The 57,671-nt window shown below is 44.7% G+C and carries 43 protein-coding genes and 1 pseudogene (1 of these 44 running past the window's edge); 20 read left to right on the forward strand and 24 right to left on the reverse strand.

The genetic code is table 11. The features are described from left to right. Positions 1-50 precede the first annotated feature (50 nt). Positions 51-1,820, forward strand: a complete 1,770-nt coding sequence (locus DWY79_RS19190) for a DUF6057 family protein (protein ID WP_122370124.1) — start codon at positions 51-53, stop codon at positions 1,818-1,820. A gap of 6 nt (positions 1,821-1,826) precedes the next feature. Continuing rightward, on the forward strand, positions 1,827-3,293 hold the full coding sequence (locus tag DWY79_RS19195) for a PD40 domain-containing protein (RefSeq protein ID WP_122370092.1): 1,467 nt from the start codon (positions 1,827-1,829) through the stop codon (positions 3,291-3,293). A gap of 212 nt (positions 3,294-3,505) precedes the next feature. On the opposite strand, the gene DWY79_RS19200 is transcribed toward DWY79_RS19195, so the two are convergent. Next, a complete protein-coding gene (locus tag DWY79_RS19200; protein WP_122370094.1) occupies positions 3,506-3,748 on the reverse strand; it encodes a DUF6722 family protein in 243 nt (80 codons plus the stop codon). Between the two features lie 159 nt (positions 3,749-3,907). Here DWY79_RS19200 and DWY79_RS19205 point away from each other — a divergent pair, with 159 nt between their 5' ends. The 7 genes from DWY79_RS19205 to DWY79_RS19240 all read left to right on the forward strand — a co-directional run bounded on the left by DWY79_RS19205 (position 3,908) and on the right by DWY79_RS19240 (position 13,345). Continuing rightward, complete coding sequence (locus tag DWY79_RS19205) at positions 3,908-5,014, forward strand: glycoside hydrolase family 26 protein (RefSeq protein WP_122370096.1); 1,107 nt, start codon at positions 3,908-3,910, stop codon at positions 5,012-5,014. 100 nt (positions 5,015-5,114) lie between these two features. After that, positions 5,115-6,287 (forward strand): glycosidase, encoded by a 1,173-nt coding sequence (locus DWY79_RS19210; RefSeq protein WP_044545548.1) that lies wholly within the window; start codon positions 5,115-5,117, stop codon positions 6,285-6,287. Between the two features lie 18 nt (positions 6,288-6,305). Further along, on the forward strand, positions 6,306-7,697 hold the full coding sequence (locus tag DWY79_RS19215) for an MFS transporter (RefSeq protein WP_122370098.1): 1,392 nt from the start codon (positions 6,306-6,308) through the stop codon (positions 7,695-7,697). Further along, the gene (locus DWY79_RS19220) at positions 7,690-8,889 is read left to right on the forward strand and encodes an AGE family epimerase/isomerase (RefSeq protein WP_122370100.1); all 1,200 of its coding nucleotides are present in this window, start codon (positions 7,690-7,692) and stop codon (positions 8,887-8,889) included. Before DWY79_RS19215 ends, DWY79_RS19220 begins: the two co-directional genes overlap by 8 nt. Positions 8,890-8,970: 81 nt before the next feature. Continuing rightward, entirely contained in the window at positions 8,971-10,392 is a 1,422-nt protein-coding gene (locus DWY79_RS19225) for a sialate O-acetylesterase (RefSeq protein WP_122370102.1), read from the forward strand. A gap of 430 nt (positions 10,393-10,822) precedes the next feature. Further along, positions 10,823-11,590: an AraC family transcriptional regulator gene (locus tag DWY79_RS19230; RefSeq protein ID WP_230327922.1), complete on the forward strand. Its 768-nt coding sequence runs from the start codon at positions 10,823-10,825 to the stop codon at positions 11,588-11,590. 444 nt (positions 11,591-12,034) lie between these two features. Continuing rightward, the gene (locus DWY79_RS19240; RefSeq protein ID WP_005865574.1) at positions 12,035-13,345 is read left to right on the forward strand and encodes an NAD(P)/FAD-dependent oxidoreductase; all 1,311 of its coding nucleotides are present in this window, start codon (positions 12,035-12,037) and stop codon (positions 13,343-13,345) included. On the opposite strand, the gene DWY79_RS19245 is transcribed toward DWY79_RS19240, so the two are convergent. The 3 genes from DWY79_RS19245 to DWY79_RS19255 all read right to left on the reverse strand — a co-directional run bounded on the left by DWY79_RS19245 (position 13,340) and on the right by DWY79_RS19255 (position 17,572). After that, positions 13,340-15,445 (reverse strand): outer membrane beta-barrel family protein, encoded by a 2,106-nt coding sequence (locus DWY79_RS19245; protein ID WP_122370104.1) that lies wholly within the window; start codon positions 15,443-15,445, stop codon positions 13,340-13,342. The two genes, DWY79_RS19240 and DWY79_RS19245, sit on opposite strands and share 6 nt — an antisense overlap. An 81-nt stretch (positions 15,446-15,526) precedes the next feature. Next, positions 15,527-15,742, reverse strand: coding sequence for a hypothetical protein (locus DWY79_RS19250; protein ID WP_005855187.1), 216 nt, complete (start codon positions 15,740-15,742; stop codon positions 15,527-15,529). 165 nt (positions 15,743-15,907) lie between these two features. After that, positions 15,908-17,572, reverse strand: a complete 1,665-nt coding sequence (locus DWY79_RS19255; protein ID WP_005855185.1) for an AMP-binding protein — start codon at positions 17,570-17,572, stop codon at positions 15,908-15,910. 82 nt (positions 17,573-17,654) lie between these two features. On the opposite strand from DWY79_RS19255, the gene DWY79_RS19260 reads away from it, so the two are divergent. From DWY79_RS19260 to DWY79_RS19280, 5 genes are all read left to right on the forward strand, one after another. Continuing rightward, positions 17,655-19,370 carry a family 20 glycosylhydrolase gene (locus DWY79_RS19260; protein WP_122370106.1) on the forward strand — a complete coding sequence of 572 codons (1,716 nt, stop codon included), beginning with the start codon at positions 17,655-17,657 and terminating at the stop codon, positions 19,368-19,370. Positions 19,371-19,455: 85 nt separating this feature from the next. Beyond that, the gene (locus tag DWY79_RS19265; protein ID WP_005865567.1) at positions 19,456-20,523 is read left to right on the forward strand and encodes a 6-bladed beta-propeller; all 1,068 of its coding nucleotides are present in this window, start codon (positions 19,456-19,458) and stop codon (positions 20,521-20,523) included. A gap of 331 nt (positions 20,524-20,854) precedes the next feature. Further along, the gene (gene mtaB / locus DWY79_RS19270) at positions 20,855-22,189 is read left to right on the forward strand and encodes a tRNA (N(6)-L-threonylcarbamoyladenosine(37)-C(2))-methylthiotransferase MtaB (RefSeq protein ID WP_044546468.1); all 1,335 of its coding nucleotides are present in this window, start codon (positions 20,855-20,857) and stop codon (positions 22,187-22,189) included. A gap of 1 nt (position 22,190) precedes the next feature. Continuing rightward, positions 22,191-23,081 carry a lysophospholipid acyltransferase family protein gene (locus DWY79_RS19275; RefSeq protein WP_005865563.1) on the forward strand — a complete coding sequence of 297 codons (891 nt, stop codon included), beginning with the start codon at positions 22,191-22,193 and terminating at the stop codon, positions 23,079-23,081. Further along, positions 23,078-24,103, forward strand: a complete 1,026-nt coding sequence (locus DWY79_RS19280; RefSeq protein ID WP_122370108.1) for a glycosyltransferase family 2 protein — start codon at positions 23,078-23,080, stop codon at positions 24,101-24,103. The genes DWY79_RS19275 and DWY79_RS19280 overlap by 4 nt, the downstream gene beginning before the upstream one ends. A gap of 95 nt (positions 24,104-24,198) precedes the next feature. Here the strand turns inward: DWY79_RS19280 and DWY79_RS19285 are convergent, their stop codons facing one another. Then, positions 24,199-24,621, reverse strand: coding sequence for a phage integrase SAM-like domain-containing protein (locus DWY79_RS19285; RefSeq protein ID WP_233564016.1), 423 nt, complete (start codon positions 24,619-24,621; stop codon positions 24,199-24,201). 35 nt (positions 24,622-24,656) lie between these two features. Next, positions 24,657-28,592: a two-component regulator propeller domain-containing protein gene (locus DWY79_RS19290; RefSeq protein WP_122370110.1), complete on the reverse strand. Its 3,936-nt coding sequence runs from the start codon at positions 28,590-28,592 to the stop codon at positions 24,657-24,659. A gap of 223 nt (positions 28,593-28,815) precedes the next feature. Between DWY79_RS19290 and DWY79_RS19295 the strand changes: the two are divergent. Beyond that, positions 28,816-29,178 (forward strand): annotated as a pseudogene (locus DWY79_RS19295) (glycoside hydrolase family 20 zincin-like fold domain-containing protein); the annotation flags it as partial. Between the two features lie 426 nt (positions 29,179-29,604). Here the strand turns inward: DWY79_RS19295 and DWY79_RS19305 are convergent. From DWY79_RS19305 to folB, 4 genes are all read right to left on the reverse strand, one after another. Next, positions 29,605-30,249: a MarC family protein gene (locus tag DWY79_RS19305; protein WP_008774483.1), complete on the reverse strand. Its 645-nt coding sequence runs from the start codon at positions 30,247-30,249 to the stop codon at positions 29,605-29,607. 95 nt (positions 30,250-30,344) lie between these two features. Then, entirely contained in the window at positions 30,345-31,592 is a 1,248-nt protein-coding gene (locus tag DWY79_RS19310) for a PNGase F N-terminal domain-containing protein (protein WP_121962477.1), read from the reverse strand. A gap of 5 nt (positions 31,593-31,597) precedes the next feature. Then, a complete protein-coding gene (locus DWY79_RS19315; RefSeq protein WP_005855092.1) occupies positions 31,598-33,034 on the reverse strand; it encodes a monomeric [FeFe] hydrogenase in 1,437 nt (478 codons plus the stop codon). A 77-nt stretch (positions 33,035-33,111) separates the two neighbouring features. After that, on the reverse strand, positions 33,112-33,480 hold the full coding sequence (gene folB, locus DWY79_RS19320; protein ID WP_005855090.1) for a dihydroneopterin aldolase: 369 nt from the start codon (positions 33,478-33,480) through the stop codon (positions 33,112-33,114). A 91-nt stretch (positions 33,481-33,571) separates the two neighbouring features. On the opposite strand from folB, the gene DWY79_RS19325 reads away from it, so the two are divergent. Then, positions 33,572-33,943, forward strand: a complete 372-nt coding sequence (locus tag DWY79_RS19325; protein ID WP_005855088.1) for a polymer-forming cytoskeletal protein — start codon at positions 33,572-33,574, stop codon at positions 33,941-33,943. A 39-nt stretch (positions 33,944-33,982) separates the two neighbouring features. Here DWY79_RS19325 and DWY79_RS19330 read toward each other — a convergent pair whose 3' ends face one another. The 14 genes from DWY79_RS19330 to DWY79_RS19395 form a co-directional block, all read right to left on the reverse strand. Next, positions 33,983-36,670, reverse strand: a complete 2,688-nt coding sequence (locus DWY79_RS19330; RefSeq protein ID WP_122370112.1) for a 4-alpha-glucanotransferase — start codon at positions 36,668-36,670, stop codon at positions 33,983-33,985. A gap of 23 nt (positions 36,671-36,693) precedes the next feature. Next, positions 36,694-39,234: an adenosylcobalamin-dependent ribonucleoside-diphosphate reductase gene (locus DWY79_RS19335; RefSeq protein ID WP_005855085.1), complete on the reverse strand. Its 2,541-nt coding sequence runs from the start codon at positions 39,232-39,234 to the stop codon at positions 36,694-36,696. A 257-nt stretch (positions 39,235-39,491) separates the two neighbouring features. Beyond that, the gene (gene dnaA, locus DWY79_RS19340; RefSeq protein ID WP_008774487.1) at positions 39,492-40,889 is read right to left on the reverse strand and encodes a chromosomal replication initiator protein DnaA; all 1,398 of its coding nucleotides are present in this window, start codon (positions 40,887-40,889) and stop codon (positions 39,492-39,494) included. Between the two features lie 366 nt (positions 40,890-41,255). Then, positions 41,256-42,140, reverse strand: a complete 885-nt coding sequence (locus DWY79_RS19345) for an MlaD family protein (RefSeq protein ID WP_005855082.1) — start codon at positions 42,138-42,140, stop codon at positions 41,256-41,258. A gap of 37 nt (positions 42,141-42,177) precedes the next feature. Continuing rightward, entirely contained in the window at positions 42,178-43,341 is a 1,164-nt protein-coding gene (locus DWY79_RS19350) for an N-acetylmuramoyl-L-alanine amidase (RefSeq protein WP_048928349.1), read from the reverse strand. 135 nt (positions 43,342-43,476) lie between these two features. Next, positions 43,477-43,923: a 50S ribosomal protein L9 gene (gene rplI, locus DWY79_RS19355; RefSeq protein ID WP_009018599.1), complete on the reverse strand. Its 447-nt coding sequence runs from the start codon at positions 43,921-43,923 to the stop codon at positions 43,477-43,479. Positions 43,924-43,943: 20 nt separating this feature from the next. Continuing rightward, positions 43,944-44,213 carry a 30S ribosomal protein S18 gene (gene rpsR, locus DWY79_RS19360; protein WP_005637107.1) on the reverse strand — a complete coding sequence of 90 codons (270 nt, stop codon included), beginning with the start codon at positions 44,211-44,213 and terminating at the stop codon, positions 43,944-43,946. A gap of 2 nt (positions 44,214-44,215) precedes the next feature. Continuing rightward, positions 44,216-44,572 carry a 30S ribosomal protein S6 gene (rpsF, locus tag DWY79_RS19365; protein WP_005865478.1) on the reverse strand — a complete coding sequence of 119 codons (357 nt, stop codon included), beginning with the start codon at positions 44,570-44,572 and terminating at the stop codon, positions 44,216-44,218. A 101-nt stretch (positions 44,573-44,673) separates the two neighbouring features. Beyond that, a complete protein-coding gene (locus DWY79_RS19370) occupies positions 44,674-46,443 on the reverse strand; it encodes an arylsulfatase (protein ID WP_122370114.1) in 1,770 nt (589 codons plus the stop codon). A 33-nt stretch (positions 46,444-46,476) separates the two neighbouring features. Then, entirely contained in the window at positions 46,477-48,021 is a 1,545-nt protein-coding gene (locus DWY79_RS19375; protein ID WP_122370116.1) for an arylsulfatase, read from the reverse strand. A gap of 17 nt (positions 48,022-48,038) precedes the next feature. Beyond that, positions 48,039-49,559 carry a RagB/SusD family nutrient uptake outer membrane protein gene (locus DWY79_RS19380; RefSeq protein ID WP_005865472.1) on the reverse strand — a complete coding sequence of 507 codons (1,521 nt, stop codon included), beginning with the start codon at positions 49,557-49,559 and terminating at the stop codon, positions 48,039-48,041. A gap of 12 nt (positions 49,560-49,571) precedes the next feature. Then, on the reverse strand, positions 49,572-52,889 hold the full coding sequence (locus DWY79_RS19385; protein WP_008780968.1) for a TonB-dependent receptor: 3,318 nt from the start codon (positions 52,887-52,889) through the stop codon (positions 49,572-49,574). 132 nt (positions 52,890-53,021) lie between these two features. Beyond that, the gene (locus DWY79_RS19390) at positions 53,022-54,002 is read right to left on the reverse strand and encodes a FecR family protein (protein WP_122370118.1); all 981 of its coding nucleotides are present in this window, start codon (positions 54,000-54,002) and stop codon (positions 53,022-53,024) included. Positions 54,003-54,063: 61 nt separating this feature from the next. Then, the gene (locus DWY79_RS19395; RefSeq protein WP_009018594.1) at positions 54,064-54,615 is read right to left on the reverse strand and encodes an RNA polymerase sigma-70 factor; all 552 of its coding nucleotides are present in this window, start codon (positions 54,613-54,615) and stop codon (positions 54,064-54,066) included. Positions 54,616-54,995: 380 nt separating this feature from the next. Here DWY79_RS19395 and cbiB point away from each other — a divergent pair, with 380 nt between their 5' ends. The 4 genes in view from cbiB to cobT are tightly spaced (at most 30 nt apart) and all read left to right on the forward strand, a layout consistent with a single transcriptional unit that may run on beyond the window. Further along, complete coding sequence (cbiB, locus tag DWY79_RS19405; protein ID WP_048928357.1) at positions 54,996-55,955, forward strand: adenosylcobinamide-phosphate synthase CbiB; 960 nt, start codon at positions 54,996-54,998, stop codon at positions 55,953-55,955. Between the two features lie 10 nt (positions 55,956-55,965). Continuing rightward, entirely contained in the window at positions 55,966-56,535 is a 570-nt protein-coding gene (locus DWY79_RS19410) for a S4 domain-containing protein (RefSeq protein WP_122370120.1), read from the forward strand. After that, entirely contained in the window at positions 56,528-57,043 is a 516-nt protein-coding gene (locus DWY79_RS19415) for a bifunctional adenosylcobinamide kinase/adenosylcobinamide-phosphate guanylyltransferase (protein WP_008774497.1), read from the forward strand. Before DWY79_RS19410 ends, DWY79_RS19415 begins: the two co-directional genes overlap by 8 nt. 30 nt (positions 57,044-57,073) lie before the next feature. Then, a protein-coding gene (gene cobT, locus DWY79_RS19420; protein ID WP_005865457.1) for a nicotinate-nucleotide--dimethylbenzimidazole phosphoribosyltransferase crosses the window boundary here: on the forward strand, positions 57,074-57,671 show its 5' portion. Its footprint extends 443 nt past the window's final position; 598 of the gene's 1,041 nt are visible here — the first part of the coding sequence; its start codon is at positions 57,074-57,076; its stop codon lies beyond the right edge, outside the window.

A 57,671-nucleotide genomic window follows, 5' to 3' on the forward strand; every position in this document is an offset into this window, starting at 1 on the left:
ACTTTGATGTTGAATGTTTATGCAAATTTATAACGATAAATTATTATACAATGGAAAATACACGTAAATATAGATACATAAGAGGAATCGCCTCCTTATTATTCGGCTGTGCGATTTGCCTGTTTTGGGGACTTTATTATCCTCATCATTTACATTACCACGAGCAATTCCAGTTATTCCTGTTCACGCCGGAATATGGAATCGACAAATGTCTCCATCCCGGAGGCATCGCTGAATATATAGCGGAGTTCCTGACGCAGTTCTATTATTTCGCTTGGGCAGGGGCTACGATCTTGGCGATCGTTCTCGTGCTTATCCAACGGCAAATAAACTGGCTGGCCAAACAAATGGGGGCTTCCGACTTTTGGTATCCGCTCAGCTTTCTCCCTTCCATCCTGCTCTGGGTATTTTTATGTGATGAGAATGCCCTGCTGGCATTCCCCGTCTCCATAACTCTCGCCCTCTTCGCTCTAGTCATCCAGCGAAAAACCGCTCATTCATGGGGACGAATTATCTATACGCTCCTAATGATGCCGGTGCTCTACTGGGTGGTAGGTGGTGGGGCCTATTTCATCTTCGTGATCGGAGTAGCAATCGGGCATTGCATCAAATCCGTGCCAGCCACATACAACAAATCCTATATTTGGATTCCTATCTACATCTTGCTTGGAATCCTATGCCCCCTATTGGCACAAAACCTCACGCAATATCCATTGCTTAGCCTCATAACCGGTATCGATTATTATCGTTTCCCCATGATCGTTCCCAACACCCTATTACTGACAATCGCTACCGTAGCCATAATGCCCGGGGCATTAGCCTTGCTACCCCCACCGGCAAAGGGTACTAAAGTTTGGATGGCTGCTATCCCCACCCTGCTCCTTATCGGTGGTGGCACATGGATTCACGCCGCCAGCAATCCGGATAAGGAAGAGGCCATGAAATACGACTACCTCACCCGCATGAAACAATGGAACAAGATTATCAAAGCGGCGGAAAACAAAGAACCAAATTCCCCCTTCTCCGTGACCTGCTTAAATCTGGCTCTCGCCAAGACCGGACAATTAGGGGATCGCATGTTCCATTTCTACCAGAATGGAACGGAAGGATTGATCCCGACCTTCCAAAGAGATTTTACCTCACCGCTCCCAACCAGCGAGATATTCTATCATCTGGGAATGATCAACTCCTCACAACGCTATATGTTCGAAGCGATGGAGGCTATCCCCGACTATAAGAAAAGCGGACGTGCCTATATGCGTCTGGCCGAGACCAACTTGATCAATGGACAATACGCTGTCGCCGCCAAATACCTGCGGGCTTTGCAGCATACCTTGTTCTATAAGAAATGGGCGACCAACGCCATGAGCTATCTAAATAACGATGAAAAGATAGAGAAGCATCCCGAATGGGGATGGTTGAGAAAAGCCCGATATACGGAAGATTTCTTGTTTAGCGACACGGAAATGGATGTCATGCTAGGCTTATTGCTGCAACATAACAAAAGTAACCGGATGGCTTTCGAGTATATGTTAGCCTATGTCTTGCAAAAGAAGGATCTGGAACGTTTCATGAAATATTATCCGCTGGGAAAAGATCTGGGCTATAATCACATACCCATCTCTTATCAAGAGGCATTGATTTTCATTTGGACACAGCAGCATCCTAATTTCCAAGGTCTTCCTTGGAGCATCTCCCGCAACGTATTGGAAGGGGTAAGCGAGTTCGCCCGTGTTTATATGACGCAGAAAGACTCCGAGCCTATCCTTCGCCCGAAATACGAGAAGACATTTTGGTATTACTTATTATTCAGAAAATAAACGGCCATGAGAAAGCTTATCTTATTATATAGTATATGTATAGCGTTATTTACCGCTTGTGGGGATTCGGTGGTATCCCCCGAACAAATAGAGAAATACCCGTCCATCTATCCGGATTATATCGGGGTAACAGTTCCCGCCACGATAGCTCCAATGAATTTCTCTTATACGGATACCTCCTATGAGCGGATAGATGTTATCGTAAAAGGGCACCAAGGCAAAGAGGTACATATAAACGCGAAGCATGTCAATTTCCCGGAAAAAGAGTGGAAGCAACTGCTCACCTCCAATCAAGGCGATAGTTTACTCTTTACTGTCAGTATCAAGCAAAAGGGTAAATGGAGTACTTACAAACCTTTCCCCATGTACATCAGCCCCCACCCGATCGATTACGGCCTAGTATACCGAAAGATCGCTCCCGGTTATGAAGTCTATAGCCGTATGGGTATTTATGAGCGTGATCTATCGTCTCATAAAGAAAGACCTTTGGTGGAAAACACGCTGGTCAAAGGTATGTGCGTAAACTGCCATGCCTTCAATCGTACGGACCCGAGCCATTTCAGTCTTCACATCCGAGGGACGCATGGAGCCACTTTTATGAGAACCGGCAATAAGGATGAATACCTCAACACGAAAACAGACCAGACAATCGCCGCCTGTGTCTATCCCTATTGGCATCCCGGAGGCGAATATATAGCGTATTCCACGAACAACACCCGGCAATCGTTCCATACGGTTAAGGACGAGCGGGTAGAAGTCTTGGATTTGGAATCTGATGTAGTCGTTTATCATCCGGCAGATCATCATCTACTTCTTTGCGATTCTTTGCAAAAGAAAGACAGGTTCGAGACCTTCCCCGCATTCTCCCCGGATGGTCGTACGCTTTACTTTTGTTCCGCCGAGGCTAAAAAGATTCCCGAAGAATATAAAGAGATAAGATATAATTTATGTAGTATCGATTTCGATCCCTCTACCGGTACATTCGGGAGCCGTATCGATACGTTGGTGAACGCTGAGGCTTTAGGGAAAAGCGTATCTTTCCCCCGTCCTTCCTATGACGGCAAATATATTATGTTCACCTTATCCGATTACGGAAACTTTTCGATCTGGCATAAAGAGGCGGATCTATGGTTACTGGACTTGACAAGCGGAGACCTCCGCGAGCTATCCGAAGTAAATAGCGATGACACCGAAAGCTTTCACAACTGGAGTAGCAACTCCCGCTGGTTTGTCTTCAGTAGCCGCCGGGGTGACGGCCTTTATACCCGCCTTTATCTGGCTAGCATGGATGAGAATGGCAAGATAAGCAAGCCCTTTCTCCTTCCCCAGGAAGATCCGGAAACCTATTACGATCGCTCTGTTTATTCCTATAATGTACCGGATTTCGTAAATGCCCCTATTCAGCTGGACACGAAAGTATTTGAGAAGAGGATCATTTCGAAAGAACGTATGCAGGTTCAAGCAGGAAACTAGAAACCAAGGGGCACCAAAAACAATACACGGATCTTATAGAAAAAATAAATAATTCCATAAGATCCGTGTATTGGGTATAGTTCTATATCTAGATGTTCACTATAGGTTCTTCAACCACTTCTTCCCGGATTTGGTATAAGTCCATGCAAGAAATATCCCCATTACCACGATAATAATTAAAAACATAAATGTTAAGTTATTCATATTGATTATCATTTAAATATTCTATTCGCACTAGCTGCAATTACCCCTGTACAAACCAATCCAGTCACTACCAACATCCATAATGACAGATCTCCCGGATTTTTCCATAAAGGGATTATCCCCGCTATCACACTACCCGCAAACGTAAGCTTCGCCAAATCATAAAAGAACTTCCCAAGATTCTCCTTTCGGTTTTTCTCCTGTTCTTTCCCCTCCTTCACTTGTACTTGTAAATCATTCCATTTTCCCATAGTTACATTGTTTGATTATTTCATGGACACAAAGATAACAATGAATTCAAAATCAAACAACCGTTCCGGTTAAAATGAAAATAATATCGCTATCAGATAAAATAATACTAGATTGTAACCCAAATACCTCTTACTTTTGCATCCATAAAGAATAGAATCATGAAGAACACGAAATTAATTACCATGTTATGCCTAGGGGCATTAATCGCCTGTTCACCATCGAAGAAAGGACTAGAGCCGACAAGCGAACAGGTTTCGCCGAGAGAACGTTTAATAGAGAACCTACGTGCGATTCCACAAAAAGGAATCATGTTCGGACACCACGATGATACGGTTTATGGGATCGGATGGGAATTTGACGAAGGGGGCTCAGACGTGCAAAAAGTATGCGGCGATTATCCGGCCGTTATCAGCTTTGATCTTGGAGAGATCGAACTCGGGGGAGATAAAAGCCTTGATAAAGTACCTTTCGAGAAAATACGCAAGGAAATCATCAACCAATATAACCGGGGAGGCTTGGTATCTTTAAGTTGGCATCCCCGTAACCCTAAAACCGGAGGGGACGCTTGGGACGTATCAGACCATGCTGTCGTGAAATCGATCCTTCCGGAAGGGGAGAACTATGAGAAATTCCAAAGTTGGCTAGGCAAAGTGAATGATTTCATCCTTTCCTTGAAAACAAGCGATGGCACCAAGATTCCCGTCCTATTCCGTCCTTGGCACGAACACACCGGAAGTTGGTTCTGGTGGGGACAGAATTTATGTACCACGGATGAATACAAGGCGCTATGGCGAATGACCGCCGATTATCTAAACGCTCACGGAGCAACAGACCAGATCGTATACGCTTATTCCACAGGTACAGAGCCGCAGGATCAAGCGTCTTATCTGGAACGTTACCCCGGACATGACTTGATCGACGTCCTAGGCTTCGACGCTTACCAACGGGAAGATAAGGATTTCTTCTTGAAAAGCATGGATACCAGTCTTTCCGTAATAGACAGCATAGGCAAAGCCAACCATAAGATCATAGCGGTCACGGAGACCGGCTACGAAGGGGTACCAGACTCCACATGGTGGACGGGAACCCTGCTGCCTGCCATGGAGAAATATCCGGTCGCTTATGTATTGGTATGGAGAAACGCCCGTGAAAAAGTCACTCACTTCTTTGGCCCTTATCCCGGACAAGCCTCTGCCGAGGATTTCAAGAAGTTCTTTGAAAATCCGAAAACATTGTTCGCCTCCGATATCAACCTATATAAATAACATCATACATAAACCAGATAAATCACGTCATATCCAGTTGTAGAGACGGGGCGTGCCCCGTCTCCCACCATCTGATAATATCATTTAAAGCAAAAACATCATGGAACAATTTCAAGAAAAAGTAAACGAACTCTTCGCTAAACACGAAACCTTGTTAAGCCGGAAAAATATCCCTTTAGAAGACGGAAACGGAATCTTCACCCGTTATCAACACCCTGTACTGACAGCCGCACATACCCCGATCTTCTGGAGATATGACTTAAATGAAAAGACAAACCCCTACTTGATGGAACGCATCGGCATGAACGCAACCATGAACTCCGGCGCGATCAAATGGAATGGTAAATATATATTAATGGTACGTGTAGAAGGAAGCGACCGTAAATCCTTCTTCGCCGTAGCCGAAAGCCCGAACGGAGTAGACAATTTCCGTTTTTGGGATTACCCGGTAACCATGCCGGACGATCTTGTCCCGGCCACGAATATTTACGACATGCGCCTAACCGCTCATGAAGACGGCTGGGTTTACGGAATCTTTTGCGCCGAGCGCCATGACCCGAACGCAGCTCCCGGAGATCTATCCTCGGCAACCGCCACGGCAGCTATCGCCCGGACAAAAGACTTGAAAAACTGGGAACGTCTCCCGGATTTAAAGACCAAGAGCCAACAACGTAACGTCGTATTACACCCGGAATTCGTAAATGGTAAATATGCCCTTTATACCCGCCCCCAAGACGGATTTATCGACGCGGGAAGTGGCGGTGGTATCGGATGGGCCTTGATTGATGATATCACGCACGCCGAAGTCAAGGAAGAAACCATCATCGACCAACGTTACTACCATACGATCAAGGAAGTGAAAAATGGCGAAGGCCCCCACCCGATCAAGACACCGAGAGGCTGGTTACATCTCGCCCATGGCGTACGGGGATGCGCCGCCGGATTACGTTACGTGCTTTATATGTATATGACCGCGTTGGAAGATCCCACGAGACCTATCGCCACACCCGCCGGCTATTTCATGGCTCCGGAAAATGAGGAACGGATCGGCGATGTATCCAACGTTTTATTCTCTAACGGATGGATCGCGGATGAGGATGGAACCGTATATATTTACTACGCATCCTCCGATACCCGTATGCACGTGGCTGTATCCACAATCGATAAATTGGTAGATTACTGCATGAACACTCCGGCCGACGGGCTGACTACGACCGCATCTGTCGAGACGCTGAAAAAGCTGATCGATCGAAATCTTCCACTCCTGAAATAACCTACAAAAACCACTCATATGATTAAACTAACAGAGAAGATAGGCTACGGTTTCGGGGACATGGCATCGTCCATGTTCTGGAAACTGTTTGGCGCTTACTTGATGATTTTCTATACGGACGTATTCGGATTACCGGCAGCAGCCGTAGGTACGATGTTCTTGATAACTCGTATATGGGACTCGGTCTTTGACCCGATTGTCGGTGTCGTGGCGGATCGTACGCAAACACGCTGGGGAAAATTTCGCCCTTATTTACTTTGGCTGGCGATCCCGTTCGCCGTTATCGGAGTGCTCACTTTCACGACTCCTTCTTTTGGACAAACAGGTAATTTGATCTATGCCTATATCACCTATTCCTTGATGATGATGGTGTACTCCGCTATAAACGTGCCTTATGCGTCCCTGCTTGGAGTAATGAGCCCGTTGCCACAAGACCGTAATACCCTTTCTACGTACCGTATGGTATTCGCCTATATTGGCAGTTTTATAGCCCTGTTGCTATTCATGCCGATGGTACGCTTCTTTAGCGAAAATAGCGATGAATTGGCGGATCAACAACATGGATGGACCCTAGCGGTCGTAGTTATCGATATCCTGTGCGCCATTCTCTTTTATGGATGTTTCGCATGGACAAAAGAACGGGTAAAACCGATTAAAGAGCAACAAGGCTCGTTAAAAGATGACTTGAGAGACCTATTGCGCAACAAGCCTTGGTGGATACTATTGGGAGCAGGTGTCTCCGCTCTGGTTTTCAATTCCATCCGCGACGGGGCTACCGTATATTATTTCAAATACTTTATCGTTGAGGAAGCCTATGCCAATGTATCTCTTTTCGGAGTCTCCTTCGTCTTAAGCGGATTATATCTGGCGGTAGGACAGGCGGCCAATATTGTCGGCGTGATCTTAGCCGCTCCATTAAGCAACCGGATCGGAAAGAAAAGAACCTATATGGGCTCCATGCTGATCGCCTCGGTCTTAAGCATCCTCTTTTTCTGGCTCGACAAGACGGATCTAGCCCTGATATTCACGTTCCAAGTGTTCATCAGTATTTGCGCCGGTAGTATTTTCCCCCTACTTTGGTCCATGTATGCCGATTGCACGGACTACTCAGAACTAAAAACAGGGAACCGTGCCACAGGATTGATCTTCAGTTCCTCGTCCATGAGCCAGAAATTCGGATGGGCGATCGGCACGGCTATCACAGGCTGGCTACTCGCTTTCTTCGGGTTTCAGGCCAATACCGTACAAAGCGAGGAAACGATTAGCGGAATCAAGATGTTCCTCAGTTTCTTACCGGCCGTAGGTACGATCCTGTCCGTTGTATTTATCGCCTTCTACCCGCTTAGCGAGACAAAGATGAAGGAAATCACCGCTACGTTAGAAACCAAAAGAAAAGAAACAAATGAATAAAATCACCGAAGATTTACAAAACGAGGTTCAATGGGAGCTAGAGAACAATATCCTCCCTTTCTGGATGAACCGAATGATAGATAGTGAGTATGGTGGTTTCCATGGGCAAATCACGGGAAACAATCAACGAGTCGTACATGCCCCTAAAGGCGCCATCTTGAACGCCCGTATCCTATGGACATTCTCCGCCGCATACCGTTTATTACGAAAGCCGGAATATCTGGAAACGGCGACCCGTGCCAAACGTTACCTTATCGATAAATTCTACGACCAAGAATTCGAGGGTATTTACTGGGAATTAGACTATACCGGTCAACCCGTGCAAACCAAAAAGCAAATCTACGCCTTAGGATTCGCTATCTACGGATTAAGCGAGTACAACCGGGCTACCGGAGATAAAGAAGCGTTGGATTATGCGATCCGTCTCTTCAAGGCGATCGAACAATATAGTTTCGACCCGGAAAAGAACGGTTATATGGAAGCCTTTACGAAAGACTGGAAACTGATAGAGGATATGCGACTAAGCGACAAGGATGAGAATGAGAAAAAAACTATGAACACCCATCTGCATATCCTCGAACCTTATACTAACTTGTATCGGGTATGGAAAGACGAGCACCTCAAAAAACAACTCCGAAACTTGATCCTGATTTTCACCGACAAGATTCTGGATCACCGTACCTATCATTTAAACCTCTTTTTCAACGAGGATTGGGAAAGCAAATACCGTATCATCTCCTACGGTCATGATATAGAGGTATCTTGGTTACTGCATGAGGCCGCTATCGAATTGGGAGACAACGAGATCCTTCAGAAAGTAGAGCCTTTGGTTCAAAAGATAGCGATAGCGGCCGAAGACGGGTTATTAGCGAACGGTAGCCTCATTTACGAGTATCACCCGGATGAGAAGAAAGCCGACACGGACCTGCATTGGTGGGTGCAAGCCGAGAATGTAGTGGGTCATTTCAACTTGTATCAACATTTCGGAGATGAGCCTGCCTTAGGCACAGCCTATACATGCTGGAAATTCATTCAGCGTTATTTGATCGACAAGGAACAAGGGGAATGGCATTGGAGCGTATCGCTCGATCACGAGATCAATCGCGAGGATGACAAGGCCGGTTTCTGGAAATGTCCCTATCACAACGGACGGATGTGTATGGAGATTATCGAACGACTTGCCGGCGAATAGCCGTCCGAAAGACCGCCTGCCGGCTCTTTTTTATCAGATTAACAACCGTCGGAAGTTTCCGACATCAAAAAAACAAGCGATATGAACAAATTCTATTGGATGGCGATCGGCCTCCTTCTCGGTTTGGTGAACCTCCGGGCCGAGATCAAGCTGCCAGCTTTGGTAGGTGACAACATGGTACTCCAACAAGCCACTAAAGTACGGCTCTGGGGAAATGCAACCCCAAATTCAAGCCTGAAAGTCCGTAGTTCTTGGGACAATACGGAATACACGGCCCAAGTAAACGATCAAGGCAGATGGGAAATCTGGGTTCAGACGCCCTCGGCCAGTTTCGAAAAGCAACAGTTAACATTAGAGAATGGACAAGACAAGATTGTCTTGCATGATCTTCTGATCGGCGAGGTATGGTTCGGTTCCGGCCAATCCAATATGGAAATGCCATTAAGAGGTTTCTGGCACTGCCCTATCGAGGGAGGTAACCACGCTATCGCTACATCCGGGAAATATAAGAACTCGATCCGTTACGCTACGATCCAACGGGTCGGAGCTTTGGAACCGAAAGATTATCCGGTAGGTGGCGAATGGAAAGTATGTGATCCGCGAAACGCCCCGGAGTTCGGAGCTACCGCCTATTTCTTCGCAACCCTGTTGACCGAGGTGTTGAACGTGCCGGTAGGTATCATCAATTGTAGCTGGGGCGGCTCCACAGTGGAAGGTTGGTTGCCTAAAGACATCCTGCTAAATTATAGCGATATCGATCTATCCTTAGCGGGTAACGATGAGAAAATCCATCCGATGCTACAACCCATGATCATGTATAACGGAATGCTGAAACCAGCCAGCAAATATACGGTCAGAGGTTTCCTATGGTATCAAGGAGAGTCAAATGTCGGACACCCGGACTACGCTAAACGCCTAGCGACAATGGTAGAACATTGGAGAGGATTATGGGGACAAGGAGAATTACCTTTCTATCTGGTAGAAATCGCCCCTTACGAATATGGAGAAGGAGCCCAAGCCGCATACCTTCGTGAAGAGCAATACAAAGCCACCCGGTTGATCCCCAATAGCGGTATTGTTTCCACGAACGATCTGGTACAGGATTACGAGAAACGGCAAATACACCCCAAAGAGAAACAAAAGATCGGTGAGCGTCTTTGTTATATGGCTCTAAACAAAACCTATGGTTATACAACCATCGCTTGTGAGAGCCCCCAATACGATCATATGGAAATAGATAAAGATAAAATCATTCTTTTTTTCAAGAATGCGGAAGATGGCTTCAATCGAGATAACGGGATCATAGGCTTCGAGATAGCCGGAAAAGACATGCGTTTCCACAAGGCAAACGCAACTATAGACGCTAACAAGAAAACCGTTATTATCTCAGCTCCGGGCGTAAAAGCCCCAATAGCCGCTCGTTATGGTTTCCGGAATTTCCAAATTGGCAACTTGCAAAACGTACAAGGATTACCGGTGCTTCCATTCCGCACGGATAAATAAAACGACTTAGAAAATAAAACACAATACGTTATAATATTCAAGCTTGTTCATACGTAATGTCTTATTTTCATTTGTAAGACGTATTTAGTTTTTATTTCATTCTATTGTGATAATAGAAATTACCCTCCTAAAGTATTAGTAAACTTAATTCTTCCCTTAAAAAAATGGGAGATCTTATTTTACAAGGAATCAGAGACCTCCTCTGATTCCTATTTATTTTTCATTCATATCATAATGTATACAAAAAATGATAGTTTGTATACAGACCATACTAATACATTGCGCTTTTTTTGCATCTAGATTTACTGAAGGGGGGAAATATTTGTATAACAAACTAAATAACAATAATTTCATAAACAAGCTTATTAACAGAATTTCTCCGGAAACATCTGAAAACCGAATCTTACACGCTGGCTTTAGTATCATATTGATGTCAGAGGAAATAACACAAACCTTATCTGGTTTATCCAGCGATATGATTATTTTTATCTTAAGCGGATCCATAACTATATATTCCACTAAAGAAGAAAAGAAAACAATCGGTGAACAGTATATGATCTTTCTAAGATCATTTGAAAATTACACATATGATATCACACTAGGTTCAAAAATCATCATTTTCTTTTTTGACAGTTTAACGATGAATGAGTTACCGTATTACCAACATCCGTACGGAATATTACCTCAACCTATCTCTAAGTGGATAGAGCTGAAAATAGTGGAACCTTTATACGGTTTTCTAGAACTTGTCGGACAATATCTTGAAAATAATTTCCTGAACTACCCTTTGTATGAATTAAAGAGAACGGAATTATTCTACTTATTGAAAAAGCTTTATAGAAAAGAGGAATTAGACTACTTTTTCTATTTATCAAGTACGCATTCAGCAGAGTTTGAGAGACTCATCGCCGAGAATTATATAAAAGCTAAAACAGTAACAGATCTAGCTCAAATGATAGGTTACGGAGTAAATTCCTTTCGAATGAAGTTTAAAAAAGCTTTCGGTATTCCAGCCTACGAATGGCTGATGCAAGAGAAATCCAAACGACTATTGGTCGCCATAGCTAACAGCGAGGATGATTTTAAGAACATAATAGATGAATTCGATTTCTCCTCGCATTCGCATTTCTACAAATTTTGCAAGGCACGCTTTGGATATAGTCCCACGGAGCTAAGGAAAAAACTTAAATCGTTGTAGAAAACACCCCCTATCAGAATATACATTTAAATTGTCAAGTTGTATAACTCCTAATAAGTTATGCTCATTTATCTTTGCCTCATTGATTTTAGACACCTATCCGTATGGATGATCTAATAAAAGATAGTGTATAATGACCACCATATTTTTTTATGTTTTACTATTCCAAATTAAAGACTGGGATAAAATTTGTGAAGAAGAGGGTAAAATGACATCGCCGATAATTTGCTATATTTTGCTAGGGGTTATCTTATTCATAATCTTGATGCGTATACTTTCCATATTGCAGTTTTTGCGATTGAAGCGGAAGGTAAAGAAACGTATTTCCCCGAAACACGATAAACCTTCCTGTAAATAAAGCCTCTACCCGCTTACATACATTAATAATTAACGGAAGAACCAATTCGCTTCTTTCTATGTTTATATAGGAAAAGCGTTTAGATCATGGGCTTCAACATTCCTTACACAGACAAAAAGCGGGTCGTAATTATCGGGGGCGGATTTGGAGGGTTAAAACTAGCTGAGAAATTGAAAAAGAGCAAGTTTCAAGTAGTCTTAATCGACAAGAACAACTATCACCAGTTTCCTCCCCTGCTTTATCAAGTAGCGTCCTCCGGCTTAGAATATAATGAAATATCCTTTCCATATCGAAAGATATTCCAGAAGAGAAAGAACTTTTACTTCCGGTTGGCAGAGGTATATGGCGTCAATCCGAAAGGGCATACCATTCAAACCTCCATCGGCGAATTGGAATATGATTATCTTGTAATCGCCGCTGGAACTATCACCAACTTCTTTGGAAACAAAACGATCGAGGAACAGTCTCTACCCATGAAAACGGTAGAAGAGGCGTTAGCTTTACGAGACACCTTATTAATTAATTTAGAGAAAGCGACTACTTGTACGGACCCAGACGAGAAGCAAGCTTTGCTAAATATAGTTGTTGTAGGTGGAGGGGCTACAGGTGTAGAAGTATCCGGCGCTTTATCCGAGATGAAACGGTTTGTTTTGCCAAAAGACTATCCGGATCTAGGAAACTTTCATATGAATATCTATCTGATAGAAGGGTCCCCTAAATTACTAGGGGCCATGTCTCCGGAAGCCTCCTCCAACGCTAAACGCTTCCTTGAGGATATGGGCGTTAACATCATTCTTCAGAAGCGTGTCGTGGACTATAAGGATGGGAACGTTTTCTTAGATGACGGACAAACCATACCCACTAGAACCTTACTTTGGGTAAGTGGTGTGAAAGCGGTGCATTTCGATCATATCGAAGGAGAACTCTTGACCCGGGGGGAACGGATTATCGTCAATGAATGTAACCAAGTAAAAGGCTTATCCAATATATTCGCCATAGGAGATGTCTGCTGGATGGCAGAACCGGATTACCCGAACGGACATCCGCAAGTCGCTCAGGTAGCGATTCAGCAAGGTGAGTTATTAGCCGAAAATCTACAACGGATCGAGGCTCTAAAAAAACCGAGACCTTTCCATTATAAGAATTTGGGAACTTTAGCTACTGTCGGCAGGAATAAAGCGGTTGCCGATTTAAATAAGGTGAAATTACACGGATTTACGGCATGGTTGGTTTGGATGCTCGTACATTTACGCTCCATCTTAGGAATCAAGAATAAGCTAATTGTACTGATCGACTGGATCTGGAATTATTTCACGTACGACCGTTCCATGCGTTTCATCTTGTTCATCCAAAAGCACAAACAAGATGGAACACAGGGCACGGAACCTACTTTATAAACGATAAGTCAACGTAAGCCAAGCTACCCGGGCATCACGATTGCGCTTTTGCGTCATTTCTAAGTTCGGGGCATCAATAATCGTTGTTTCTTCTAAACTATCGAATATATTGTTGATACTTAAGTTCGCGCATAATTTACGATTGAGGAAATATTGAGAGAGACCGGCATTTACGCTATAACGGCCTTTGATCTTACCTTGAGGCGTAAGCTGGTCGGAAACGTAGAAGCCGTCTACCTGAAAATCCGTAGTCGGCGTAATACTTACGTTTACATTCCCCTTCACATCCCAGCAAACCAAGGATTTCTTCTCGTCATAGCCTATCGTACGCCCATCGATCTCGTCCCGATAGATATCCCCGGAGAAACCGACCGTCAAGATACGTACAGGATTCCAGCTACCGGACAAGTCGGCTCCGACTGCTTGGCTATGTCCGATATTCTCTTTCTTCCAAACCGTCTCATCATTTACTTGGCCAGCGATCTCCATGATACGATTCGTACGATTCCGATAATAAATAGCCGGAGTCAAACGAAAACGGGGAGCCGAAAACTGATATCCTAGCTCTACGTTATGTATAAACTCATCCTTCAAGTCCGGATTCCCCTGTATGATATGGGTAGGATCACTGTTATTCAAGAAAGAGCACAAATAGCTGCCATTCGGACGAATCGCCCGTTGCTGATAACTCAAGCTTAAACGATTGCTCTTATTCACCTCATAAGTAAAACGGGCACGAGGATACAAATGAAAACGAGAACTCTTGTTCTCTTTGCCTTTTATCCCCTGCCAATAAGGGTCGTTGATCCAAGAAGGGCTAAACTCATCCATCTTAAAATGACTAAATTCCGCCTGTATCCCTATCTCCGCGTTAAAAGCGCCCCAATTCTTAACCACGTCCGCATAGATCAAATTCAGATAACGGTTGAAATCGTAATTATACGATTTCGCCGGACTTAACTCAAAACTACCGTCCACCTTATCAAAAGCAGCCGTCAGATAATCCTCGTTTCGCGCACGACCTATATAACCAAGCTTGAAATCCCAACCATCGATCTCCTGCCCATATCCAAATCCCCAGAAATAATTATGTTTCGTATGGTCGATAGATTGGTTATCCTCCGAGACGATATTCCCGTTTTGAGGATTCTCATTCTTGAAATCATTATCCTCATCATACGAGAAATTATTATAGTTGAATACGGTATAAAAACCTTGATTCTCCGAAATCTCATGGTTCCAATACGCTTCGGCGGCATAAGCTTCCTGGCGCTGGTCGTTATACCGGTTACGGATCACGTACTTCATTTGCTCCCCTTTCGGGTTGAATACCCGGTTGTTAATGCGTCCATACCGACTATAATCCATCAAATGATACAGGCCATGCACGGTGATCCGGTCTTTCGCGGAAAGATCATAGTCTACTTTCATATCCGCCACATGTACGTCCGGACGAGCCGTGGCATTATTATTCATCTCCGTCCGGTTTTTAGCGGTCGCGGTCGATTTGCTGAAAGATCGTTCCCGGTATTCCCTCCTATAATTGTATTTTGCGTTGATATGGAATTTTCCGGGATGCAAATTCAATACCGCTCCTGCGTTATATCGCTCATTCCATCCCGCCCCAAGCGTAACATATAGAGGGGAATCTCCCGTTCCATACATACGAGGCACCAGATTGAGTATGCCCACATCACCATCCGGCACCGCATTAATCGGAGGAAATGCCCCTAATGAGATCTGGTTAAAGAACAGGGCGGGAAGTTGGATCAGCACGTCACCGCTATATTCTTCCAGCAAACCGTAAGGAACTCCATCGACAAGCATCCCGACATTACCGGAGCCCCTGTATGTAACGGCTCCTTCCATATCGGTTATGACAGAAGGCAATTGGCGAAAAGCATCCGCCGCCGTATTGGTAACGCTACTCAAGTTATTATCTACCCGCAAGATTTTCATCCCGCCCCTCTCGCTCAACCCGGCGAAACGGGTACCCTGAATCTCTATATTCCGGATCGTAAGCGTCGTATCGGCAGGAGTCTGCGAGAATACCGGCATAGCCAATAGAGCGGCCAATGGAAGAAGTAAAATTTGTCTCATATCATTATCTATGGTTTATAAACAAAAAAAGTCTGTATGTTCAACGCATACAGACTGTCCTCAAAACTCGTTTACTGATTATTATTCAGCAGGAGCAGCTTCTACGGCAACAGAGTCAGTAACCTCAACAGCTACAGAATCAGTAGCGGCAGCATCCTCTTCTACTACAGGAGCTTCCTCAACTACAGTAGCCTCTTCTGTTTCAGCAACAGATTCGGTAGATTCAGCAGATTTGTTGCCACAAGATGCGAATGATACAGCTGCGATAACAGCAGCAAATGCAACTAACTTTTTCATTTTGTTCTTAATTTAAACGGTCTATAATATCTTGTTGTTGTAAAACGATGCAAATGTATGTATTAATCATATATGTTGTACAACATAAGACGTTTTTTTTTGAATTATTTTCTACCGCTTTTACAATATGCTGAATATTAGCTGCGTTTGCTTTCTATTTATTTATCAATAATTACTGTACAGGTAACGCTTAATGCTTTTCTTCGGTGTTTTCTCAAATTCTGTCGGATACAATTGTATCTCCGAGATCGTTTCGTAAGGAGCCAGGAGCTTGTTCAACTCTATCCTATTTTGTTCCATGATAACTGGAAGATCCGTATGCGAGATACCCGTACTATCCACCGTATCGTAATCCGGATACACCATCCCGATCAATTTCCCGTTTTTCTCCACGACCAAACTCTCCATCACGAATGGCAAATTGTTCAATTTGGATTCAATCTCTTCCGGATAAATATTTTGTCCGCTAGCGCCCAAGATCATCGTCTTGCTACGTCCACGTATAAAAATACGGTTGTCATGATCGATCGTACCCAAATCACCCGTCCTTAGCCAGCCATCTTCCGTGAAGACATTTTGGGTTGCCTCATCATTCTTATAATAGCCTTTCATTACGTTCTCGCCCGATACTTGAATCTCGCCTACCTTATTATAAGGGTCTTCCGAATCGATACGGACTTTCATGATCCCTTTCAAGATCTGTCCGCAAGAACCGGGCACATACTCATTATTATGATCATAACTGATCAACGGGCCACATTCCGTCATACCATAACCGATCGTGAACGGGAATTTGATCTTATACAAGAAATCCGTTACTTCTTGATTCATGGCGGCGCCCCCCACGATCACTTCACGGAAACGTCCTCCCAAGGCATCCACCAAATGTTTGCGGATCTGCGCATAGATACGTGAATCCAACAGTGGGATATTCAAGGCCAACTTCAAGGTTCGCTTATTCAACTGAGGAAGGATCATCTTCTTATAGATCTTCTCCAAAATCAGGGGAACCATCAAGATCAAGTTCGGCTTCACCTCCTCGAATGCCTTTAATAAGATCTTAGGAGACGGCACCTTACCTAATAAATAGACATGCACACCGAATGCCATGGGTACCAATAAATTGAAAGCGCAACTATAGGCATGGGCCAGAGGCAGGAAACATAACTCACGTTCACCCCGGAACAATAGATCCAGTGTCCGGGCATACGTCACGTTTCCGGCTAAATTATTCCCCGTCAACATAACCCCTTTGCTAAATCCGGTCGTACCCGATGTATAGTTGATCTCTACCACCTTGTCATTATCCAACTCAGCGTATTTGATATCCTCTTGGGTGAAGCCATCCGGATATTTCTCGGTCATCTTCTCATCCAGCGATTTCATCAACTTCTGGATATTCTCTCCATCCCGTTGATGCAAGCAACGATAATCGGAAAGAGAGAATACACCGCGAACCTCTTCTATCTTATCTTCCTCCAAAGAATCCCAAATCCGGTCGCTAACAAACAAAAAGACAGATTCCGAGTGGTTAATAATATGATGTACATCATTCGGATTAAAGTCCTGAAGAATAGGCACGATAATCGCCCCATAAGTAACAACCGCCATATAAGCGATGCACCAACGGGAGCTGTCTTTACCGATCAACGCGATCTTGTCTCCACGACGGACTTGGCACTCATGGAATAAAAGATGAATACGTGCGATCTCCGTTGCTACATCACCGAAAGTAAAGGTTTTACTTTTCCCGTAATCCGTTAATGCCGGCAAGGCCCAGTTTTCCTTGAAACTCTCCTCGTAAATCTTAATGAAATTCTCTTTGATCATAGCACACTTTTGTGAAATTCGCGTAAAAGTAAAAACAAATCCTTACTTTTGCCATGATATAACCTATAAATTTAAAATAAGAATGAAAAGAATCACTCTCGCATGGGCATTGACCCTCTGTAGTTTTATTACATTTATCGCCTGTTCATCCCCAGATGTTGGAGAAAGAAGCGTAAGCATTATCCCCGCTCCGGCCCAAATGACAGTAGGCGAAGGTACATTCACGATCCATCCCGGCATCGAGATCGGTTATGCGGACGAATCCTTAAAGGGTATGGGCGAGTTGCTATCCAACGAGATAGAAAAGCTATCCGGCATCAAGCTGGCTTCCGCCTCAGACAAAGAATCGAATTGCATCATCTTTCTCGAGTTGACAGATCCGAAAGAGTTCGCCGACCTGCCAAAAGCTTATGGATTGAGTCCGAAAGATAGTGTCCCCGTAGATGAGTCTTACTCCCTCTCCATCCAAAAGAGAAACATCTACATCAAGGCCACTACCCTAGAAGGTATCTATCGAGGTATCACTACCTTGAAACAAATCGTGGGTGGTAATCTACAATCCGGAGGCGAGAAGATTTATCTACCGCTACTGGAAGTGAAGGACTCACCTCGTTTCGCTTGGCGTGGGCTTTCTTTCGATGTATCTCGTTGCTTCTTCGATCCCGAGGAAGTGAAACAAGTGATCGATATGATCGCCTTATATAAGATGAACGTACTGCATATGCATCTTTCCGATAACCAAGGCTGGCGTATCGAGATCAAGAAATATCCCGAGCTAGCGGAAATAGGAGGTCAACTTCCCAACAACGGCAGAAAAGGAGGCTATTATACGCAAGAGGAATTCAAGGATCTCGTTAATTACGCGAAAGAACGCTTCATCACGATCATACCGGAAGTAGATATCCCGGGGCATACAGCTGCCGTATTCGCCGCTTATCCAGACTTCAAGAACGCTGTCAAATTCAAGACCAAGGTTAACATCCCGGGGCAGGCCTTCAATGCGCTCGACGTAGATGATCCGAAAGCGATGCGATTCACGGAGGATGTTATCGCGGAGCTAGCCGCTTTAGCACCCGGAAACTACATCCATATCGGAGGCGACGAGGCGATCGGCTTACCCCATGATAAGTTCGTCCGTTTTATAAATAAGACACGGGAAATCGTATTGAAGAATGGAAAGAAAATGGTCGGCTGGCAAGAAACCGCCCGTGCGGATATCTCGGAAGGCGATGTCATCCAGCACTGGATTTATCTGAAGCAAAAAAGCGAGGACTCTTCTAAGAAAAAAGATAATATACCTGCCGAGTATAAAGAGATCATGGCCTTATTCGCGGAATTCATGAAAGAGGCACCAAAAGATCCGGGTCTTGGTATATCCAAAAAAGCGAAAGTGATTCTCTCGCCGAGCGGTTACGTTTATCTGGACCATAAATATCTGGAACCAAGTGCGGACTCCACCCAAAACGCGGAGCAAGAACGTCTGGGCATGGCCGCCTATGAGAAACAAACGATCCAAGAAATGTACGACTGGGACCCGATGACCTTCAACCCAACTGTAGAGAATCCTCAAAAAGATGTAGCGGGTATAGAAGCCGCTATCTGGTGCGAGACGATCACCAATTTCAGAGATCTGCAATTCCTGTTAATGCCCCGTTTGGCTGGTGTCGCCGAAAAAGGTTGGTCCAAAGTAGAGAACACACATTGGGACGAATATAGAGTAAGACTTGGCGCGCAAGCCCCCTTATGGGAAAAGGCCGATTGGAACTATTTTAAATCATCCTTAGTGGATTGGAAATAACAGTACAAAATCTTCATAATATTACGAATATTTCGAAATAAATTAAATATCTTTGTCCTATTAACTTTAGGACAAAGATATTTTTATGAATAAATGGCTTATTATATTTGCGATATTACTAACCGCTTGTACCGGCACAAGCGAGAAATCAGAGGAATGTATAACAATTGACCTAGCAACTGTTTTTGACCATCAACCTCAAGAAGTAGCCTTAAAGAAATGGGCGAAATCCATCCAATTCATCCCTCTGCAAACGAATGACTCAATCTTGATCAAATACATCTCCCGCATTATTAAACACGGCGATAAGCTATTGGTGCAGCATGATAACAGAGCTTCTGTTTTCGACTTGGCAGGAAAATATTTATACGATATCGGCAAACAAGGAGGAGGTCCGGATGAGTTTAGTCGTATATCCGGACTAGAACCTCATGATCATCTTATTTATATAAAAGATAGCCCCATCCGAATAAAGGTATACGATTGGCAAGGGAAATTCCACCAAACCATTCAAATTCCGGATAAGAACATCCGGGGATTTTATCCACTCCCTAAGACGAACGTTATCCTAGGTCACGTACCCAACCTCTCTGGCAACGCACCCATTCGGTTCTATTTTTGCCAAGATACAGTCATATCGGATAGCATACCTTACTATAAATCTTATACAGAACCTCCTTTCGTCATGACATTTACCTATGAGTTCCGTCCTTTCGACGGAAATAAGATTGCCGCATTTAAGGAGTTGTTCTGCGATACGATATTTAAAGTTTCCAACGACATGAAGCTAACTCCTTATGCCGTCCTCGATCTAGGTAAATACCGAACGCCCGAGGAACTCCGTTATAATATCACGATAGACGATATAAAAAACGACCTGTTCAGGACAAAGACGATCCCTGTCATACCCGGGCAAATCGGAGACCGGCTCTATATGCATAACTTCTCCGATAAAGATACCTATACATTATATTATGATATAGCGGAGAAGCAATTAGCCTATGTACAATTCATATACCCGGAAAACTCATTTGAACTTCCCGAAGAAGCCTATTTCACTCCCAAATACATCTCAAACGACAACCGTTACCTAATCGATTGGGAGCAACCCGAGAATGATAACAATCCGGTATTAATCTTAGTGGAGCCCTAGTTACCGTATTTCCTCTATCGGCACAATAAACAAAACAAGGCCGCAGCAAGGACTATTCGATAACAAGTCTTCATAAATAATGTTGCTTGACTGTATCTATTCCTTAGTTCACGGCATGGTTTTTACAGACCACGTCATGGTTTATACAGACCACGACGTGAATCGCACAGACCACGACGTGGTTTGTAGAATATATCCAATAGTAAAGAAGAATAGATAGGCTTCCGGAAAACTATTTATGCAATAGTAAAGAGTTTTTAAGTCCATCTCAATCCGAACTCTTTACTAATCCGGGCTTAATTAGTACCTTTGCACTCTAACTAAATCGAAAATGATAGATCAGACCGTATTTAACAATAAAAAGGCCGCTTATTATACGCTGGGTTGCAAACTAAATTTCGCGGAGACCTCTACCATTGGAAAGCTATTAGCCGAACAAGGGGTACGCAAGGTGCGTCCCGGGGAAAAAGCGGATATATGCGTGGTGAATACTTGCTCCGTAACGGAACTGGCCGATAAGAAGTGCCGGCAAGCGATCCGTCGGATCAGCAAGCAACACCCCGGCGCTTTTATCGTGGTGACCGGTTGCTACGCACAGTTGAAGCCGGAGGAAGTCTCCCATATAGAAGGCGTTGACTTGGTTCTTGGCGCCGAACAGAAATTAGAGATCCTTCAATATCTGGAGAATCTGGAGAAGAAAGAAAACGGAGGAGCGGTTATCGCCTCACAAAGCAAAGACATACGCTCCTTCTCCCCTTCTTGCTCGGCCGATGACCGTACACGTCATTTCTTGAAAGTACAAGATGGATGCGATTATTATTGCTCCTATTGTACCATTCCTTTCGCCCGTGGAAGAAGCCGGAACGGTACGATCGCCAGCATGGTGGAACAAGCCCGGGAAGTAGCGAGCAAAGGGGGTAAAGAAATCGTTTTGACGGGCGTAAATATCGGGGACTTCGGCAAAAGTACCGACGAGACCTTTATCGACTTAATCCGGGCTTTGGATGAGGTAGAGGGAATCGTACGCTATCGTATCTCTTCCATCGAGCCGAATCTGATTACCGACGAGGCCATAGATTTCGTGGCCCATAGCAAACGTTTCGCTCCTCATTTCCATATTCCTTTGCAAAGCGGTAGCGATGCTGTCTTGCAATTAATGCGCCGCCGTTACGACACCGCTCTTTTCCGTCATAAGATCGAAAAGATCAAGGAAGTAATGCCGCATGCTTTCATTGGCGTAGACGTAATCGTTGGAACCCGTGGCGAGACAGACGAGTACTTCGAGGAGGCCCGCCAATTCATCGATAGCTTGGATATAAGCCAACTGCACGTGTTCAGTTATTCGGAACGCCCGGGTACCCAAGCGTTGAAGATCGATTATGTAGTAGACCCAAAGACCAAACACGCACGCAGTCAACAACTCTTGGATATCTCAGACCAGAAACTTCATGCCTTTTATGAGGCCCATATCGGACAGGAAGCGAATGTCTTATTCGAACACACCAAGAAAGACGGCAAGATGCACGGTTTCACCGAGAACTATATAAAGGTAGAAATCCCTTATGATGCCGCTTTGGTCAATGAGACCCGCAAAGTCGTACTAGGCGGCTGGAATGAGGATCGCACCGCATTAATAGTCAACAATCAATCATCAACCGTCAACTAAGATGTGGGATAAAATACAATATGCCTTTCTTTATAGCTGGGTAAAAGTACACGCCTTACTTCCCATGCGAGCTTTATACGTGTTATCAGACATCCTATATGTCCTTATCTATAAGATAGCCGGATACCGGGTAAAAGTAGTGCGCCGTAATATAACCGCCTCTTTCCCGGATAAATCCAAGGCTGAGTGGCGTCAGTTGGAACGCCGGTTCTACCATCATTTCGCCGATTATATCGTGGAAACGATTAAATTGGCCCATATCTCTCTGGATGAGATACAACAGCGAGCCTATCTGAAGAACCCGGAATTGGTTGACCAACTTATGGAGAAAGGCCATACTTGCTTCATCCTCACGATGGGGCATTATGGCAACTGGGAATGGTTCTCCGGATCGACCACCCGTTTCGAGGACTCACGCATCTATCAGATATACCGTCCGTTAAACAACAAGGCCTTTGATAAGCTATTCGCCGATCTCAGGACACAGTTCGGTTCTTTCGGCATCAAGAAAAACGATACGATACGGGATATCATCAAGTTAAAACAAGACAAAACCAAATCTGTCGTCATCTTCTTGGCGGACCAGACACCCAGCAAGGCCAACCTGCATTATTGGACCGAGTTCCTTCATCAAGATACAGCCATATTAACCGGTCCGGAGCGTATCGCACGGAAACTGAACCTGCCTGTGATCTTCCTCGATACCCAAAAAGTAAAAAGAGGATATTACACCGTAGACATGAAGCTGATTACGGAGAATCCAAAAGAGACTCCGGAAAATTACATCACCGAGCGATACGCACGACTTTTAGAGAAAATGATCTTGCGTGATCCGGCCTACTGGCTATGGACCCATAAACGTTGGAAACATAAACACGAGCAACAAGGATGAAAAAAGTAGCGATTGTCATCTTAAACTGGAACGGAAGAAAGCTAATGGAGGAATTCCTTCCTTCCGTCGTATCCAACTCTCCGGAATGGGCGGAGGTTATCGTAGCAGATAACGGTTCTACCGATGACTCGATCGAGATGTTGAAAGCAAAATTCCCGACCGTCGGCATTATCTCCTTCAACCAGAATTATGGTTTTGCCGAAGGATATAATCAAGCGCTCAAAAGGCTCGACCATGAATATTGCGTTTTATTAAACAGCGACGTAGAAGTTACTCCCAATTGGTTAGACGCCCCGATTGCCACTCTCGACTCTGATCCGTCAATCGCTTGTGTCCAACCCAAAATACGGGCTCAACGAAATAAAGAATACTTCGAGTATGCGGGTGCGGCCGGAGGATACATTGATAAATACGGCTATCCATTTTGTCGGGGGAGAATCTTGCATATCGTGGAAAAGGACGAGGGGCAATACGACACTCCCGCCGATATCTTATGGGCGACAGGAGCCTGCTTATTCGTTCGTACGGCTACGTATAAGGAAGTCGGGGGATTGGATGCCGGATTCTTCGCACATCAAGAGGAGGTCGATATGTGTTGGCGTTTACGTTCCCGGGGATATCGGTTGGTATGCGTCCCACAATCCATCGTTTACCATGTCGGTGGAGCCACCTTGAACGCGGAAAGTCCCCGCAAGACTTTCTTGAATTTCCGAAACAGCTTATTGATGCTTTACAAGAATTCCCGGGAAGAAGATCTAAAGCATGTGATGTGTGTCCGCTTTTGGCTGGACTATATCGCCGCCGCGAAGTTCCTGCTGGAAGGACATTTCGCGAACGCCAAAGCTGTTTATGAGGCAAGAAAAACCTATCACCAACTCAAACCGGAATATACGCCTAAGCGTAAAGAGAATCTGGAGAAAAGAACACTGAGCACCATCCCGGAACTTATGCGGGACAGTTTAATTCTGGCATTTTATCTAAAAGGGAAGAGGACATTCAAAGCGATAAAGGATAGACGATAAAGAAACCGGCCTTCTTACTTCCCCCAAGGAGAAAAAGAAGACCGGTTCGCAAAAAACATATAAGATTTTAAGTATCAATCCCTGTAAAATGGATATCAAAAAGCCACCCGATAAAAAAAGAAATCCCGGGAGAGAGCCAAAGCCGATGAATAAGACAGGTCAAGTCTCTGCAACTTCAAAATGGTCTTTTCACTAACGGCACGTTTCGATGTCTTGGCGATCCCGGTATATACCTCATGAAAAGGAAAAGCTTGCTCCACAAGTTGCTCTTGTACAGCTTTATTATAAGCGGCACGCAAGATTCTCATATAAAATGAGCTACTATTCTTACTCACTCTCCTTCCCCATAGCCATTTCTCATATTTGCAAGCCGTATCGGAGTCTAATGCGGTGAGAGGTATATCACAATTCTCTAAAAAAGAGGAAAAGCTGTTCAATGTTCGTAAATAATTACGGGAAGTACTGAATTGACCGCTATCATGAAGGAGTCCAATCTCTTTTCTCAAATAGTCCAACATTCCGGTTTCAGTTTTTGGAGATCGGCAATTAACACTTAATTATTTCGACGATATTCGGTTGGAGTGACCCCATAGCTTTGTTTAAAAGCCGTACTAAAATAACGAGCGCTGGAAAAACCGACACGGTCCGCTACTTCCTGAATACTCATATCCTTATGAGATGAAAGCAACCGAGAAGCCTCGACCATACGAAACCGAATCACATAATCACCAACCGAGACATCCGACAAATGACTGAACTTGCTATAAAGCGTCGTTCTACTCATCGCCATCGCAGAGGCGATAAAAGGCACATTCAAATCCGGATTACTCAAGTTCTCCCGAAGCAACGTATTCAATTTACACATGAATTGTTCGTCCGCATTGCTTGTCGCATCCTCTTTTGGAGAGAATAGACAACCGGACTCACGATAACGCACACGAAGTAGGTCTCGTTGTCTTAATATATTCCGCAGAATCACCAACAAGGAATCTATATCAAACGGCTTCGCCAAATAGATATCTGCCCCTGATTTATACCCCTCTACCGAACTTGCTTGATCCACCCTAGCGGTCAATAGAACCACAGGAATATGGCTAACCGCTACGTCGTTCTTGATTCGGTAACACAGCTCAAAACCATCAGTCCGAGGCATCATGACATCACTGATTACAATATCCGGCTGACATTGCCCCAAGATTTCCCAAGCCTCTTCCCCGTCTCCGGCTACAAAAACCTCCTTAAACTCTGCCTGCAAGACACCGAGTAAGTAGTTACGCAGCTCTATCTCATCTTCAACCACCAACAATGTATATTTAGCAAGCTCCGTATCTACCTGTACCCCGCGCACATCTGTTTCCGGCATGTCAGCGCCCTTCACGCTTAAATCGATAACCCTATCCGGTTCTGCGGAAACAAACGCTTGCGTGAAAGGAAGGTCGAAATAGAAAGTGGCACCTCCATCCTCATTATTGTAAGCACCTATACTTCCGCCATGCAACTCTATAAGTTTCCGGGCATAAGCCAACCCGATCCCACTCCCTTTACGGTCGTGTTCACCTTGGTAAAAACAGGTAAAAAGACGGTTTATATCCACATGTCTCAATCCGATCCCCTGGTCCGCAAGGAAAACCCGCACATGCTTATCCATACGCTCCGTACCAATGACCAATGAGGTATCCGGATCGCTGAATTTCATCGCGTTTATCAATAAATTAGATAAAACGACACGACATTTGGAAGTATCAAAGGGTACCTTCTCTACCGAAGCATCCAACTGGAACCGCACAGAAATCCTACGGGCTTCGAATTCCATGATAAAATCATCCGTTACCGATCGTATCCAATCGTTAAGATCGTAAAAACGAATATCCATAACATCGCCGTTCGTATCAGACTTCTGGGCATCGAGCACCATATCGACGATCTCCCGCATCCGGCAAGTCTGCAACAACAAACCATCCAATTGCCGGGATACATCTTTATCCGTCACCTTTCCGGATTTCAGCAAACGTTTGAGCGGAGCATAGATCAAAGTAAGCGGCGTACGTAATTCATGGCTGATGTTCACCATGAAACGGACTTTTTCCTCATAAAACTTTCGTTCATGTTCTTTCATGGCCCAAGCAAGTTTCCGTTCTTTGCGTCGCATAACAGACCAGATCATCCCTCCAATTGCCGCAAATGCGATCACCCCCATCGCGATCAGAAACCAAGCGCGTCTCCACAAAGGAGGCTCCACATCTACTGTCAATAATCTTAAAGGAACACTCCAGTCTCCATTCTTCTTGCTATAGGAAACCCATAATTCATAGTTGCCCGGAGAAAGTGCCGGAAATGTAAATGCATGGCTTGAAGTCTCCAACAACTCCTCACGGTCTCCCTTGATGTAAAAACGGAATAATTTCTTCCGCATCAAATCCTTCTCTTTCACGATAACACTTAACCCAAAAGAAACATAATCCCACGGAATGGAAATAGCCTGTTCCCCGGATATACCATCGGGATGAATCGGAGCCCCATCTAAAGCCAAATTAATCATGCTTACAGAAAAATCCTCTTCCTCATGAATGTCATAGTCGGGCCGTATCCTAACCAGCCCTTCCACCCCAGAAATATAAATATTACCGGAAGAAGCCTCAAAAGCAGGTTCCGGAAGAAACTCACGTGTAAAGACACCGTCAGATTCCCCAAAAACGATTACACGCTTCTCATCCGGTACATACGCATACAACCCTTCATGAGTACTTATCCAAAGGCGATCAGAACGATCAAACGCAAGAGACGTTACCCCAATAAAACGATCCTGATCAACCGTGTCCAATCTTTCCGAGAGACGGTCATAAACATATAGACCGGAAGATGTCCCCAACCAAAAACGGTTATCTTTATCTTGTTTTACCGCAAGTATCGTACCGATATCCTCATTCCTCACAAATAACGGACGTAGTTGCTTATGCGGGATATCCAACACATACAAAGCTGCGGAAGAACTTATGTAACAAGAATCGCCTTGTATGAAACGGGGTGCAAGCAAACTTTGCGGTAACAGATCTTCCGGTAAAGACTCAAATTGTTGTTTCCGCCGATTATACACAGACAAATGATTATCGGATAAAAGACAAAAACAGTCCTCGTCTAAAGGAAATAAACGAATCGAATTACCTCGTAAGAATAAATCCTTTCGCACATGCCCCCAATTTAACAAAAACTCCCGGCATTCTCCTGTATTTTTATTAAAATGATAAAGCCCTACACCAAACAAAGATAACAACAATTCCGAATCGCTATACGGCATGATAGACACCACCTTCATCCCCGCAGTCTGAGGATATTTCCGGAAAGTCTCTTTTTGCGGATCAAACAAATCAAGACCTCCCCCATCCGTTCCTATCCAGATTTTCCCATCACGATCTTCATACATGGAAGTGACCGACTGAAAACTCAAACCGTAAGAAGCCCCGGGAGGAGCATCCCGATAAGTCGTCATAAAAACAGGTTTGATGCCGATCAATCCTCCCCTGATACTACCCGCCCAAACATTATCCTCATCATCGATATACAGGCAGGCGAAAGAATTTACCGGCAACGAATGGCGATCGCCCGGAAGATGCATAATCGCTCTTACGGTCTTATTTTTGTAATTATATATATTGATACCACCTCCGTCCGTCGCCAGCCAAAGTTCGCCATCTTTCTCACACATATCTTGTACGACATTATGAGTCAACCTCTCCGGGGTTTCCAAATGTTCCTGCAATCTCCCCTCTCGATCATAACAAAAAACACCTTTATTATAGATAGCCACCCATATTCTCTTGAATGAATCTATATACATGGAGGGGATATTCCCTTTTGGGATAAACGGCACACGTTCCATATCTCCGGTGTCTAGCGAATACCACCAAAGCCCTTTTTCCAGAAAAGACAGTATGACTTTCCTCTCTTTCTCGTCATACAAATAAACATAATTAGGCGAAAATTCAAACGGACTTTCCTTGAACTTACACCGGATCATTTTCTTTTCCGCATAGGAATAACAAAAAACACCTTGCTTCCCTAAAAAATAGATTCCTTCCGGCATGAGGAGGCTACAAGCAGCGACCAAAGGTTGACCGTCTATTTCCTGACGTACAAATTTTCGAGTACCACGATCGAAATATGCCAATCCGCGACTAGTTCCTACCCAAACATTCCCCTCCGCATCTTCCTCTAAAAAAACAATATCATTATAAGGAAGAGAATTCGGATTCTCTCTCTCCTCCTGATAAACGGTTATTTTTTCCCTATCGAAACGATTCAACCCAAACCGGGTACCAATCCACATAACACCTCTTTCATCTACCAGTACACATTTCACGGAAGACTGCGATAATCCGTTTTCCAAAGAGATTTGTTTAAAATAATACCTAGGAGCTGCATAAAGAGACTCTGTTAAACACACTAAAAACAGCAATAGATATAATTGTAAAAACTTCCAAAATACTCGCATAGTTGTATATCACCCATTGTTCGGCAAAAATACTAAATCGTCCGAAATATAAGGCTTGCAGAGCATAAAAAAACGTTTTTTGAATTTTCACGGACGATTTTGGACTCAAGAAAATATCCTTAAAGCATAGATTTGCAGCAAGTGAAAAATTAAACAAAAAAGCATATCATTAAAAATTATTCTTATGTTACGTACAACAGGTATATATTTTATTATTTTGGTTATGATACTTGTAAAATGTTTCCTTCCGGACGAAAAACCGGAGATCATTCCTTTCCCCTTGCAAAGTGTATCAGACAAAGGTGATTTCACCTTCAATAAGGCAACTCTCATCAGTGTAGAAAATGAAAAACAGGCTATGATCGCTCGGGAGTTGACCGATCTGTTCACGCTTTCCGCCGGATTCACCCCGGAAATAAAAATACAAGACAAACGAGCCAATATCATATTCCGCACAGACAGAGAACTAGCGGCCGAACATTATAAACTGAATATAGCCCCCTCTTGCATTCTAATAAAAGCATCCGGACAAAAAGGTTTCTTTTACGCAATGCAAACCTTACGTTTTCTGCTTCCTCCAGCAATAAACAGCCAAACTCAGGTAGAGAATATTCAATGGAACGTACCGGGAATGACCATACTAGATGGCCCCCGATACAGCAATCGGACCGTGGCAATACACACACCTTTCACTCTCATCTCGAAGGATAATCTCAAAGAATTGATCGATCACCTAGCCATGTTAAAAATAAACAGACTTCATTTCACACAAGAAGTTCATGATACGACACCTGAAGGACAGCAAAAAATGAAGGATATGAACCTGTATGCTAAATCCAAGAAGATCACGATCTCAAACGGAACAACACACACCCATGATATCATATCGTATCTCCCGTTCCAAGCAGAGCGACTTATCTGGAAAGCAAATATCTCCGATTACGATGAGGATAAAAAAAGGTTATTCCAATATTTAGCGCCCATCGCAGAAAGAAGCTGGTCTGGTAATTTGTTAGCCCATCGCCTCACGCAAGATATCGATCAAGATGGGCTTCAATCCGCTTACGAAACATTCCACGGCGATCACCATCAGTATCAATCCCATCAAACGCATCATCACGTTATTTCCAGTCTCTCCCAATATACGTACCAGCCGGGTAGAAGCTTGCAAGATCAAGAATGTGATAAAATAGACCAATGCGATTATTCCGATCAACGTACCCTTTAAGGTGAATGTCGAAGCGTCATCCATAAGCATGATTGCGTTGGCGATCGCTCCCGGACCACACAACATCGGAATCGCCAGAGGAGTAATGGATATATCATCCGCATAGGTTTTCACCTCTTCCTCTTTCAACTTTGCGTTGGAATAGCGTGCCTGAAGCATATCAAACCCGATCTTGAAGATAATAAAGCCGCCAGCTATGCGAAAGCCGTTTGAGGAGATACCAAAGAACTTAAACAGGAACTGACCGGAGAAAGTAAAAACCATCAAGGTGATGAACGACACGATCGTGGCCCTTCGGACAATCGCTTTCCGCTCATGCTCATTCATGCCATTGGTCATGGTCAAGAAAACCGGCATCGTACCGAGTGGATTGGTCAACGTAAAAAACGAAGTGAAACATAATAGGGCGAAAGGTAACAAGTCTTCCATATCAATAATTTTTTAATTGGCTAATGTGCCAATATGCCAATTAGTTGAAGAGAGCATGATTGGCACATTGGTACATCAACATATTGTCACATTATTTACTCATCCCAGACCAAATAGGCTGAGACCAACCAATGATTCAGCTTATTCCCATCCACTTCTGCCGCTTCCGGAATACTCACCGTCAGCGTATGATGGCCGGGTTGGATATCTTTCAACGCTACCTCTTCCGGTATCACATCCGATCCGGGACACCAATTAGAGCGGGAAAGATCCGAAGACGCCAAGGGTTCCTCTACTTCTTTCTCCGAATATCCCTTCTCGGTGATATAGGAAGCCAGACGCTTTCTCAACCAAACCCCGGTAGCCGGATTAAAACGACGGAAAGAAGCGCAGTCCGTACGCCAAGGAACAAAATCCAAGACTGGAACTCCATCAACGGAAACAATATTCTGTTTTTCCACGAACTCATCCCCGCCGGAATGACCGCCATGTCCCGTAACGATATATTTCAGACGGACATCACGTGCGCCTTGAGGAATATCAAAATCCAATGACACGTCCTTCCGGGCGAATATATCTGGATATTCCTGCCCGATATAATAAACCGTATTCATCAACGGCTCTACATGTTTCTTCGGCAAAGCGTCGCAAGTCAGATCGGACTCGTCCACATCAATCGTCATGCTTGCGACGTATCCTTCCGGTGTCCATGTATCGATAAAGATCCCAACATAAGCGCCACCTTCCAGAAGAGGATACAAATCGGTTATGTCTTGCTCCCAGCTTACGCTATCTTCCCAATGATCGATATACACGGGCTTACGATGTTTCGTCAAGCTATCCTCGGGACTACTGTAATGCCCTACTCCGAACGGAGTCATGAAACGCATCAATTCCACGGTAGGTTGATAATCCGTCCCGGGGATGATACCGATCATCTTCTCCAGTTTCACGCTATCCACCGCAGGAAACTCCTTCTCGCCTTTAGCGATATTCAACAAATTAATGCCCGAGGCATTTGGCAATACAAAACAAGACCCGGATTTATCCCAGCGATCTCCATTCGAAGCTACCGTAACCCGGAGTTTGACGGAAACGTTTCGCTTATATTTCGGCAATGTTACCTTCTTCAAGATAATACGGCCATTCACCAAATGATAGATACTGTCCGGTCCCGGAGCGTTAAAAGCGGCGGGATATACATCCGGAGCGAAACGTACGCGGGTATCATTAAATACCTGTACGGAATAATCTCCCATCGACAGTAATTCTTTATGTCCGCAAGAAGCGGTACATAGAAAAACTCCCGTCAAGGAGACAAATAAAGCCAATTTTTTAATCATTTTGTCTAGAATTTAGTAAGCTCCTTAATAAGCTGCTTTTGTCCGGCAGTCTTATCGGCGTGCGTACAAGGACCGGTCACACAACCGCCCTCGCAAGCCATCACTTCTATAAACTGCGCGGGAGCCTTTCCGGTTTTAGCGTAAGCGCGTAATAATGCCACATTTTTCTTTGTCAGGTTGGCTACCTGCACGGCATTTACGTTCTCGTCCTTCAAATAAACCTTAACGGCGTTGATCACACCACCACTTTGGGCGAAGCCATGCGCCTCACGGACAGCGTTAAATAATACAGAGAAAGGCTGGGCCTCCTCGATCTTGATACCCAATCCCTCCAATACGGAACCTACTTCCTCAAACGTAAGTGTAAAATCCACGCACGGATCTAGTTTCACCTCTTTTCGTTTCGCCACGCATGGGCCAACAAACACGATCTTCGCATCCGGATATTTTTCCTTCACGATACGGGCCGTATAATACATCGGAGATCCAGTAGAAGAGATGTATTTCTTTAAATCCGGGATATGTTTCTCGGCCAATTGCACGTAAGACGGACAGCAACTAGTGGTCATGAACGGTTGTCCTTCTTTCAATTTCTCGATCAATTCTTCCGCCTCATGACGGGTGGTTTCCATAGCGCCTTGCGCCACCTCGACCACTTCCTCGAATCCCAAGGACTTGATAGCACCATACACTTTTTCCTTCGGAGCGCTAAACTGAGCTAAGATAGACGGAGCGACAATCGCTACCATCTGTTCCTTATTCCGCAAGCGTTGCAAGATATCGAATACTTGCGAGATCTCGAAGATAGCACCGAACGGACAAGCATTCACACATTTACCGCAATATATACATTTAGACTCGTCGATATGCTCCACCCCATACTCGTCCTTGCTGATCGCCTTAACCGGACAAACTTCCTCGCAAGGGATCGGGATATAAACGATGGCATGGTACGGACAGCTTTGGTGGCATTTACCACAGCTGATACAAGTTTCATGATCAATCTCGGCCTGACCATTTTTCTTGAATCGGATAGCGTCCTTCGGGCAGTTCATATAACAACTACGAGCCACGCAACCCCGGCAAAGATTCGTGATCTCATAATTCACGGAGACACAAGAGGAACACGCCTCATCCACTACACACATGATATTTTCCTTCTTATTCTCCGAGCGGAACAAGGCACGCTTCGCATACTCTGAAAGCGGTGTCAACTCATCTTCCTCGTCCTGCATATCAAAACCAAGCAAAGGCAAGGTTTTGTATTTCCAGACGGCACGTTCCTTATGTACACAGCAACGGCCCCTCACTTTCGATTTTCGGGGACTCAACTCGATCGGCAAGCGATCAATTTCTTCTAGAAGACGGTTTTCTTTCCAGAGCTTTACTAACTTCGCCAGCAATCCGTGACGAACAATCATTACGTTGTTGGTAAATGCCATAATGTTATCGTATTTGTGCTTTTAGTATATCGTATATCGCATCACTTCTTTACAAACGCGAAGGTAAATAAAAGTTTCTAAACAGAAAGAAAGCTTTCTTTAAGAATTATCGAGGCACTATGAATATCTCCGCCAAACGGAGGATTTAATTTAGACAAGACAAGTTCCACCTCCGTGATCTGTGGAAATCTCTCTTTCAAAGCCTTCAAGATACGCCCCGCCGCGTGCTCGAGAAGTCTCGAGGGGATAGCCATTTCTGCTTTCACGGTTTCATATACTGTGGCGTAATTGATCGTATCGCTTAAATCGTCGCTCCATACCGCATTCTCCAACGGAGCTGTCAGTATCAAATCTACGATAAAAGTATTCCCAACCCGGGTCTCTTGGGGTGCCACTCCATGATAGGCATAGAATGTCATCCTTCGTAATTCAATCTTTGTTGTCATAATCTTTTAATTTATCTGTAAATGTATAGAAAGTAAACCTTCCTGCAAAAAAATAGTCTTATATTTGTCAACCAAGTAACAACACATTATGATGGGAATAAAACAAAAAGATGAAAATTCCGCAGGCGGATTACACAACGCCTTGGCTGCGGGGACAACGATAAAGGGTAATATTATCACAGAGACAGACTTTCGCTTGGATGGAAAAGTAGAAGGAGATATCAGTTGCAACGGCAAGATCGTTATCGGCCCCAAAGGTAGCGTAACAGGCAATATCGTATCCGAGAATGCTGAGATTCTCGGTGAGGTAGATGGCTCCGTAAAAGTAAGCGCAAAGCTTATTCTAAAATCAACAGCAATTATCAAGGGAGATATATATACCCAATCCCTAGAGATCGAACCAAACGCACGGTTCAACGGAGCCTGCTCGATGTGTTCCGAGAAAAAGAAAGCGGACAAATAGACTGAGGGCCGCACTTTTCGATACGGCCCTTAGTCTTTCTTATTTTCGTCCAGCCTCTTTTATCAACGAGACTATCTTATTATTCAGGTTATCAGCCTGTAAAAGCTGTTCCAACGTAATATGCATCCGGTAGCGCCAATAATGCGTTGAATTCGCAGGAACGTTGATACGCTCGGATTCTATATCCTTCCGCTTGATAGAATCATCCATAGCAAACCAATCCTGCAACGGAATAATCGTCAGCATGGAACGAGTCTTCAAATGATTAGAAATAATCTGGGCAACGATTTCAGCCGTACATTCATCCGGGGCCTCACCGATCCGTTGCAATACATGGTTGTAATAACGCTGTGTCTTCTCCGGATCTTCTTTCCACCAATTACGAAGAGGAGTCATATCATGTGTAGAAGTCGTACAAACGGAATGATAAGGCAAATTAAACATATCGGAAAACTCCCGCTGCGGACTCTTCGGCATACGCTCAATCTCAAGGCTTAGTATTTGCAACTTATTCATAACCTCGGGAACAGAGGCGGGGATCATACCTAGATCCTCTCCACAAACCAACATCTCCGTGGACGCAACCAACGGTGTCAAACGCTTAAACGCTTGCGCCTTCCAAAAATCATTATGGCGATGATAGAAGAAATGCCAGTATAACTGATCGAACGCATAACGGTCGGAACCACTCAATTCCCGATAGATATAGGATTGATTCGCCGAGATCCGGGGATGAAACTTATCGGTCTCTCTTGGGTCACGAAGAAATAATACCTCATTCGCAATCGTAAACAGGCCATTCTTGATCCGTAGGGAAACAGGATCCGCCTTATCCGCAAACAACGCCTCAATCTTCCTTTGCGTATCACAGAACGGTTTTAACACATAATGCCGGGAGGAGGATTGTGCCAAATAAGCACCTATCACCTCTTCTGTATTTTCCTCAAACAATTCCGATAAGAATTGTCGATTGATATGTGGGGTCGTGAAACGAGACTCATTAAAATTCAATCCATACTGCTCGATCTCTTCTCTCGAGAACGGCAACGCTGGATTGAAATGACCACAAAGCCCTTGCACATATTCACAAGGAACCTCCCATATTCGGAAAAATCCCAAGATGTGATCTATACGGAAACAATCGAAATAATCACTTAACTTAGCGAAGCGTTTTTTCCACCAAGAGAAATTATCTTTCTCCATCGCATCCCAGTTATAAGTCGGGAACAGCCAGTTCTGACCGTTCATGGAAAAGTCATCTGGGGGAGCACCCGCTTGACCATTCATATTAAAATATTTCGGTTCCGTCCAAGCCTCTACACTAGTGCGGCTCACGCCAATGGGTAAATCACCTTTCAATACAACTCCATTCTTACGGGCATAATCCGATACCGACTTGAACTGGTTGTGCAATACATATTGCAAGAAATAAGAGAACGAGATCTCCGGCCATGCGTCACTATCTTCCCGGCAAAGAGCCCGGACACGTGTCTTATTGTAAATAGAATTACCTTGCCATTGAGAGAAATCAGATGTCCCATAACTTTCCCGCAAGAAGCAATAAGTAGCGTAAGGCATCAACCATGACTCATTTTGCGCCAAGAACTCTTTAAACTCCGGCGTATCTAATACGGCCTTACCCTCCCCTGCGAAATATTCTTGACAATAACCCAATTTATATTTCAGTACTTCCTCATAATCAACCGTATCTTTTGCGTTTAATTCTTTTTGCTTCCCTGCATAAAAAGCAGCTCTCTCCGGATCTTGCAAGGTCCCCAAAGCCGATAAATCCACATACATGGGATGAAGGGCATAAATAGAAATAGCGCTATACGGATAGGAATCCACCCAAGTATGGGTCATCGTCGTATCATTCATAGGTAATACTTGAATGATACGTTGGTGCGTCTTTCTAGCCCAATCCACCAACATGTGTAAATCTCCCAAATCACCTACTCCAAAGCTCTTTTCCGAGCGCAAGGAAAAGACGGGGATAACCGAGCCGGCACAACGCCATAACGGTAAGCTATCCCGGAAGTAAAGACCAGATATAACAACGGTCTCACCCTGTTTCTGGGGAACAAGACTTAGAATACGATTCTCATCACTCTCCCAATACAAAGGTTGACGGGAATCATTATCCCAAACCAAAAATTTATATTCTAAAGGATACCGTATCTCCGCAGCGTCTAAATCAATATGCCATTCCGGGAAAGTATCGCAACTCAACAATAAAGCCTTGTCCGGATGCCAGTTACCTAAGCATTCTTGATTTCCAGTAATGGCTACACACTGATTCTTTTCCACCCGGGGAGCGGATATCTTTATCACCAATTTTCTTCCACTTCTAACGACCCTCTCATGTGTATTGCAGGGATGAGCGAATAAACTTTTGGTGAAAGCAGAAGAATAAAAGGCTAGATTATCCGGACGGATTTGCCAATAATCATAAAGGATGTAAGAATCAGATTGTCCATCCAATGCAATCCGGTGATTCTTCTCCCACTCCTCAAAGATCTGCTTATCATTAACACTTAAGAAATATCTATATTCTATATCTTTTATATCGGGTGGAAGATCCAGTTCCAGTTTCCAGTTTCCATCCCCAGAGTAATTCATCTCCTTAGCCAAAGCAGGTTCCCAAGAGCCTAATTCCGGTATGGAGCCCACTACACATAACTTCTGTCCCCAAACGGTATGGAAGTTTATATTAAAAGTGACTTTCATGGTATATAGATTTAGTCAATTATTTAACCGCATTTAGAGGCTCCGCAATTCGTGCAGATCAAACAACCTTCTTGATAAATTAAGGTCTCCAACCCACAGTTCGGACATTTCTGCCCTTTCGCTTCCATGCCGTTCGGTAAATATTTCTTCAAGGCACGTTCCACGCCATTCTTCCATGTATTGATAGACTCGCTATTCAACTCCATACCCTGTACCAATTTTATAACCTGATCGATAGGCATTCCGTAACGGAGCACACCGGAAATCAATTTAGCGTAGTTCCAATATTCCGGATTAAACTTGCCATCCAAGCCTTCGATTGTCATTTTATAACCGCGTTTATTCTTGAACTGGAAGTCGTAATGCTTATTACCATCCTCATCATAGCTCTTGATGATCGTACCTTTAGAAACGTTTTTAGGTAACATGATACCCTCGTCATCATCGGCCAAACCGGTAAAGATCTCATACGGACGGCCATTCAACAAGCCGACGAAAGCGATCCATTTCTCACGGTTATTCTGGAATTTTACCACATCCGCATCCAATTCACGAGGACGGGTAGATACGATAACCGGTGGTTGCATGCAGTTACAATCCTCTTTTTTCTTCTTTTTATCTGTCGCAATCAAGACACCGGAACGAGAACCATCTCGATAAACAGTACATCCTTTACATCCGCATCTCCATGCCTCAACATACAAAGAGTCTACCAACTCCTCACTTACATCGTTCGGCAAATTGATCGTTACGCTGATAGAATGGTCCACCCATTTCTGAATGCGTCCTTGCATACGGACTTTTTGTAACCAATCGACATCATTGGAAGTCGCTTTATAATAAGGAGACTTAGCAACTAGCTCCTCCACTTCTTCTTGTGTATATTTCTTACTTGCCGAATAACCATTCGCTTGCATCCACGTTACAAACTTATGATGGAATACGATATACTCCTCGAAAGCGTCGCCTGTCTCATCCACGAAATCCACACGAGCCTCGGAATCGTTCGGGTTTACTTTGCGGCGGCGCTTATATACCGGCAAGAATACCGGCTCTATACCGGAAGTGGTCTGTGTCATCAAGCTAGTCGTTCCTGTCGGAGCGATTGTTAAGCAAGCGATATTACGACGGCCGTATTTCAACATATCCTCATATAAAGCAGGATCAGCCTCACGCAAACGGTTGATGAACGGATTTTTTTCCTCACGCTTCGCATCGAATATCTCAAAGGCACCACGTTCTTTCGCCAACATTACGGATGAACGATAAGCGGCCAAAGCTAATGTCTTTTGTATAAGTTCCGCACAATCGGTTGCTTCTTCTGTTCCATAACGCAAACCTAAAGCGGCAATCATATCGCCTTCCGCCGTGATGCCCACACCTGTACGACGTCCTTGCAAAGTCTTTCGTTGGATCTTTTCCCACAAATGACGCTCTGTTTGTCTTACCTCCATGGATTCCGGATCCGAGTCGATCTTAGCCAAGATCATCTCGATCTTCTCCGACTCCAAATCAATAATATCATCCATAATCCGCTGGGCCAAACCTACATGCTTCTTGAACAAATCATAATCGAAATAAGCGTCCGGAGTGAACGGATTTACCACATATGAATATAAATTGATTGCTAACAAACGGCAACTATCATACGGACAAAGAGGTATCTCGCCACAAGGATTCGTGGAAACCGTACGGAACCCCAGATCCGCATAGCAGTCTGGTACAGACTCACGTAAGATCGTGTCCCAGAATAACACACCCGGTTCAGCGGATTTCCAAGCGTTATGAATAATTTTTTTCCATAAGCCAGAAGCATCGATATCCTTCACATAAACGGGAGAATCCGAATCAATTGGATATTGTTGCTTATAGGTACCGCCATTAACCGCGGCATTCATGAAATCATCATCAATCTTCACAGATACATTTGCACCTGTAACCTTACCTTCCGTCATCTTAGCGTCGATAAACGCCTCCGAGTCCGGATGTTTAATAGAAACGCTCAGCATCAAAGCTCCACGACGGCCATCTTGGGCCACCTCACGGGTGGAATTCGAATAACGTTCCATAAACGGAACCAACCCGGTAGAAGTCAACGCGGAATTCTTAACCGGAGAACCTTTCGGGCGGATATGCGAAAGATCATGGCCTACACCACCACGGCGCTTCATTAATTGTACCTGTTCTTCGTCAATACGAATAATCGCACCATACGAATCCGCTTGCCCGTCTAATCCGATAACAAAACAATTAGAGAGTGAGGCAATTTGATAATCATTGCCAATTCCCGTCATCGGACTTCCTTGCGGAACGATGTAGCGGAAATGATCAAACAGGTCGAAAAGTTCTTGTTCCGACAACGGATTCGGATACTTTTTTTCCACACGGGCAATCTCACTTGCCAAGCGATGATGCATATCATTCGGAGATTCCTCATAGATATTTCCAAACGCATCCTTCAAGGCATATTTATTTACCCATACTTTAGCGGCGAGCTCGTCACCGGTAAAGTAATCCAATGAAGCCTTAAACGCTTCGTCAAAAGTGTAAGTTTTACGATCCACAATTATTATATTTATTTTGCGACTGCAAGTTTACGCATACTTTACCAGTTATCCAAATTACCCTACGTTAAAAAGAATACTTATTGAAAAGTTTTCCAAAACCAAACTCGCAACCCCACATTTTCAACTACTTAAACAAAACCAAGCATCAAATAGTTTTCCAAAAAGAAAACTTAACACTTATACGGATCTTCCAAAACAAAGAAGGACGCCTCTTTAGAGAGACGTCCTTATCCTACTATATAGGGATTCTTAATTTAGTTCTTGAGCAAGACCTCAATTTCCTCTACGGAAGACCGGAAAGACTTACTAGTCTCAATCTGGTCTTTGATCGTCTTACAAGCATGCAAGACCGTCGCATGGTCTTTCTTTCCTACGATCTTTCCAATATGGGAAAAAGAGGAGTCCGTATATTTTTTCGCCAAATACATCGTGATCTGACGGGCTTGCACGATCTCACGTTTACGGGAATTAGTCTGGATAACCGATTGCTCCAAGTTGAAATACTTGCAAACGATCTCCTGAATCATCTGTACGGAGATCTGTTTCTTCTCCAACCGAACCGCTTGGCTAACCACACGTTTCGTCAACGGCAGATCGATCTCACGATTATTAATAACCGCATTAGCCATTAAAGAGACGAGAATACCTTCTAAGTCACGGACATTCTCCGTCACATTATTAGCGATAAAGTTAAAGACCTCATCCGGAATCATGATTCCGTCATGGTTGATCTTATTCTTCAGTATCTTTTTACGTAGATCCAGATCCGGACGGCTCAACTCAGCCGTCAATCCCCATTTTAAACGGGTGATCAAGCGCTCTTCCATCCCTTGCAAATCCACAGGAGGTTTATCAGAAGTCAAGATAAGCTGCTTACCTAACTGGTGCAGGTGGTTGAAAATATGGAAGAATGTATTTTGAGTCTTATCCATACCGATCAACTCCTGTATATCATCCAACAGCAGCACATCGATATTTTGATAAAAATTCAAGAAGTCATTAGTCGTATTCTTACGGATAGCATCTGTAAACTGTACCCGGAACAAATGCGAAGATACATATAACACTTTCTTTTCCGGATGCAACTCCCGGATACGGGTTCCGATCGCATGGCATAAGTGAGTTTTACCCACTCCTGACGGACCAAAAATAAACAACGGGTTAAACGTAGTCTTTCCCGGATTCTGGGCAACAGCCTCACCCGCCGTACGAACCAGCTTATTGCTCGTACCCTCGAAATAATTATCAAAATTATACTTCGGGTTCAACTGAGGGTCCAAATCCTGCGGAGCAGTCGTCATAAAAGGATTCGGAGCTTTGTTAGCGTCCTTGGGAGTGACTTTCTTTACAGCGGTGGAAGCATTCTCCGCCGGATAATCAACCGTACCACCAGTGGTCTTATCCACCATGATACGGTAGTTAAGAATGGTTCCTTGACCGATTACACGATACAATGTAACTTTCAAAACATTAACATACTTCTCTTCCAGATACTCATAGAAGAATTGACTAGGCACCTGTATGGTAAACTTCTTGTCTTCGTATGATAACGGAACGATAGGTACGAACCATGTGTCAAAAGCTGCCTTAGGCACAATATCCTTTATGACCGCAAGGCACTTATTCCACAATGTTTGATAATCAGTCTGCATGTTTTCTTTCTCTCCCACTAATACTTTTTACATTCGGACTACAAAGTTTAGAAATTAATTCCGAAAAAAAAAGTGCTATTTTGTTTGGTAAATATGAATTTTCAATATCCCTTTTAGATTCAGATAGTTACTAATACCTATCTGATTTACTGCTATTTAGATCGACCAACGTTCAAAAACCCTTTATTTTAGAGACCTCTACAAAAGCGTAAACGCTGACGTCCGGTGACGGAATAAGGCCTCAGGAAGTATCTATCTCACTTTACCTAAAGGCCTTATGCGTATAATCAGCAGGAGTCCCCTAACTTTTTGTCTAATTAGAATGATTCTAAATAACGTCTTTTATACTATGATTTTTTAACATAATCAAAAAACAGAGAAATGGACGTATCTTTTCGGATTCTCCCTCAAATCTAGCAATAGCTTGGAGGCGTTGTCCATCGTGCTGTTCAGATTATCATACAATCCTTTGTCGTTCAACAATAAGCCGATGCTATTATCCGTCGAGTTCAATTTATCCGTAGTCAACTTCAAGTTCGCCAAGGTCGCATTGATGGAATTGACCGTTGTAGCCAAATCCAATTCTTTCAAGTTGGCGCTCACCTCCGAGAAATTATCCGTCATCGTCTTCAAGTTATTCACGATACCCGGTACATCCTTACTCAACATCTGATTCAACTGACGGGTAGACACCTCTAGGTTGCTAGTCGTTTTTTCGATATGATTCAAGGATTGAGCCAAGGCCGGATGAGCGATCAAGGTTTGCAAGCTACCCAAAATCGTGTCGATCTTCGGCAAAAGGTTCTCAACGCTTGGCAAGATCTTCTCCTGTACGGATTGCATCATATCCTCTTCCATTCGTCCCTCGAGCGTAGAACCCGGCTTCAAAAAGTCATCCACGTAAGTGTTCAAATGAATATGCAACTCAGCTCCGCTTAAGAAAGTATTGACAACCGCTATATAACTTCCCTTATTCAGCCTCATCTTATCTTCCAAACTAACCTCAACGATGATCTTACCGGTCGTATCATAGTCATAAATAATATCACGAACCAATCCCACCTTAAAACCATCCACAAATACAGGGCTGGAAATCGTCACCCCCTTTACGTTGCTGAATGATACGTAGTAATGGTTCACCGGTTGAAACAGGTTAATACCCTTCAGATAATTAATGCCTAAATACAATAACGCCAGACTTACGATCGTCACAAGTCCGATCTTCGCCTCTTTAGTGAATACACTTTTCATTTCCTTTATTTATAATGTATAATTTATTCCTATATCATTAATATTTCACCTTCTTCCCATCCTTAAAAGCGATGATGAAGGCATCTTTAAAATCCTTAGCGATCGTTCGGCGCATCTTCCGGATCGAGTTAAAATCCGAAGTCTCGCCATACGTGTATTTATAGATACCTTTCTCCACATAGAAATCCACGTTCTTGTACCCCTTAAATAACCGGGAGTTCGCAGGAAGCTTCTTATTGGAAGTCAAGAATTGTATCTTATATATAACCTTTCCTTTCGTGTTCCTGTTCACGGAAGTGGTAGAAGAAACTGAGGTTTTCTGTCTTGTGGCTTGCTGTTTTTTATTTAAGATATCAGCCTCGCTCCCCGGAGGCGGAGTTTCCTCATTCGCTACGGGAGCAGCGACAACTCCGGAAATATTTCCTTTACGACGATCGTAATTCTTCTTATATTTGCAAAAAGCATCGTACAACGCTTCCGCCAATTTATTTTGTCCGGCGGCGGTTCTCATGAACTGCTCTTCTTGACGATTCGAGATATACCCCAACTCGACCAGAACACTGGGCATGCTCGTTTTGCGAAGCACCAAAAAACCAGCCTGTCTTACGCCACGGTCCACCCGCTTACAAGCCCCGAACGATTTCTGTATCTCGGAAGCCAGACTAATACTTTGCTCCATATGCTTATTCTGCATAAACTCGAAAATGATATATGACTCCGAAGAGTTCGGGTCAAATCCCTCATACCGTTGTTGATAATTATCCTCCAACAAGATCGCTGAGTTCTCGCTCATAGCCACCTCTAAGTTCTCTTCGCTACGGGCCAAACCCAGCGTATACGTCTCCGTACCTTGCACGGTACTTCCACGCTTTACGGCATTCGTATGGATAGACACGAAAAGATCCGCCTTATTCCGGTTCGCTATATTCGCACGTTCGTCCAACTCGATAAAACGATCCGTCTTACGAGTATAGATCACACGCACATCCTCCGCGTTATTCTCTATCAATCGACCCAATTTTAAGGCGACAGCGAGATTTATCTCCTTCTCATTAATATTCGCCCCTCTAGCGCCCGGATCCTTCCCGCCATGCCCAGCATCGATCACGACCGTAAAAGTCTTCTCTCTCGCCTGAAGTCCGGGCAAGAAAAAAAACAACGCAAATAGCAAGTTAATATATAGAAAAGACTTTTTGCTCACTTTCTAAAATTATTGCAAATTCGGGAACAAATGTAGCGCTTTTTTGCTGATTGACAGATGTCTTTTTTTATAATTAAAACAAAAAAAGAGGGCAGTTTCGAAACTACCCTCTTTTATGATATATTAAAGTATCTATTATTCAGAAACAACCTCGAAAGGAACCTCAACGGAAACCTCTTTGTGAAGTTTCAAAACAGCCTTATAGCTACCTACTTCCTTAACAGATTCCTTGATATAGATAATCTTACGATCGATATTCTCGAAACCAGCCTTAGCCAAAGCCTCAGCAACTTGGATATTCGTTACAGAACCGAAGATCGTACCTGTAGAGCTAGTCTTAGCGCCAATCGTCAAAGCTACACCCTCTAACTTAGCGGCCAAAGCCTGAGCATCTTCCTTGATCTTAGCCAATTTGTGGGCACGTTGCTTCAAGTTCTCAGCCAATACTTTCTTAGCAGACTCTGAAGCGATCACTGCCTTACCCGTGGGGATTAGAAAGTTACGTCCGTAACCGTCTTTTACTGTTACGATATCGTCTTTGTAGCCTAAATTCACTACATCTTCTTTCAAAATAACTTGCATATTCTGTCTCCTCTTATTAATTATTTCATCAAATCGGTTACGTAAGGAAGCAAAGCCAAGTGACGAGCACGCTTTACAGCCTGAGCCACACGACGTTGGAACTTCAAGGAAGTACCAGTGATACGACGCGGAAGGATCTTACCTTGCTCGTTCAAGAACTTCTTCAAGAATTCAGGATCCTTATAATCGATATACTTGATACCGTTCTTTTTGAAACGGCAATATTTTTTCTTCTTAACGTCTACTGAAGGCGGAGTTAAATATCTGATTTCTGATTGAGTTGCTGCCATAATTAATTATTCTCCTTTACTGTTTCTTTAGATGATTTCAGATTTCTTCTCTTAGCTGCATATTCTGCGGCATACTTGTCTTGACGGAAAGTCAAGAAGCGGATCACACGCTCGTCACGACGGAAGTTCAACTCCAACGTAGCGATAACACTAGGATCTGCCTTGAATTCAACCAACTGGTAGAAGCCTGTTGTCTTCTTGTCGATAGGATAAGCTAACTTGCGCAAGCCCCAGTTCTCTTCATTCACGATCTCAGCTCCTTGAGCTTTCAGAAGGTTCGTGAATTTCTCTACCGCTTCCTTCATCTGAGCGTCAGACAAAACGGGAGTCAAAATGAAAACGGTTTCGTAATTGTTCATAAAACGCTGTTTAATATTGATTAATAAAAAATTTTGCGGTGCAAAGGTAGTGATTATTTGATAACTGGCAAATAGTTATACAACTTTTTTCAATCTCAGACTCATTTCACTCGTTTTAGCACCAACATCCAAAAATTCATAGCCTCCTCATTCCGGATCGTTTTCGCTTGCAAGGATAAAGTGGCCGTACCTTTCGATAGAGGAATCGTACCGACAGAGCAAGGAGTAAATCCTTTCACATAAGACTCCTCCCGGAGAACCCTATCCAAATCCGCACCGAGCATGGGTTGGTCATTTACTTGATCCAATGTAAATACAAGATTCTCGGCATCCCGGTCCGTACGAAGTTCAAAAGTAGAGCCTATATTTCGTTTATCGCAAGTATAATAGATAAAAGCCTCGAACAAGCCGGATTCCTCAACCTCCACATTCCAGCTTATCTCCGCTTCCGGGCTTTTCCAATTCGTAAAATAAGAACAATTCGGATAACGGTTGGAGCGTTCGATCGGGCCAGATATCCTCGCATCCCGGGCCGGTAGCTTTGAATAGGTTTCCCGCGGATGACCGATTATAAACGGACGGGTATCCTTCTTCGGGAAATCCGCCAGTAACTCATCCTTAAACCAATTCGAATAACGCTTCATCCGCTCATATATCTCGGGTTCTTTATCCGATACATCCTTCCGTTGCTCACGATCTATATCCGTTTTATATAAATGATCTTCCGCATCCAATAGATAATATGAGATACGCACACTCGTCTTACCTCCCCAATAACTATATAAAACCCGATCTATAGCAGGAGCTTTCTCATCCAGCAATCGCTGTCCCCAATCGATTCCGTCCAGTTTCCTTAACGGGGTATATTCTATTCCCGCCAAACCTAATAAAGTAGGGATTAAGTCTATAGCCCCGGACAACTGGGTTTCCACGGCCCCTTTCCTTATATGTCCCGGCCAACGGATACAAAACGGCGAACGAACACCCCCTTCATCCGTAGAGCCTTTTCGCCCTTTCATTCCACCATTCCACCGGAAACTATTCGGGCCGTTATCCGAGAAATAAATAACAATCGTCTCTTGTTCCAAATCCAATGAATGTAACAAAGACAATACACGTCCGATATTCCAATCTAAATTCTCGGCCAAGGCCAAAGCCGCTTTCGTAAACGTAGTATCTTCTTGCTCCGGGAAAGTAGCTCGCTGCGACAAGGTACGATCTTTTACACGGTTCCACCAACTATCCGGGACTTGCATCGGACTATGAGGTGTGTTATAAGACAAGAACATAAAGAATGGATGTTCTTTATGATCACGTATATAATCCAAGGCTTTATCGGTCAGATCATCTATGATAAAGCCCTCGCCCGAAATAATCTCTCCGTTATGCTCCAACACCGGGTTCCAATAATTCCCCCAATGCCCGGAACAAAAACCATAGAACTCCTCGAAGCCCCTTGCGTTCGGATGGTAGGGATATTGCGTACCACTATGCCATTTTCCAAATAGAGAGGTAGCGTATCCGGCCTCCCGGAAATATTCCGCGATCGTTTTCTCTCCCAGATTAAAGCGCTCGCCTCCCCCGGTCGTAGAATTAACGCCACTCCGTACATGATAGCGTCCGGTCAAGAACTCCGCCCTTGTCGGGGATGACACCGGACAGACATAAAAATTCTCCAAGATCGTTCCCTCATGAGCGATACGATCTATATTAGGAGTTTGCACGAAGGTATTCCCCGTGAAGCCCAAATCGCCCCAACCTTGGTCATCCGATAACATTACGATGATATTGGGGAGCTGTTTTTGAGCGAAGGCCGGAATACAACCGGCCCCCACTCCCAAAACACTAAACAATACGCCTAACTTTGTCATTCGATTCAACTTTTTGCCTAATCAAGATTACCTTTATTGCGGACGGCTATATCCTTGATCCAACAATTTCTTCAACAACGCAGAAAGCTCATTCGCAATGCCTTTCTCACGCAAGAAGAGATTATTACTCTCCAAAGAATCGGTCCGCATATTATAAAGTTGGCCTTTCGGTCCATTCTTCACCGGGGATAAACGGGCGGGAGCCGTAAAACCACCGGAGCCCAGACAATCGATATATTTCCAATCTCCCTTCTTGATCGCTAATTTGCCGGAGCCGGACAAGTACATGATCTGGTCTCTCGTCGAGGCATTCATATCACCATCCAATACTTTCTTAAAGCTAAAGCTATCCTCTGCCTGTCCTTTAGGAAGGGATTGCCCGGTTAAATCCGCCAATGTAGCCAATATATCTACCAAGCCAACCGTTTGGGAACAAACCCCGGGGCACTTGATATGATCCGGCCAATGAACAATCAGCGGAACATGATGACCGCCGTCCCACGCATCACCTTTCTGCCCACGGCGGCTCCAGTTACTTTGATGCCCGTATTGCTGGATATCCTCCTCTTCCCATGCGCCTCCGTTATCACTGGCGAAAATGACAATCGTATTCTTCTCCAGACCTAAATCCTTTAGTTTGGCATTCACCCGAGCCACGACATTATCGATATCGCCCATAAAATCGCCATAGGTACCTAACTCGGTAGATCCCTTAAACTGAACGGTGGGCAGCCATGGGGTATGCGGACCGGTTAACGGCATATATAAAAAGAATGGCTTGTCCTTTCGTCCTTCCCGATCGATAAAAGCGATACCCTCATCTACGATTGTCGGGAAACATTCCTCAAACTTAAAGGAGCGCGACATCTCTCCGTTACGCCACCAAACGCCCCGTTCCCAATAAATATCATTCTCGTTCGTATGTTTACGATCCCAAGCGTAAACCGTCTCATCCTGTTTCTTCGGATAAGCGTCCGCCGTCAAGATGACATCCGGGTCCACGACACGGTCATTACGCACGAACGCATAAGGCGGCATATCCAAGGAAGCCGGAAGGATGAAAGAATAGTCAAACCCTAATTCCGTAGGGCCTCTTTTTACAGGGGCGGAGAAATCCGTATTCGTATAACCAAATTTCTTAGGGGTAAGAATCTGTGGTTTCGAGTCATCTTTCAACTGCCAGTCGAGCCCTAGATGCCATTTCCCGACACAAGCGGTCGTATAGCCGGCATTACGCATCAAGGAACCGATCGTCAAACGCTCTGGTTCGATATATGGAGACAAGTACCCCCAATACTCGGACTTCTTCGGCGTACGGAAAAAATAACGTCCTGTCACTAAACCGTAGCGTGAAGGCCCACTCAACGCACCCGCAGAATGGGCATCCGTAAAACGGATACCGTTCCGGACCAATTGATCGATGGCCGGTGTACGTACCCTAGCATATGGATTATTGCATCCAACATCCCCGTAACCCATATCATCCGCCAAAATGATCACGACATTGGGTTGCTTTTGGGCGAACACCACCGGCACATATAGTAAACCGGTGGCTAATAAAGACAACTTGATCTTCATATATTATTTTCTATTCGTTAATAACCTTGATTCTGAGTCAGGTTCGGATTCGCCTGCCGTTCGCTTAATGGAATCGGGAACAATAGCTGGGTTTCCGTATACACCTTACCCCAATTCGTCTTATAGCCGATAAAGTCCACATATTCCCCGGATTTATCATCCCGGATCTTACGGGTGCGTAGCATATCAAACCACATCTTATTCTCATAACATAGGTCAAAGTAACGTTGGTCCCAGACTTCCTCCAAGAATGCGCTTGCGTTGGTCTGCTTAAACGGCGCTAATCCGGCCCTTCCTCGTATTTGGTTCACGATATCGATGGATTGCTGGTTCGGAGTACCATCCGCGTTCACTTGCGCTTCCGCATACATTAATAATACATCCGTGTAACGATATACACTCCAGTTCAAGTCTGACTTCGCCGTATTATCAATAGCCACTTGATCAAAAAACTTATAGATATAATAGCCATTCAAATCCATAAACTCCAACTCTGCCGCTCCCGGAGAGAACTTACTCGGATGCCCCTTGTAGTTTGTAAAGAAATATTGCTTCTCTTCCGTACGCTTATCTCCTTTCTCAAAGCTTTCCACGAATTCTTTGGTAGGGATCAGGCTACCATATTCCAAATCGTAGGCGGAAATGCCGGAACGAGAAGGTAAAAAGATACGTACCGACTCGTTATGCCGCTTGTTCAAGGAGAACTGAACTTGATAAATAAACTCTCCCTTATTATTCTGCGACGGAAGCCGTAGGCTCTCATAATCCGTGAAGAGCGTATACTCATTCGATTTTATAACCTCCAATGAACGTTTAGCCGATTCCGCGTAATAAGATTTACCTCCTTGCAAAGGATAACCGGCATACGTAAGATAGACATCCGCAAGAAGCGCTTTCACCGCTCCCATCGAGACACGCCCTGTATGATCGCTAAAAGCCAGATCCGATTGCTCGGCCTCCAACAAATCCGGAATAATGATCTCATCATAGATTTCCTTTACCGGGGCACGAGATACTTGCAGCTCTCCCAACTCCGACTGTACGGTCGTAATCTTAGGGACATCACCAAAGATACGTACCAAATAGAAATAATACAAAGCCCTCATAAACTTCACCTCGGCCATGTAGCCATTAACCAAGGAAGCATCCAGATTCTCGAACTCCCCGAGTTTTTGAAGCGCAAGGTTACAGTTCGCTATACCTGCATAACAATCTTGCCACCAGTCCTCGATATATAAAGAACGATCACTCACCAGTAGATCCTGAAAGTCCTTATAATTCGATTGGGAATTCTCGGAAGTAGCTTTGCCAGTCATATATTCGAGCAATAAGATCGTATTACATCCCCAACCCGGGGTCATCTTATTAAAGACCGTATTCTTCAAATAAGCCGAATTCGTCAAGGCCAAAGCGGACTCCTTACTTGTCAACTTTGAATCGGTAGTCATTGTACCGGTAGGCTGCTCGTCCAAGAAATTATTACAAGAAGACAAGAATAACGCACATAATGAGACGATATAGATTTTATTTATTTTCATAACTCAATCGCATTAGAATTTAACATTTAAACCGAAAGTAAAAGTACGTGCCTTAGGCTCGCTGAAGTCGTCGATACCTTGTCCGAAAGCAGCATCCTCATAGGTCGTAACCTCCGGATCATAGCCTTTGTACTTCGTAATACAGAACAAGTTCTGAGCACTCGCGTAGATTCTCAAATCCTGTAACTTTATCTTCTGGAGCAAGCTCTTGCTGAAAGTATATCCCAAGACGAAGTTCTGCCCCCGAACGAAAGAACCGTTCTGCATCCAATGTGAATCCGGATAAGAATCATAGTACGATTTCATCGGACGACGCTGGGCAACCATCGTATGCTGGTTTTGCGGAGTCCAAGCGTTCAAATTCGACTTGAAGCCATTCGCTACACCCGACCGGTCTTCAGCATTATGAGTAGCGCAATTCACGACATCATTCCCGAACACGAAGCGGAGATCGAACGAGAAATCGAAGTTCTTATAAAGAAACGTATTAGAGATCGTCATGGTCCAGTCCGGGGAGGTACAGCCGATAATCGTATTATCCTCGCTATTGATCTTCCCGTCGCCATTCAAGTCCTCATACTTCACGTCTCCCGGAAGGCGGTTGTATTTAGCCGCTTCAGCGGCCTCGTCCTCCCCCCAAGTTCCCAGACGACGCAATCCCCATAGCGAACCAACAGGTTCACCGACACGCAGGATCAGCATATCCCCTTGCGCATGGCGGGGTTTCGGATAAATATCCTCATCATTCTCGCCTAAGTTCAATATCTTATTACGGTTTACGTTAAATAATACTGTAGACATCCAGTTGAAATTATCCGTTTGGATATTATGCGTATTTAAGGTCAACTCAAAACCTTGGTTCTGCACGGAGCCGATGTTCCGCATGATCGTATTCAATCCAGAAGTTCCCGGGATCGGGGCCTCCAATAATAAGTCGCTCGTCTTTTTATAATAATAATCCAAAGACAGATCGATACGCTGATTCAATACACTCACATCGACACCGGCATCCCATTGCAAGGTCTTCTCCCATTTCAAGTCCGGGTTACCGAACGTACTGCGGTATAGAGCCGTATAATAGTCATTACCAAAAATGGTATTCTCCGAGCCTAGCTTCTGGTAGAAAGCGTAATTGCCGATCTCTTGGTTTCCGGTCTCGCCGATACTAGTACGTACCTTTAAATTATTCAGCCAATTGACACCTTTCAAGATGCTTTCCTCCGAGGCTCTCCACGCAAAGGCGAAAGAGGGGAAGAATGCGTATTTATTATTCTTTCCGAATTTGGACGATCCGTCGTAACGGCCTGTGGCCGTAAATAGATAGCGGTCTTTCAAGGTATAATTGATACGCGCGAAATAAGAGTTGATAGACCAACCGTAATCTTCCGATTTCGACGGAATCGTCACCGTTCCCGCTCCCAGATTATGCCATTGGTAAAAATCATCGCTGAAATTCTGCGAGGTAGCTTCCACGCTTTCGGCAACTCGCTGCTGCCAGCTTAATCCAAGCATCACATTCATGCGATTGTTCTTATTAAACTCCTTATTATAATTAAAGTAGTTCTCATTCTGCCAATACATTTCCTTCAAAGTCTCTATCGTAGCGATACCTCCCGCCGTCTTACTGAACTGGATCAGATCCTTACCCGAATAATAATTACGTTTCCTATTACTGGCATCTACGGCGAAAGTAGACTTAAAGTTCAAGTCGTCCGTGATCTTGAAATCCAGATATAGGTCGGCGATCGTCTGGATATTGGAAGTCTCGTTCACCATCTCTTCCAGATACCGGGAAGGTGTATCCTGTACCGCACCGGGGAAATCACGGTTGCTTCCCCAAGAGCCATCGGGATATTTTACGGGAATCAACGGAATTGCTTCCTGTACCAAACGCTTTACTCCATAACTCTTGTAATTATCGTTTCCCTTATTATAATTGAACGACATATTGGCACCCATTTTCAACCAATCCCGAAGCTGGGAATCCAAGTTGATCCTACCGCTATACCGGTCTAGGAAACCGTTACGCATCAAGGCATCCTTATGCATATATCCCAAATGCACGCTATACAAGGTCTTATCGGCTCCGCCCCGGATGCTGACTTGGTGATTATGGTTGATAGCCGTTTGATAAGCCTCATCCTGCCAATCGGTATCATACAATGGGTTACCATTAGCATCGAACAAATTCGGCAGATCCGCCGGCGTCACTTTCTTGTACTTGCCTTGCGCATACCCTTCCGGATCATATTTCTGCCCGTTATCCATCGTGGTATTGTAATTCTGCCACCACTCGGAAGCGTTCATCAAGTCCAGTTTCTTCGCCATCTTACCGATAGAGACATAACCGTCGTACGAGATCTGCGCTTTCTCGTTCTTGATACCTCGTTTCGTCGTAATCATGATCACGCCATTCGCTCCACGGGCACCATAGATAGCCGTGGCGGAGGCATCCTTCAATACCTCCAAGGATTCGATCTCACTAGGATTCAACAGATTGATATTGCTTACGCCAATCACGCCATCTACCACATACAGAGGCTCATTCGATGAGTTGATAGAGTTATTACCACGGATACGCACCCGTACTTTCCCATCCGGAGTACCGCCATTCTCAAAGATCTCCACACCGGAAGCCTTTCCCGCCAAGGCCTGCCCAACATTCACCACCGGCTTGCTCAACAGCTTCTCCGCCTTTACGTTGGTAACCGATCCGGTCAAGTCGCTCTTCTTCATCGTTCCGTAACCTACGACTACCACCTCATCCAATGTCTGTGTATTCTCGCCCAGCTTGATAGAGAAACTCGTCTTTCCGTTCGCCGAGACCTCTTGCGTATTATAGCCGATATAGGAAACTTGAAGGACAGAGTTGTCATTTACCTCTAGCGTAAACTTTCCGTCGAGATCGGTAATCGTACCGTTGGTAGTTCCTTTCTCCACCACGTTCGCCCCGATCACAGGATCGCCGTTCGTATCGACAATCACACCCGATACTTGCTTTTTCCCCTTGACAGTCTTGACCTCTTCCGGCACGATGATCACATAATTCCCGTTTATTTTATACGTGTATCCCGTATTCTTTAACAGCTGTGATAAGACCTGCAATACTTCCATGTCTTTCTGATCCATCGAGACCTTTCTCGACACGTCCAATTGGCTATCATTATAAGCTATCTTATAAGCAGAGCTCGACTCTAGTTTCTCAAACGCCTGTTTCAATGAGATCGAACCTTCATGGAAGGTCACTTTCTGCGCATCGATAGGCAAGCTCCCAGCCATAGCGAGGCTCAGGCAAAGAATAGCGACACGTATAGATTTATTCCTGTTCATGCGATATTAGATTTTTTAGTTAAACATTTATATCTCCTTTGTAGTACGTACTCGCTATTAGGACAAGGGAAACGAGGAGCGCACCCAACGGAAAAACGTTAACGAATTATAAAAACCTAATATCTCCTTAACTCAATCAATATAGATCCCATCCTCTTTGATCTGATACTCCAAGCCGGGTATCATCTCCTTGACCAACATCATGATGTTCTCCAACGACTCATGCTTATTGAAATGGATCGTAAGCCGGTTGGAATGATAAGCGGAAGTACGCAAATGCACCTTCACGTTGTAGACACGTTCCAAGGTTTTCAAGATTTCCTCGAAAGAGTCGTTGTTAAACAACAAGCCTCCCTCTTTCCAATCCGAGTAATCCGAGGCCACCACCTGCCGCACGTCCATCTTTCCCCGGGAAGGGATGTAGACAAGCTGCTCGTTAGGCCTCAATATACATGGAGCCACCGAGGGATCATCGGGAAGAATCTTCAAGGAACCTTCCTCCAAGGTCGTTGTTATTTTCTCTTGGTCCGGGTAGGCGGATAAATTGAACTCGGTGCCCAGCACTTGTACCCGCATCGCTTTCGTCCGCACGATGAAAGGTTGCTCGGGGCGTTTTCGCACCTTGAAATATCCCTCTCCCACCAGATAGATCTCCCGGCTCTGACCGATAAAGGCGGATGGATAGAGCAGCAAGGTACCGGAATTCAACCAAACCTCGCTACCATCGGGCAAGGTGATCCGCTCCCGCTTGCCGGAAGGTACGAACTGTTCCATAAAAGCCAGTTTCTTGACATCCCGCGCATCCCTGTATAGATAATAAGAAACACCCAACGACAACAAAGGAATCAGCCAGATAGCGGCGATACGTACCCACGCCGGGATACGCAGACGGCGGCGGGGCCTCACGTCCAATGTATTCTCCAACCGGGCGAAAGCCATCTCGCTTCGTTTATCCGCCTCCGGAAAACCGATCTCATTCCAGATCTCCCGTAAAACCTCTTCCTTTTCCCGTTCGTCTCCCGGCTCCGCCAATCGTTGATGTACCCGATCCACCATCTCCCCGGAGAACGAATGATGGAAAAAGTATTTTAATATCTTTTTTATAGGACTCATTCCTGCTTTTCTATTTTATCTTGTTTATAGGACCTACTTTTCTCACTTCACCCTCAATTCATTAACATATCATAACAAGAAGGAAAGTCAATACTACGTTCCGCAATTCCCTTAACGCTAGATTCAAATGTTTTTCCACGGTCTTTTTTGAGAGTTGTAAATTCTCGGCGATCTCTGTGTTCGACAATCCCTCATTACGGCTCATCCGGTAGATCATCCTCCGCTGTGGCGGCATGGTCTCTACAATCATATCCACCAACAATCGCAAATCCTTAGCGACTAAATCCTCATAAGGCGTACTTCGCTCCTCGTCTTCCTCCGAAGCACTCTCCAAGCTCACGAGATTCACCCGGCGGGATTCGATATAATTGAACGCCGTATGCTTCGCCAGCACATAGAGGTAGGAACCGAACGTCCTCACTTCCGTGAAACGACTCCGATGCGTCCAAAGCTTTAGGAAAATCTCTTGGGTCAAGTCCTCGGCATCACTCTCGGACTTCACGAGTCCCAGCACGAAATAATAGACTTTCAGATGGTAACGCATGAACAATTCCCGGAAAGCGGTATGATTTCCAACGGCAAATTGTTCTAAAATGGATTTTTCATCTGTCATCTCGATTAACTCCTTTCACGATACGGTGGGAGCAAATAAAGTAATAATAACCGGCCGTAAGAACGTTTTTTTGTTAATAAACACAAAATTGAAAGGAATCCACTGTATATCAAGCCCTCCCTTCCCGAAGATTTAAGGCTTCTAAAGGCATTCTTTAGCCGTTTTTTCCGTACCTATTCATCTTCTACCATCCGTTGTATGATCATCCACCAACTGTTAGAAGATCATGCAACAGATGGTGGATGATCATTTAACGGCTGATAGAATATGAAAGTCTACGCTCGAAATCCTTTAAATGTAGGTTTCTTTCGCCTAATGTGTGATGAAGAATCGCTTACCGCTTCCTTATGTTCTTTTTTTTGTCTAAGTTTGTTCCTTCAATGACATTCAATATGTATTGGTTACATCATTCTATCAATTTACTCAAGATCGTGCCCTTTTTGGGTGGTTGGTTATCCGACCGGTTGCTGGGAGACCCGGAAGGTTGGCCCCATCCTATCGTATGGTTTGGCAAAGCGATCAGCGCCGGAGAGAAAGAGTTGAATAAAGGCTCCGAGCGGGCCCTAAAAGGCGGCATACTAGCAGTCGTGCTTATCCTTGGCGTGTATTTAATCTGCGAGTGGATATTGTCGTGGGCTTGGATCATACATCCGCAGTTCAGTGGGTTGCTGACGGCTATCGGCGTATTTTATTGCCTATCCGGAAAGACGCTTATCAAGGAAGTGAAGGCGGTGTTCGAGGCCGTGGACCGTAGCACGGAAGAAGGACGGCGGCAAGTGGCACGGATCGTGGGGAGGGATACCTCGAACCTGTCGCCGCAAGAGATACGGGCGGCGGCGTTGGAGACCTTGTCCGAGAACTTAAGCGACGGCGTGATCGCCCCGATGTTTTGGTTTGCCCTGCTGGGGTTGCCGGGGATGATGGCTTACAAGATGGTGAATACACTGGACTCGATGATCGGTTATAAGAATGAGCGTTACCTTGAGTTCGGACGGATAGCGGCGCAAATCGACGATATCGCCAATTACATCCCGGCCCGCCTCACGGCCTATTTGATGTTGCTGGTCTCCAATAATTGGGGGAAAAGGGATTTCGTACGGCGTTTCGGCCCTGAACACGCAAGCCCTAATTCCGGTTATCCAGAAGCGGCCTTGGCGGCGGTCTTGGACTGCCAGTTCGGGGGGACGCACGATTATTTCGGCAAACCGGTGGAGAAGCCTTATATCGGAACGAACGCGAGGCCTTTCACGACCGAGGATATGCGTATCGCCATTCAAGTGAATAGTAATACGGAACTGTTGATGGGTGTGATCGTCACCCTTATTTTACTAATAATATAATATTAATAATATGGAAATTAGATTAAACAAACTGATAAGCGAAGCCGGTGTTTGCTCACGCCGGGAAGCAGACAATTTCATCGAGATGGAACGGGTAACCGTAAACGGCAAGCAACCGCACGTAGGCCAGAAGGTCACGGCGGAGGATGTCGTATTGGTGGACGGTGAACGCTTGAACGTAGAGAAATATATCCGCCTGCAAGAGGAGGAGAAAAAGGAGGTGCAGCAAGAAAAAGAATTACTCGGCACGCTCCGGAAAGCGAAACCCGAGAACAAGGGAGGCCGTGAAGGCGCTAAAATGGAGAAGTTCGGAAAGTTCAATAAATACGCTGCCGCCCGTAAGGCACAGAAAGAGGGAGGCTGGAAATCCAAGACCGCCAAGCTTACCGACGAGGAGAAGTTATTGCGGGATGCCTTACGCCCCAAGTTCGGAAAGGCACTGAGCAAATCGGCGGTGGCGCAGCGGATCGCCGCCAACCCGAAATCGGCCGCCCTTCGGAAGACAAGCAAGAACAACCCGATCAACAAGGCGAAACGTGCCGCCCACCGGAAAAACAGGAATCACGGAGGCGATGAGTAAGAAAGTGATCTTAGTAACCGGAGGACAGCGGTCCGGCAAGAGCGGATACGCACAGAGGCTCGCCTTATCGCTGTCGCCCAACCCGGTTTACCTAGCTACCTCCCGCATCTGGGACGAGGAGTTCCGGAAGCGGGTGGAACGCCACCAGCGAGACCGTGGACCCGAGTGGACCAATATAGAGGAGGAGAAATACTTGAGCCGCCACGATCTTACCGATCGTGTCGTGGTGATCGATTGCGTAACCCTTTGGGGGACGAACTTCTTCTTCGACAATCAAAGCGACGTGGAATTATCCCTCTCCCTCCTCAAAGCGGAGTTCGATAAACTCTCCCGGCAAGATGCCTACCTGATCTTCGTGACGAACGAGCTGGGTATGGGAGGCGTGCCGATAGACGAGGTGCAACGTAAATTTACCGATATGCAAGGCTGGCTCAACCAATATATCGCCTCTAAAGCGGACGAGGTTGTCTTGATGGTCAGCGGAATCCCCGTCAAGATCAAGGAATAAGAACAACGACTTATATAAAATACTACTATCATGATACAATTTCACATCGAGGCCCCGGACAAAGGGCTGGAGGCCGCTTTACAAGACAAGATCGATAATCTGACAAAGCCGAAAGGCTCATTGGGAACGCTCGAGGCGCTCGCCCTGCAAGTGGGATTGATCCAGCAAACCTTATCGCCTGTCTTGCGTCATCCCGTGAACGTAATCTATGCATCGGATCACGGCATCGCCGACGAGGGCGTAAGCAAATCTCCCAAGGAGGTAACTCGCCAAGTGATCCATAATTTCTTGAACGGAGGAGCGGGAGTTTGTTACCTTGCCCGCCAGCATGGATTTGAGTTGAAGATCGTGGATGGCGGCGTGGATTTCGATTTCCCCGTTATTCCCCAACTTATCGACCGCAAGGTGCGCAAGGGAGGAACCCGTAACTTTCTTCACGAGGCGGCCATGACCGTGGAGGAGATGGAGAAAGCCCTTCAATACGGAGCCGATATCGTGACGGATTGCTACAACGAAGGCTGTAACGTGATCAGTTTCGGAGAGATGGGTATCGGGAATACGGCGGCTTCCAGCATGTGGATGACTTGCCTCACGCAAATCCCATTGATCGACTGTGTGGGGGCCGGTA

The sequence above is a fragment of the Parabacteroides sp. AF27-14 genome, assembly GCF_003635425.1.
Classification (GTDB): domain Bacteria; phylum Bacteroidota; class Bacteroidia; order Bacteroidales; family Tannerellaceae; genus Parabacteroides; species Parabacteroides distasonis.

Excerpts from the sequence above, each read along its gene's own strand:
- DWY79_RS19190 (WP_122370124.1), top strand. The coding sequence starts at position 51 with ATGGAAAATACACGTAAATATAGATACATAAGAGGAATCGCCTCCTTA.
- DWY79_RS19195 (WP_122370092.1), top strand. The coding sequence starts at position 1,827 with ATGAGAAAGCTTATCTTATTATATAGTATATGTATAGCGTTATTTACC.
- DWY79_RS19200 (WP_122370094.1), bottom strand. The coding sequence starts at position 3,748 with ATGGGAAAATGGAATGATTTACAAGTACAAGTGAAGGAGGGGAAAGAA.
- DWY79_RS19205 (WP_122370096.1), top strand. The coding sequence starts at position 3,908 with ATGAAGAACACGAAATTAATTACCATGTTATGCCTAGGGGCATTAATC.
- DWY79_RS19210 (WP_044545548.1), top strand. The coding sequence starts at position 5,115 with ATGGAACAATTTCAAGAAAAAGTAAACGAACTCTTCGCTAAACACGAA.
- DWY79_RS19215 (WP_122370098.1), top strand. The coding sequence starts at position 6,306 with ATGATTAAACTAACAGAGAAGATAGGCTACGGTTTCGGGGACATGGCA.
- DWY79_RS19220 (WP_122370100.1), top strand. The coding sequence starts at position 7,690 with ATGAATAAAATCACCGAAGATTTACAAAACGAGGTTCAATGGGAGCTA.
- DWY79_RS19225 (WP_122370102.1), top strand. The coding sequence starts at position 8,971 with ATGAACAAATTCTATTGGATGGCGATCGGCCTCCTTCTCGGTTTGGTG.
- DWY79_RS19230 (WP_230327922.1), top strand. The coding sequence starts at position 10,823 with ATGTCAGAGGAAATAACACAAACCTTATCTGGTTTATCCAGCGATATG.
- DWY79_RS19240 (WP_005865574.1), top strand. The coding sequence starts at position 12,035 with ATGGGCTTCAACATTCCTTACACAGACAAAAAGCGGGTCGTAATTATC.
- DWY79_RS19245 (WP_122370104.1), bottom strand. The coding sequence starts at position 15,445 with ATGAGACAAATTTTACTTCTTCCATTGGCCGCTCTATTGGCTATGCCG.
- DWY79_RS19250 (WP_005855187.1), bottom strand. The coding sequence starts at position 15,742 with ATGAAAAAGTTAGTTGCATTTGCTGCTGTTATCGCAGCTGTATCATTC.
- DWY79_RS19255 (WP_005855185.1), bottom strand. The coding sequence starts at position 17,572 with ATGATCAAAGAGAATTTCATTAAGATTTACGAGGAGAGTTTCAAGGAA.
- DWY79_RS19260 (WP_122370106.1), top strand. The coding sequence starts at position 17,655 with ATGAAAAGAATCACTCTCGCATGGGCATTGACCCTCTGTAGTTTTATT.
- DWY79_RS19265 (WP_005865567.1), top strand. The coding sequence starts at position 19,456 with ATGAATAAATGGCTTATTATATTTGCGATATTACTAACCGCTTGTACC.
- mtaB (WP_044546468.1), top strand. The coding sequence starts at position 20,855 with ATGATAGATCAGACCGTATTTAACAATAAAAAGGCCGCTTATTATACG.
- DWY79_RS19275 (WP_005865563.1), top strand. The coding sequence starts at position 22,191 with ATGTGGGATAAAATACAATATGCCTTTCTTTATAGCTGGGTAAAAGTA.
- DWY79_RS19280 (WP_122370108.1), top strand. The coding sequence starts at position 23,078 with ATGAAAAAAGTAGCGATTGTCATCTTAAACTGGAACGGAAGAAAGCTA.
- DWY79_RS19285 (WP_233564016.1), bottom strand. The coding sequence starts at position 24,621 with ATGTTGGACTATTTGAGAAAAGAGATTGGACTCCTTCATGATAGCGGT.
- DWY79_RS19290 (WP_122370110.1), bottom strand. The coding sequence starts at position 28,592 with ATGCGAGTATTTTGGAAGTTTTTACAATTATATCTATTGCTGTTTTTA.
- DWY79_RS19305 (WP_008774483.1), bottom strand. The coding sequence starts at position 30,249 with ATGGAAGACTTGTTACCTTTCGCCCTATTATGTTTCACTTCGTTTTTT.
- DWY79_RS19310 (WP_121962477.1), bottom strand. The coding sequence starts at position 31,592 with ATGATTAAAAAATTGGCTTTATTTGTCTCCTTGACGGGAGTTTTTCTA.
- DWY79_RS19315 (WP_005855092.1), bottom strand. The coding sequence starts at position 33,034 with ATGGCATTTACCAACAACGTAATGATTGTTCGTCACGGATTGCTGGCG.
- folB (WP_005855090.1), bottom strand. The coding sequence starts at position 33,480 with ATGACAACAAAGATTGAATTACGAAGGATGACATTCTATGCCTATCAT.
- DWY79_RS19325 (WP_005855088.1), top strand. The coding sequence starts at position 33,572 with ATGGGAATAAAACAAAAAGATGAAAATTCCGCAGGCGGATTACACAAC.
- DWY79_RS19330 (WP_122370112.1), bottom strand. The coding sequence starts at position 36,670 with ATGAAAGTCACTTTTAATATAAACTTCCATACCGTTTGGGGACAGAAG.
- dnaA (WP_008774487.1), bottom strand. The coding sequence starts at position 40,889 with ATGCAGACTGATTATCAAACATTGTGGAATAAGTGCCTTGCGGTCATA.
- DWY79_RS19345 (WP_005855082.1), bottom strand. The coding sequence starts at position 42,140 with ATGAAAAGTGTATTCACTAAAGAGGCGAAGATCGGACTTGTGACGATC.
- rplI (WP_009018599.1), bottom strand. The coding sequence starts at position 43,923 with ATGCAAGTTATTTTGAAAGAAGATGTAGTGAATTTAGGCTACAAAGAC.
- rpsR (WP_005637107.1), bottom strand. The coding sequence starts at position 44,213 with ATGGCAGCAACTCAATCAGAAATCAGATATTTAACTCCGCCTTCAGTA.
- rpsF (WP_005865478.1), bottom strand. The coding sequence starts at position 44,572 with ATGAACAATTACGAAACCGTTTTCATTTTGACTCCCGTTTTGTCTGAC.
- DWY79_RS19370 (WP_122370114.1), bottom strand. The coding sequence starts at position 46,443 with ATGACAAAGTTAGGCGTATTGTTTAGTGTTTTGGGAGTGGGGGCCGGT.
- DWY79_RS19375 (WP_122370116.1), bottom strand. The coding sequence starts at position 48,021 with ATGAAGATCAAGTTGTCTTTATTAGCCACCGGTTTACTATATGTGCCG.
- DWY79_RS19380 (WP_005865472.1), bottom strand. The coding sequence starts at position 49,559 with ATGAAAATAAATAAAATCTATATCGTCTCATTATGTGCGTTATTCTTG.
- DWY79_RS19385 (WP_008780968.1), bottom strand. The coding sequence starts at position 52,889 with ATGAACAGGAATAAATCTATACGTGTCGCTATTCTTTGCCTGAGCCTC.
- DWY79_RS19390 (WP_122370118.1), bottom strand. The coding sequence starts at position 54,002 with ATGAGTCCTATAAAAAAGATATTAAAATACTTTTTCCATCATTCGTTC.
- DWY79_RS19395 (WP_009018594.1), bottom strand. The coding sequence starts at position 54,615 with ATGACAGATGAAAAATCCATTTTAGAACAATTTGCCGTTGGAAATCAT.
- cbiB (WP_048928357.1), top strand. The coding sequence starts at position 54,996 with ATGACATTCAATATGTATTGGTTACATCATTCTATCAATTTACTCAAG.
- DWY79_RS19410 (WP_122370120.1), top strand. The coding sequence starts at position 55,966 with ATGGAAATTAGATTAAACAAACTGATAAGCGAAGCCGGTGTTTGCTCA.
- DWY79_RS19415 (WP_008774497.1), top strand. The coding sequence starts at position 56,528 with ATGAGTAAGAAAGTGATCTTAGTAACCGGAGGACAGCGGTCCGGCAAG.